This window comes from Rhizobium sp. BK008 (assembly GCF_014197345.1).
GTDB classification, from domain to species: Bacteria; Pseudomonadota; Alphaproteobacteria; order Rhizobiales; family Rhizobiaceae; genus Rhizobium; species Rhizobium anhuiense.
In genome coordinates, this window is sequence record NZ_JACIFK010000002.1 from 397,975 (window position 1) to 455,645 (window position 57,671).

The 57,671-nt window shown below is 61.4% G+C and carries 47 protein-coding genes and 2 pseudogenes (2 of these 49 only partly in view); 20 read left to right on the forward strand and 29 right to left on the reverse strand.

Annotation, left to right across the window (positions count from 1 at the left end; genetic code table 11):
- The 3 genes from FHT69_RS13345 to FHT69_RS13355 all read left to right on the forward strand — a co-directional run.
- Positions 1–1,226, forward strand: partial view of an ABC transporter ATP-binding protein gene (locus FHT69_RS13345; protein WP_028756177.1) — the 3' portion only. The gene continues 736 nt to the left of window position 1, outside the view; 1,226 of the gene's 1,962 nt are visible here — the last part of the coding sequence; its start codon lies off the left edge, out of view; it ends in the stop codon at positions 1,224–1,226.
- A 90-nt stretch (positions 1,227–1,316) separates the two neighbouring features.
- Entirely contained in the window at positions 1,317–3,215 is a 1,899-nt protein-coding gene (locus FHT69_RS13350) for an ABC transporter ATP-binding protein (protein WP_183905459.1), read from the forward strand.
- Positions 3,216–3,321: 106 nt separating this feature from the next.
- Positions 3,322–3,639, forward strand: a complete 318-nt coding sequence (locus FHT69_RS13355; protein WP_097543513.1) for a hypothetical protein — start codon at positions 3,322–3,324, stop codon at positions 3,637–3,639.
- Between the two features lie 83 nt (positions 3,640–3,722).
- Here the strand turns inward: FHT69_RS13355 and FHT69_RS34650 are convergent, their stop codons facing one another.
- Positions 3,723–3,914 carry a hypothetical protein gene (locus tag FHT69_RS34650; protein WP_244604771.1) on the reverse strand — a complete coding sequence of 64 codons (192 nt, stop codon included), beginning with the start codon at positions 3,912–3,914 and terminating at the stop codon, positions 3,723–3,725.
- Between FHT69_RS34650 and FHT69_RS13360 the strand changes: the two are divergent.
- Together FHT69_RS13360 and FHT69_RS13365 are read left to right on the forward strand one after the other, a co-directional pair.
- A pseudogene (locus FHT69_RS13360) lies at positions 3,841–4,825 on the forward strand (LacI family DNA-binding transcriptional regulator). The gene FHT69_RS34650 and the pseudogene FHT69_RS13360 sit on opposite strands and share 74 nt — an antisense overlap.
- A gap of 123 nt (positions 4,826–4,948) precedes the next feature.
- On the forward strand, positions 4,949–5,986 hold the full coding sequence (locus tag FHT69_RS13365) for a LacI family DNA-binding transcriptional regulator (RefSeq protein WP_097595618.1): 1,038 nt from the start codon (positions 4,949–4,951) through the stop codon (positions 5,984–5,986).
- 7 nt (positions 5,987–5,993) lie between these two features.
- Here the strand turns inward: FHT69_RS13365 and FHT69_RS13370 are convergent, their stop codons facing one another.
- Positions 5,994–7,286, reverse strand: coding sequence for an MFS transporter (locus FHT69_RS13370; protein ID WP_097595617.1), 1,293 nt, complete (start codon positions 7,284–7,286; stop codon positions 5,994–5,996).
- Between the two features lie 141 nt (positions 7,287–7,427).
- Positions 7,428–8,627: a multidrug effflux MFS transporter gene (locus tag FHT69_RS13375; RefSeq protein WP_028756283.1), complete on the reverse strand. Its 1,200-nt coding sequence runs from the start codon at positions 8,625–8,627 to the stop codon at positions 7,428–7,430.
- Positions 8,628–8,899: 272 nt separating this feature from the next.
- On the opposite strand from FHT69_RS13375, the gene FHT69_RS13380 reads away from it, so the two are divergent.
- The gene (locus FHT69_RS13380) at positions 8,900–9,640 is read left to right on the forward strand and encodes a TetR/AcrR family transcriptional regulator (RefSeq protein WP_028756284.1); all 741 of its coding nucleotides are present in this window, start codon (positions 8,900–8,902) and stop codon (positions 9,638–9,640) included.
- Between the two features lie 29 nt (positions 9,641–9,669).
- Here the strand turns inward: FHT69_RS13380 and FHT69_RS13385 are convergent, their stop codons facing one another.
- A complete protein-coding gene (locus FHT69_RS13385) occupies positions 9,670–10,110 on the reverse strand; it encodes a response regulator (RefSeq protein ID WP_183905460.1) in 441 nt (146 codons plus the stop codon).
- Between the two features lie 280 nt (positions 10,111–10,390).
- Here FHT69_RS13385 and FHT69_RS13390 point away from each other — a divergent pair, with 280 nt between their 5' ends.
- Positions 10,391–10,930, forward strand: a complete 540-nt coding sequence (locus FHT69_RS13390; protein ID WP_183905461.1) for a murein L,D-transpeptidase family protein — start codon at positions 10,391–10,393, stop codon at positions 10,928–10,930.
- Positions 10,931–10,948: 18 nt separating this feature from the next.
- Here the strand turns inward: FHT69_RS13390 and msrA are convergent, their stop codons facing one another.
- Positions 10,949–11,653 (reverse strand): peptide-methionine (S)-S-oxide reductase MsrA, encoded by a 705-nt coding sequence (gene msrA / locus FHT69_RS13395; protein ID WP_028756287.1) that lies wholly within the window; start codon positions 11,651–11,653, stop codon positions 10,949–10,951.
- 198 nt (positions 11,654–11,851) lie between these two features.
- Here msrA and FHT69_RS13400 point away from each other — a divergent pair, with 198 nt between their 5' ends.
- The 5 genes from FHT69_RS13400 to cueR all read left to right on the forward strand — a co-directional run bounded on the left by FHT69_RS13400 (position 11,852) and on the right by cueR (position 25,147).
- Entirely contained in the window at positions 11,852–17,320 is a 5,469-nt protein-coding gene (locus tag FHT69_RS13400) for an alpha-2-macroglobulin family protein (protein ID WP_029868150.1), read from the forward strand.
- The gene (gene pbpC / locus FHT69_RS13405) at positions 17,320–19,401 is read left to right on the forward strand and encodes a penicillin-binding protein 1C (RefSeq protein WP_183905462.1); all 2,082 of its coding nucleotides are present in this window, start codon (positions 17,320–17,322) and stop codon (positions 19,399–19,401) included. The genes FHT69_RS13400 and pbpC overlap by 1 nt, the downstream gene beginning before the upstream one ends.
- Positions 19,402–19,504: 103 nt before the next feature.
- Positions 19,505–22,114: a malto-oligosyltrehalose synthase gene (gene treY, locus FHT69_RS13410; protein ID WP_063475946.1), complete on the forward strand. Its 2,610-nt coding sequence runs from the start codon at positions 19,505–19,507 to the stop codon at positions 22,112–22,114.
- Between the two features lie 108 nt (positions 22,115–22,222).
- The gene (locus FHT69_RS13415; RefSeq protein WP_029868147.1) at positions 22,223–24,748 is read left to right on the forward strand and encodes a heavy metal translocating P-type ATPase; all 2,526 of its coding nucleotides are present in this window, start codon (positions 22,223–22,225) and stop codon (positions 24,746–24,748) included.
- Between the two features lie 9 nt (positions 24,749–24,757).
- Positions 24,758–25,147: a Cu(I)-responsive transcriptional regulator gene (cueR, locus tag FHT69_RS13420; RefSeq protein ID WP_029868146.1), complete on the forward strand. Its 390-nt coding sequence runs from the start codon at positions 24,758–24,760 to the stop codon at positions 25,145–25,147.
- A gap of 37 nt (positions 25,148–25,184) precedes the next feature.
- Here cueR and FHT69_RS13425 read toward each other — a convergent pair whose 3' ends face one another.
- On the reverse strand, positions 25,185–25,493 hold the full coding sequence (locus FHT69_RS13425) for a hypothetical protein (RefSeq protein ID WP_029868145.1): 309 nt from the start codon (positions 25,491–25,493) through the stop codon (positions 25,185–25,187).
- Positions 25,490–25,684, reverse strand: coding sequence for a hypothetical protein (locus FHT69_RS13430; protein WP_029868144.1), 195 nt, complete (start codon positions 25,682–25,684; stop codon positions 25,490–25,492). Before FHT69_RS13430 ends, FHT69_RS13425 begins: the two co-directional genes overlap by 4 nt.
- Between FHT69_RS13430 and FHT69_RS13435 the strand changes: the two genes are divergently transcribed.
- Genes FHT69_RS13435 through FHT69_RS13445 form a run of 3 tightly spaced genes read left to right on the forward strand, consistent with a single transcriptional unit; the run spans position 25,683 to position 27,707 of the window.
- Positions 25,683–26,222 carry a sigma-70 family RNA polymerase sigma factor gene (locus tag FHT69_RS13435; RefSeq protein ID WP_003553462.1) on the forward strand — a complete coding sequence of 180 codons (540 nt, stop codon included), beginning with the start codon at positions 25,683–25,685 and terminating at the stop codon, positions 26,220–26,222. The genes FHT69_RS13430 and FHT69_RS13435 overlap by 2 nt on opposite strands.
- On the forward strand, positions 26,209–26,976 hold the full coding sequence (locus FHT69_RS13440; RefSeq protein ID WP_029868143.1) for an anti-sigma factor family protein: 768 nt from the start codon (positions 26,209–26,211) through the stop codon (positions 26,974–26,976). Before FHT69_RS13435 ends, FHT69_RS13440 begins: the two co-directional genes overlap by 14 nt.
- A 20-nt stretch (positions 26,977–26,996) precedes the next feature.
- Entirely contained in the window at positions 26,997–27,707 is a 711-nt protein-coding gene (locus tag FHT69_RS13445) for a Bax inhibitor-1/YccA family protein (RefSeq protein ID WP_029868142.1), read from the forward strand.
- A 221-nt stretch (positions 27,708–27,928) separates the two neighbouring features.
- On the opposite strand, the gene FHT69_RS13450 is transcribed toward FHT69_RS13445, so the two are convergent.
- The 7 genes from FHT69_RS13450 to FHT69_RS13480 form a co-directional block, all read right to left on the reverse strand.
- Entirely contained in the window at positions 27,929–29,059 is a 1,131-nt protein-coding gene (locus tag FHT69_RS13450; protein ID WP_097622679.1) for an RHE_PE00001 family protein, read from the reverse strand.
- 452 nt (positions 29,060–29,511) lie between these two features.
- Positions 29,512–30,183, reverse strand: a complete 672-nt coding sequence (locus FHT69_RS13455; protein ID WP_028756403.1) for a response regulator transcription factor — start codon at positions 30,181–30,183, stop codon at positions 29,512–29,514.
- A gap of 39 nt (positions 30,184–30,222) precedes the next feature.
- Positions 30,223–30,981, reverse strand: coding sequence for a 3-oxoacyl-ACP reductase FabG (fabG, locus tag FHT69_RS13460; protein WP_028756402.1), 759 nt, complete (start codon positions 30,979–30,981; stop codon positions 30,223–30,225).
- Positions 30,978–32,687 carry an acetolactate synthase catalytic subunit gene (locus FHT69_RS13465; protein ID WP_029868298.1) on the reverse strand — a complete coding sequence of 570 codons (1,710 nt, stop codon included), beginning with the start codon at positions 32,685–32,687 and terminating at the stop codon, positions 30,978–30,980. Before FHT69_RS13465 ends, fabG begins: the two co-directional genes overlap by 4 nt.
- A gap of 2 nt (positions 32,688–32,689) precedes the next feature.
- Entirely contained in the window at positions 32,690–33,001 is a 312-nt protein-coding gene (locus FHT69_RS13470) for a hypothetical protein (RefSeq protein ID WP_246780716.1), read from the reverse strand.
- A 119-nt stretch (positions 33,002–33,120) separates the two neighbouring features.
- On the reverse strand, positions 33,121–33,288 hold the full coding sequence (locus FHT69_RS13475; RefSeq protein WP_174824426.1) for a hypothetical protein: 168 nt from the start codon (positions 33,286–33,288) through the stop codon (positions 33,121–33,123).
- Positions 33,289–33,627: 339 nt separating this feature from the next.
- The gene (locus FHT69_RS13480) at positions 33,628–33,951 is read right to left on the reverse strand and encodes a DUF736 domain-containing protein (RefSeq protein ID WP_028758523.1); all 324 of its coding nucleotides are present in this window, start codon (positions 33,949–33,951) and stop codon (positions 33,628–33,630) included.
- A 628-nt stretch (positions 33,952–34,579) separates the two neighbouring features.
- Between FHT69_RS13480 and FHT69_RS13485 the strand changes: the two genes are divergently transcribed.
- Both FHT69_RS13485 and FHT69_RS13490 read left to right on the forward strand, forming a co-directional pair.
- Positions 34,580–34,843, forward strand: coding sequence for a WGR domain-containing protein (locus FHT69_RS13485; protein ID WP_373289065.1), 264 nt, complete (start codon positions 34,580–34,582; stop codon positions 34,841–34,843).
- Between the two features lie 124 nt (positions 34,844–34,967).
- Positions 34,968–36,158, forward strand: coding sequence for a DUF1173 domain-containing protein (locus tag FHT69_RS13490; protein WP_028756399.1), 1,191 nt, complete (start codon positions 34,968–34,970; stop codon positions 36,156–36,158).
- Positions 36,159–36,554: 396 nt separating this feature from the next.
- On the opposite strand, the gene FHT69_RS13495 is transcribed toward FHT69_RS13490, so the two are convergent.
- The 3 genes from FHT69_RS13495 to FHT69_RS13505 all read right to left on the reverse strand — a co-directional run bounded on the left by FHT69_RS13495 (position 36,555) and on the right by FHT69_RS13505 (position 40,199).
- Complete coding sequence (locus FHT69_RS13495) at positions 36,555–37,580, reverse strand: ABC transporter permease (protein WP_028756398.1); 1,026 nt, start codon at positions 37,578–37,580, stop codon at positions 36,555–36,557.
- A gap of 36 nt (positions 37,581–37,616) precedes the next feature.
- Entirely contained in the window at positions 37,617–39,158 is a 1,542-nt protein-coding gene (locus FHT69_RS13500) for a sugar ABC transporter ATP-binding protein (RefSeq protein ID WP_028756397.1), read from the reverse strand.
- A gap of 78 nt (positions 39,159–39,236) precedes the next feature.
- A complete protein-coding gene (locus FHT69_RS13505) occupies positions 39,237–40,199 on the reverse strand; it encodes a sugar-binding protein (RefSeq protein WP_028756645.1) in 963 nt (320 codons plus the stop codon).
- A 333-nt stretch (positions 40,200–40,532) separates the two neighbouring features.
- Between FHT69_RS13505 and FHT69_RS13510 the strand changes: the two genes are divergently transcribed.
- Entirely contained in the window at positions 40,533–41,642 is a 1,110-nt protein-coding gene (locus tag FHT69_RS13510) for a LacI family DNA-binding transcriptional regulator (protein ID WP_028756395.1), read from the forward strand.
- A gap of 316 nt (positions 41,643–41,958) precedes the next feature.
- Here FHT69_RS13510 and FHT69_RS13515 read toward each other — a convergent pair whose 3' ends face one another.
- The 3 genes and pseudogenes from FHT69_RS13515 to FHT69_RS13525 all read right to left on the reverse strand — a co-directional run bounded on the left by FHT69_RS13515 (position 41,959) and on the right by FHT69_RS13525 (position 44,768).
- The gene (locus FHT69_RS13515) at positions 41,959–42,876 is read right to left on the reverse strand and encodes a sugar ABC transporter substrate-binding protein (protein ID WP_028758526.1); all 918 of its coding nucleotides are present in this window, start codon (positions 42,874–42,876) and stop codon (positions 41,959–41,961) included.
- A 79-nt stretch (positions 42,877–42,955) separates the two neighbouring features.
- Positions 42,956–43,716: pseudogene (locus FHT69_RS13520) on the reverse strand (ATP-binding cassette domain-containing protein).
- Positions 43,713–44,768: an ABC transporter permease gene (locus tag FHT69_RS13525; RefSeq protein ID WP_174824425.1), complete on the reverse strand. Its 1,056-nt coding sequence runs from the start codon at positions 44,766–44,768 to the stop codon at positions 43,713–43,715. Before FHT69_RS13525 ends, FHT69_RS13520 begins: the two are co-directional and overlap by 4 nt.
- Before the next feature lie 99 nt (positions 44,769–44,867).
- Between FHT69_RS13525 and FHT69_RS13530 the strand changes: the two genes are divergently transcribed.
- Positions 44,868–45,755, forward strand: a complete 888-nt coding sequence (locus FHT69_RS13530; RefSeq protein ID WP_028756358.1) for a GntR family transcriptional regulator — start codon at positions 44,868–44,870, stop codon at positions 45,753–45,755.
- Between the two features lie 258 nt (positions 45,756–46,013).
- On the opposite strand, the gene FHT69_RS13535 is transcribed toward FHT69_RS13530, so the two are convergent.
- Together FHT69_RS13535 and FHT69_RS13540 are read right to left on the reverse strand one after the other, a co-directional pair.
- Complete coding sequence (locus FHT69_RS13535) at positions 46,014–46,547, reverse strand: hypothetical protein (protein ID WP_028756359.1); 534 nt, start codon at positions 46,545–46,547, stop codon at positions 46,014–46,016.
- A 115-nt stretch (positions 46,548–46,662) separates the two neighbouring features.
- Positions 46,663–47,328, reverse strand: a complete 666-nt coding sequence (locus FHT69_RS13540) for a transcriptional regulator (RefSeq protein WP_028756649.1) — start codon at positions 47,326–47,328, stop codon at positions 46,663–46,665.
- A 638-nt stretch (positions 47,329–47,966) separates the two neighbouring features.
- Between FHT69_RS13540 and FHT69_RS13545 the strand changes: the two genes are divergently transcribed.
- Entirely contained in the window at positions 47,967–48,518 is a 552-nt protein-coding gene (locus FHT69_RS13545; RefSeq protein ID WP_183905463.1) for a DUF2087 domain-containing protein, read from the forward strand.
- Positions 48,519–48,987: 469 nt separating this feature from the next.
- On the opposite strand, the gene FHT69_RS13550 is transcribed toward FHT69_RS13545, so the two are convergent.
- The 7 genes from FHT69_RS13550 to FHT69_RS13585 all read right to left on the reverse strand — a co-directional run.
- Positions 48,988–49,908, reverse strand: coding sequence for an ArdC family protein (locus FHT69_RS13550; protein ID WP_028756651.1), 921 nt, complete (start codon positions 49,906–49,908; stop codon positions 48,988–48,990).
- A gap of 547 nt (positions 49,909–50,455) precedes the next feature.
- Positions 50,456–51,250 (reverse strand): inositol monophosphatase family protein, encoded by a 795-nt coding sequence (locus tag FHT69_RS13560; protein WP_028756652.1) that lies wholly within the window; start codon positions 51,248–51,250, stop codon positions 50,456–50,458.
- Positions 51,251–51,413: 163 nt separating this feature from the next.
- The gene (locus tag FHT69_RS13565) at positions 51,414–52,055 is read right to left on the reverse strand and encodes an HAD family hydrolase (protein WP_097545232.1); all 642 of its coding nucleotides are present in this window, start codon (positions 52,053–52,055) and stop codon (positions 51,414–51,416) included.
- A gap of 112 nt (positions 52,056–52,167) precedes the next feature.
- The gene (locus FHT69_RS13570) at positions 52,168–53,229 is read right to left on the reverse strand and encodes an ABC transporter ATP-binding protein (protein ID WP_028756654.1); all 1,062 of its coding nucleotides are present in this window, start codon (positions 53,227–53,229) and stop codon (positions 52,168–52,170) included.
- Positions 53,226–55,448 (reverse strand): ABC transporter permease, encoded by a 2,223-nt coding sequence (locus tag FHT69_RS13575; RefSeq protein WP_097545233.1) that lies wholly within the window; start codon positions 55,446–55,448, stop codon positions 53,226–53,228. Before FHT69_RS13575 ends, FHT69_RS13570 begins: the two co-directional genes overlap by 4 nt.
- Before the next feature lie 67 nt (positions 55,449–55,515).
- Entirely contained in the window at positions 55,516–56,544 is a 1,029-nt protein-coding gene (locus FHT69_RS13580; protein WP_028755971.1) for an ABC transporter substrate-binding protein, read from the reverse strand.
- Positions 56,545–56,663: 119 nt separating this feature from the next.
- A protein-coding gene (locus FHT69_RS13585; RefSeq protein WP_028755972.1) for an ABC transporter substrate-binding protein crosses the window boundary here: on the reverse strand, positions 56,664–57,671 show its 3' portion. It continues 15 nt past the right edge of the window; 1,008 of the gene's 1,023 nt are visible here — the last part of the coding sequence; the start codon falls outside the window, past its right edge; it ends in the stop codon at positions 56,664–56,666.

Here is a 57,671-nt window from a genome sequence, read left to right on the forward strand (position 1 = left end):
TGACGCAGCTCAGGCTGCGCGCCACCTGGCTCGACCTGCAGGAGCGGCTGTCGGTGCTGACCCGCATCATGGAGGAGAATCTTGGCGGCATCCGCGTCGTGCGCGCCTTTGCCGCACAGGATCACGAAATGTCGAAATTCGAGGCGGCGTCGAAGAATGCGCTGGCGCTCGCGCATCAGCGCGTCGGCATCCGCGTCACCAATACCAGCGCCATGACCTTCTCCTTCTTCGCGGCGATGGGCCTGGTGCTCTGGGTCGGCGGCGGCAAGGTGATGTCGGGCGAGATCACCGTCGGCACGCTGGCCTCGTTCCTGACTTTCATGACCATCCTGCAGATGCCGGTGCGCCAGCTCGGCCTGATGGTCAACGCCTTTGCCCGCGCCTCCACCTGCGGCACGCGCCTCTTTGCCCTGCTCGACCTCGACATATCAATCAAGGATGCGCCGGATGCGAAGGAATTGAAGCTCACCGATGGCGTGCTGCGCTTCGAGAATGTCAGCTTCGCCTATCCGGGTTCGGAAAAGCGCACCGTGCTCCACGATGTCTCCTTCGAAGCCAGGCGCGGCCAGACGATCGGCATCGTCGGGCCTCCGGGCAGCGGCAAGTCGACGATCGCCCATCTCATCCCGCGCTTCTACGACGTCACCGGCGGCAAGATCACCATCGACGGCCAGGACATCCGCAAGGCGACGCTGCAATCGCTGCGCCGGGCGGTGGCCGTCGTGCAGCAGGATTCCTTCCTGTTCACCACGACGATCGAAAACAATATCGCCTATGGCGACCCGTGGGCGAAGGAAGGCCGCATCGAGCGCGCCAGCGAAAGCGCCCAGCTCCACAATTACGTGCTCGGCCTGCCCACCGGTTACGGCACCGTCGTCGGCGAGCGTGGCGTTTCGCTGTCCGGCGGCCAGCGGCAACGTCTTTCGATCGCCCGCGCGCTGATGCTGAAACCGGCGGTGATGGTGTTCGACGATTCGACGGCGGCAATCGATGCGGCCACCGAGCAGCGCATCCGCGGTGCCATGCGCCGCTATGCCGCTGACCGCGTAACGATCATCGTTGCCCACCGCCTGAGCTCGCTGATGCATGCCGACCAGATCCTGTTCGTCGAAGACGGCCGGATCGTCGAGCGCGGCACGCATGCGGCGCTGCTTTCGCTCGGCGGGCGCTACAAGGCGCTCTACGACCTTCAGGTGCGGCCGGGCGACGAGGCGATGAGTGCCTAGCAACGGAGACGTTCCCCACTGCTGCCAAGTGGAGAGGAATGTGTAGTGACTATGCAGGCCACCGGAAGTGATGGCCGCGGGAGGAATGTCATGGCCGAGGAACTGGAAACCGAGCGTCCCGACGTTCGCGAGGATGGACGCCGCCCGCCGCGGGCGGTGGTCGGTTCGCATCGCGTCGAGGAGGAGATGTTCGGCAAGGCCTTCGACGGCAACATCGTCAAGCGCATCTGGGTTTTCGTTCACCCCTATCGCCGTCAGGTCCTCTGGTCCGTCGTCGCCGTTCTGACCTTCACGATGATGCAGCTCATCATCCCGCTGATCATCCGCTATGCCATCGACCATGGCATGTCGCCCGGCGGCAACCATTCTGCGTTGGCCTGGTCGATTGCCGCCTTCACTATTGCCATCGTCATCAACTATGCGGCGAGCTACGCGCAGGAGACGCTGGTCGGCGGCGTGGCGGAAGAGGTGCTCTTCGATATCCGCAAGGCAATGTTTTCGCATCTCCAGCGCGTCTCGCTCTCCTTCATGGACAAGACCGAAGTGGGCCGGCTGATGTCGCGCCTGCAGGGCGACGTAAACTCCATGCAGGAATTCCTCGAAACCTCGGTGCTTTCCGTCGGCGACATCGTGCTGCTCTTCGGCATCGTATTCGTGATGCTCTATCTCGATTTCAAGCTGGGACTGCTGACGCTCTCGGTGCTGCCGGTGCTGTTCATCGTCCGGCTGTTCTGGCTGCCGCTCGCCCGCAAATCTTTCATGGCCGCGCACGAGACCAATTCGGTTGCTGCCGGCGCACTCGCCGAAGCGATCCACGGCGTGCGCGCCGTCCAGAGCATGGACAGGCAGGGCGTCAACTTCACGCTCTATGACGACAAGGCGCATGCCAACCTCAAGACGCATCTGACAGCGGCGCGTTATGCGCAGGTGATGGTGCCGATCGTCGACAGCTTGACCGGCGTGGCGATGGCGCTCGTCATCGTCGTCGGCGGCGCCCGCGTGCTCAACCAGGCGCTCGATGTCGGCGTGCTCATCGCCTTCCTGTTCTATATCCAGCGCTTCTTCGACCCGATCCGTTCGCTGACCCTGCAATATTCGGTGATGCAGCGCGCCATGGCGTCAGGCCAGCGGCTGACCGAAGTGCTCGACGTGCCTGTCGACATCAAGGATGCGCCTGGTGCCACGGCGCTGTCGCGCGACATGGACGGCTCGGTCGAATTCAAGGACGTCGTCTTCGGCTACAATCCGAAACATCCGGTGCTCAAGCATGTCAGTTTCAAGGTCAATCCCGGCGAGACGGTGGCGCTGGTCGGGCCGACCGGGTCCGGCAAATCGAGCTGCATGTCGCTGATCCATCGCTTTTACGATGTGCAGCAGGGCCAGGTGCTGGTCGGCGGCCATGATGTGCGTGATCTGACCCAGGATTCGCTCGGGGCGCAGATCGCCATGGTGCTGCAGGAGCCCTTCCTCTTCACCGGCACTGTTTTCGAAAACATCCGCTACCACAAGCTGGGGGCGACGCGTGGAGAGGTGATCGAGGCGGCGAAGGCCGTCGGCGCGCACGACTTCATCATGCGACTGGCCGATGGTTACGACAGCGTTCTCGGTGAGCGCGGCGGCAATCTTTCGCTCGGTCAGCGCCAGCTTTTGAGCTTTGCCCGCGCCCTGGTGGCGGACGCGAAGATCCTCGTGCTCGACGAAGCAACGGCCAATATCGACAGTTATACCGAGATGCTGATCCAGAAGGCGCTGGTGAAGCTGCTCGAAAACCGCACCGGCCTGGTCATCGCCCACCGGCTGGCGACGATCCGCGAGGCGGACCGCATCATGGTGCTGCAGAACGGCGAAATCATCGAAAACGGCGACCACCGCCAGCTGATGAAGAACGGCAAGCTCTATTCCAAGCTCTATAATCTCAACTACGCCTCCTTCGACGACATTCCCGAAGACGTGCTGGAAGAGACGACGGCGGCGCAATCGGCGACCTGACTCGGGCAGCATGCATTAATGCCTGTTGCAAAGTTTGAACGAACAAACGCCGTGCTGCCCCATTTATCTCCTATCGGGGGACCCAGTTGCCACTGAGGAGAACGTTATGAAGAGAATTATAAGCAGCCTGTTGATCGCCACGGCCCTTGTTGGATCGGCCATTCAGCCTGCTGCCGCGCGTGATCGCCATCATCACAACGACACCGGTCGTGTCATCGCCGGCGGCGTTGCCGCAGGTGTCGTCGGCGGCTTGATCGGCGGCGCGATCGCCAATAGCGGCCCGCGTTACGTCGATGGCGGTCCCCGCTATGTCGACGGCCCTCGCTATGTCGAACCCGCGCCGCGATGCTGGTATGAGGACCGTGACGTCCGCAACCGCTATGACGGCGGCTATCATACCGAAACCGTGCGGGTCTGCGAGTAGCGGACCTGAACGCCTCCGAGGGCGTTCATCTGATTATTTTCGCCCATCCGCCGAGGTTGCGTCCTGCAGCCTCGGCATTTTCATTAAAAAATTCTGGCTGCCCATGCGCTTCTTGTCATTCGGCTGTAAGAGACGAGCAATAGCTGAAAGCCGATGAATGATGGTCCGGTGACCGGCGGCAAGGCGCCGAAGAAAGAACGCATGCGCTTCGTCAGCGCCGAGCAGGTCGCGCAATTGGCAGGCGTTTCGCGCTCGGCCGTGTCGCGCACGTTCACGCCGGGCGCCAGCGTGGCGCCGGCAACGCGGGAAAAGGTGCTGCGGGCAGCGCAAGAACTCGGCTATCACGTCAGCGCGCGGCGTGCTTGCCAACCGGAGCCGTCTCGTCGGCATCGTCGCCACGCGGCCGGAGCTGGGCTTTCGCGCGCATCTCGCCGCAGCACTGGCCAAAAGCCTGATCAAACGCGGCAGCATCCCTATCCTCATCAACACTGGCCAGACGGAAGACGAGCTGCTCGCCGCCCAGAAGATGCTGATCGGCCACCGCGCCGAAGCGATCATCATCCTCTCCGGCTCGCCGCCGGCGAGTTTTTTCGAACTCGCACAGCGAAACGGCCAGCCGCTCGTCGTGATCGGCCGCTCGGAACCCGGCGCCGACCATGTGCGCGCCGGCAATTCCGAAGCCTCCCGCAAGGCGGCGACGGCCTTTTACGAAAGCGGCAGACGGCGGCTGGCGGTCATCGGCTCGAACACGGGAACGCCTGCCATCATCGAGCGCGAAAACGCCTTCCTTTTGGCGGCCGGGTCGCTCGGTGCATCCGTCGTCGTCGGGCGCGGCGGCGATTCCGATTATGATGGCGGCGTCACTGCCGGGCGCGCGCTCTTTTCGGAAAAAATCAAGCCCGACGCCGTCTTCTGCGTCAACGACCAGCTCGCCTTCGGGCTGATGGATGTCGTGCGCCTGGAAGCGCGGCTGCGCATCCCCGAGGATGTCGCCGTCATCGGCTTCGACGACGTGCCGGAATCCGCCTGGCTGAGCTATCAGCTCACCACCTTCCGCCAGGATCCGCTGACCATGGCATTGCGCGCCGTCGAGTTGATGGAGCGGCGGCTTGAAAACCCCGATGCGCCTCCAGGGTACGAGCGCGTCATTCCGGAACTCATCATCCGCCAGAGCTTCGAACCCTAACCTCCCCAACCGCTTTTCGCGGACGCTATCCTGTGGCAAGAAGACACGTAGATCAAAGTGTTACAGCGTCCTTTGTGCGTCCTATATGACGCTGGGCGCTGTAAGGGAGGAAGATCGCCTGAGATGAAGGGAATTCGCCAGCTTGCCAAACATCTCGACATTTCGATCGGAACCGTATCCCGTGCGTTGAACGGCAAGCCCGACGTCAACGACGAAACGCGCCGACGGGTGCTTGCCGCCGCCGAGGAGCTCGGATACGTCGCCAACCAGTCGGGCCGCAGCCTTCGCCAGGGCATGACCAACGTCATCGGGCTGATGCTCGAAGTCAGCCGCGAGACGGTCGAAAACAGCGACGACTTCTTCCTCGGCGTCACCGACGGGCTGCAGAGCGTCTTTTCCCGTCACAAGCTCGATCTCGTCATGCTGCCCTGCCCCGATGACGAGGATCCGCACGAATATCTGAAGCGCATGGTGGCGCGCCGCCTCGTCGATGCGCTGATCATCTCGGCGACGCGACGCACCGACCGGCGCATCGAGCTTCTGGAAAAGGCCCGCATCCCCTTCGTGGCGCTCGGCCGCAGCGCGTCCGGCGGCAGCTATACCTGGATGGATCTCGATTTCGAGGGCGTGGCGGCGCGCGGCGTCGACCGGCTGGTCGCGAAAGGCCACCGGCGGATCGCGGTAGCCGCCCCCTCCTCCGACATCAATCTCGGCTACATCTTCCTCGACAGTTACCGCCAGGCACTGCAACGGCACGGCATTGCCTTCGATCCGGCTCTCGTCATCCGCGTCAAGTCGAGCGAACAGGGCGGCTATCAGGCTGGCCACGAATTGCTGATGATCAAAGAGCGGCCGACCGCGATCATCCTGATCCACGAGCTGATGGCGATCGGGCTTTACCGGCGGCTGGCCGAGGCCGGCATCGTGCCCGGCCGCGACCTCGCCGTCGTCGGTTTCCGCGAGGAGCCGCGCACGCATTTCCTGCAGCCGTCGCTGACCTCCTTCCGCATGTCGCTGCGCGATCTCGGCGCCCAGCTTGGCGAAACCCTGCTCGCCACCATGCCGGCCTATGCCGATCATTATCCGCAGGGCGCCCGCAACCGGATCTGGCCGCTGGAACTCGTTCCGGGTGAAAGCGACGCTTTCACCCTGACGATCTGAACCTCTCTCAGACCCGGCTCGCCGCCGCCGCATGCTCCCGTTGCGACAGCTGATGCGTGACGACGAAGACCAGCAGGGCGCCGGCAGCCAGGCAGGCGGCCAGGAAGAACATCGGCGCGATCGTGCTGCCGCTTGCTTCCTTGATCCAGGGCACGACGTTCTGGGCGACGAAGCCGCCGAGATTTCCGACCGAATTGATGGCGGCAAGGCCCGCTGCAGCACCCGCCCCCTTGAGGAAACGGGAGGGCAGGCTCCAGAAGACAGGCTGGGGTGCGAAGATGCCGGCAGCGGCGACGCAGAGGAAGGCGAATTGCAAAGCGTGGTTCGGGATCAGCGCCGAGAGCAGCAGGCAGGCAGCGCCGATGAAAGCGGGAATGACAATATAGGGCGTCTTCGATGGCGCCTTGTCGGCCATGGCGGGAACGGCATAAAGCGCGACTGCAACCAGCACCCAGGGAATGATGTTGAGGAAACCGTTCACCGTGTTGCTGACGCCGAAGGCCTGGACGATGGTCGGCAGCCAATAGCTGAGCCCATAGGCCGAAAGCGGAAAGGCGATATAGCAGAGCGCCATCAGCAGCACGCGCGGGTCGATGAGCGCCTTGAAGCCGTTTGAGGCATTTTCGCCCATGCCGGCATTTTCCGAGGCAAGCCTGCGTTCGAGCCAGGCCTTCTCCTCACCGCTGAGGAAGCTTGCGCTTTCGGGCCGGCCGGGAAGATAGAAGAAGGTGACGATGCCGGCGATGACGGCCGGAACGCCCGTCGCGAGGAAGACCCACTCCCAGCCGGCAAAGCCGTAGAGACCGTCGAGATCGAGCAGCATACCGCCGAGCGGCGCGCCGACCGCATTGGCGATCGCGCTGAAGATCATGAACAGCCCGACCATCCTGCCGCGATAGGCCGAGGGAAACCAGAGCGTCAGCAGATAGAGGACGCCGGGAAAGAAACCGGCTTCGCACACACCGAGCAGGAAGCGCAGGATATAGAACATCGTTGCGTTCTGCGTGAAGGCGAGCGCGACGGTGACGAGGCCCCAGGAGACCAGGATGCGCGCAAACCAGACGCGGGCGCCGAGCCGGTCGAGGAAGAGATTGCTCGGCACCTCGAAGAGGAAATAACCGATGAAGAACAGCGAAGCGCCGAGGCCATAGGCATATTCGCTCATATCAAGTGCATCGACCATCTGCAGCTTGGCGAAACTGACATTCTGCCGGTCGATATAGGCGATGAGATAGAGGATGCCGAGAAAGGGCATCAGCTTCCAGGTGATTTTCGAGATCAGCCGCTTCTCGTCGACCATGCGTATCCTCCGAAATGACAGTGCTTCGTCACGGCGTAGATAGAGCGGTCAGATGATAATCAATTGCGCGTTGCATTTTCTCACGCAAGTGCGACCAGTCATGTGGCCGCACCCGGGAGACCGGGTGCGGCCTGTCGTCGATCATTCGGCCGCGGCAACGGCGGAGCGGCGGCCGATCGTTGCCTGGGTCAGCACTAAGGCCGAGAAGGCGCAGAGCGCGATACCGGCGGCCATCGGAACGGCGGTGCCGTCGAAGAAGACGCTCGATATGACCATGGCGACGGCGGCGATGACGAAATGCAGCGTGCCCATCAGCGACGAGGCCGTGCCGGCGATCTCGCCGTGATCCTCGAGGGCGAGCACCGCGCTCGTCGGAATGACTAAGCCGAGGAAACCGTAGCCGATGAACAGGAAGGTCGCCATCACAGGCAGCTGGTTGAAGCCGGCGGCCATCACCACCGCCATGACGACCATGGCAAGGGCAAAGGCGCTGACTGCAATCCGCATGACGCGCACGAGGCCGAACCGCTCGCCGAGCCAGCCCGTCGCCTGCGATACCGCGAAGAAGGACACGGCGTTGATCGAGAAAGCGAAACTGTATTGCGTCGGCGTCAGCCCGTAATGCTGGATCAGCACGAAGGGCGAGTTGGCGAGATAGACGAGGAAGCTCGAAATGCCGAGGCCGCCGATGAAGGTCAGCGTCAGGAAGTTGCGGTCGGTGAGCAGCAGGCGATAGGCGGCCATGGCGCTCTTCAGACCGCTGCCGCTGCGCTCGCTGGCCGAACGGGTTTCCTCGAGCTGGGTGGCGAGCAGGACAAGGCCGATGAAGGCGGCGATCGTCACGGCCCAGAACACGCCACGCCAGCCATAGAATTCGATGACGGCGCTGCCCGTCAGCGGCGCCAGGATCGGCGAGATCGAGAAGACCAGCATCAGCAGCGACATCAGGCGCGCGGCCTGGACGCCGGTATGCATGTCGCGGACGATGGCGCGCGGAATGACCATGCCGGCGGCACCGCCGATACCCTGAACGAAACGGAAGGCGATCAGCGTTTCGATATCGGTGGCCAGCGCACAGCCGATCGAAGCGATGGCGAAGAGGCCGATGCCGAGATAGAGCGGCAGCTTGCGACCCCACATATCCGACAGCGGACCGTAGACGAGCTGGGCGAGCGCAAAGGAGATGAAGAAGGCGAGAAGGGTGAGCTGAGTGACGTTGTTATCGGCATGCAGGTCCTGGCCGATGGAGGGCAGCGCAGGCAGATACATGTCGATGGCGAAAGGCCCGATGGCCGACAAAAGGCCGAGAATGAGGGCAATGCGAAAGAAGGAAGCCGTCATAATGGTGATCTTTCTTAAAAGCGCAGCGGAGCTACCGGATCGTCGCTCCGCGACTTTGCTCTTAGAGCGCCATGCGTCCTCTCGGACGCACAAGGGACGCTCTAATCTTTGAATTTACGCATCGTGCTTTCCGAAAATCGAACCGATTTTCGGGCCGATGCGCTAGGGTTCAATGATGATCGTTCGCGCGAAGACGAAGTTGGGAGCTCATATCTCCAGCGGCAAACCAAGAGTGTCAACAAATTTGGACACGGATGTAAAATTAGACGCCATTGTCTAAAACGTCAAGACGTCTTATCTTCGCTCTCATGAAAGATCGCATGACACCGGCAGCCCGGATGGGGGGGCATACGCAGCGCGGCCAATGCGCCAAGCGCATGTCGATCCTCGATGCCGCCGCCGACGTCTTCTGCCGCCAGGGTTTTGCCGGCGCCAGCATCGACGAGATCGCCGCAGTCGCCTGCGTATCCCGCCAAACGATCTACAATCACTATCGCGAGAAGGAAACGCTGTTCGTCGCCGTCGTCGAAGACGTCATGAACCGCGCCAACGCCATGCTCTTCTCGGTGCTGTCATCTTTCCCGGACAACGCCGACGATCTTGAGGGTGAACTGACGGCTTTCGCCGTGCGCCTCAATAAGAACTGCATCTGCAACCACGATGGAAAATTCTTGCGGAAGCTGGTGCAGACCGAAGGCGAGCGGTATCCGCACCTCTTCGAAAGCTGGCGCCAGCAGGGGCCGGGCAAGCTGATCACTGCCCTTTCCGCACTGTTCGCGCGGCTTGCCCACAAGGGAACGCTCGTCATCGACGATTTCGACGTCGCCGCCCGGCAGTTCGTCGCACTCGGCAATGCCGACCTGCAAATGATGATCCTTCTCGGCGCCACACCCACCGATGAAGAGCTGGAAAAGGCGGCGCGCAACGCCGTCCGTACTTTTCTCAAGGCCTATGGCAGGCCGGTGGCCGAAAAGGCCGGCCAGCAGCCGCAACTCGCAGCCATCTCAGGCTGATCAGGCCTCCTCTGATCGGGGCCCTCTGATCAGGCAAAGACCGTCATCTGCGAAGGCACGACCGCGAACATGCCGACGCGGCGCGCGGCGAGATATTTCACCAGCTGTTCGACAACCGAAGGCATGACCGGCTTCTGGACCACGCCGACCGCACCCTTGACCCCATCGGCGACGATTTCTGGATTGCCGGTCATGAAGACGACCGCGATGCCGTGCTCTTGCGCCAGCCGCCGGCCGATCTCAGGCCCGGTCGGGCCGTCGGCGAGATTGACGTCGACGAAAGCGATATCGGCAAGCGGCGCCAGCCGTAACGCCTGTTCGCAATCTTTGGCAAGGCCGGCGACCTGCATCCCCATGCCTTCCACCGTCGCCTCGAGATCGAGCGCAATCAGGAATTCATCTTCGACGATCAATACTCTCTGTTTCATCAGATCATCTCGTTGCCAGCGCCGCACGACATTGGTGGCCATGATACGTCCCCTTGTTACGCCTATACTTCGAAAGAGGGATCCGCTCCGCCAGCCTGTCCTTCAAGCGAAACTCATGGCGGTAACGGGCAACTCGAAGATATGTTCCGCGGTGGAACGCGATTTGCCATATTTAAGGCATTGTTAACGTTGATAAATTCTTAATAACAAGGAGATGGAGAAAAAGGCGGAGCCGGATCGCGCTTAAGCTCGAGGCTACATCTTATGGCTGAAGGCGCGATAAGACGGTATAACCCTTGCGTTACCTCAAACGAGAATCATATTGAGAAACACATTTATCGTTCTGGCCGCCGTGATCATCGGCTTGTTCGCTTACACCAAATTGATGGCCGGGGTCGGTTCAGGCTCGCCGCCTGCGGATGCGCCTTTCGAGCAACGGGCTGACCTCATTCGCGTTTATAAATCCGAACGCCGCATGGTCCTTCTCAGAGGCGATGCCGCCCTCTCGACATACCGGATTTCTCTTGGGTGGGCTGCCGACGAGGGTCCCAAGCAGCGAGAAGGTGACGAGAAAACACCCGAAGGACGGTATGAGATAGACTGGCGAAATCCCAATTCCATGGCGCATCTCAGCCTGCACATTTCCTATCCAAATCCTGGTGACCAGCGCAACGCTCAATCCGGCGGCTTCCCTCCCGGTGGCGCGATCATGATCCACGGCCTTCCCAATGGCTGGGGCCTGTTCGGAAACATCCATCAACTGTGGGATTGGACGGATGGGTGCATTGCGGTCACCAACGCGGAGATGCGCGAAATCTGGGCTCGCGTACCCGACCATACACCCATCGAGATTATGCCCTGAACTGTTGCCACGGCCTTTTCAGCCCTTGGCCTTCAGGACGAGGACCGGCTGGCTGCGATAGTCGGCGGGAAACAGCGACTTGAGGTTCTCGATTTTCGGCAGGTCGTTATAGACGATATAGGGATAGGTCGGATTGAGCGTCAGGAAATCCTGATGATAGGCTTCGGCGGGATAGAAGCCGATGGCGTCGGACACCTTGGTGACGATCGGCTGGGCGAAGACATGCGCCTTGTCGAGCTGCTCGATATAGCCCTCGGCGACCTTGCGCTGCTCGGGATCGGAGACGAACAGCGCCGAGCGGTATTGCGTTCCCCGATCCGGACCCTGGAAATTCAGCTGCGTCGGGTTGTGCGCCACCGAGAAGAAGATCTGTAGCAACTTGCCATAACTCACCTGATTCGGATCGAACTTGACCTGAACGGATTCGGCGTGACCCGTCGCGCCGGTGCTCACGGTTTCATATTGCGCCGTTTTGGCATCGCCGCCGGCATAGCCGGAGACGGCGCTCTTAACGCCCTTCACATGCTGGAAGACGCCCTGGACGCCCCAGAAACAGCCGCCGGCGAAAATGGCCGTCTCGGTGCCGGATCCGGCCGCCTGGTCAATGGCTGGCGGCGGGATGACAACCGCCTCCTCGGCCGCGGCTACGCCACACGCACTGAGCGAGACGACGGCGGCGGCGAGGAACGCGGCAAGGCGCCTGCGATGGGAAGACGTGGGCATTGCGCTACCTCCTGCGACAGCCCAAATTCTTGCGCATCCTTGCAAAACCCGCAAATCACAAGCCGGTCACTCACGCCGATGTGACAGCTGGACGAAAGCCCCTGTGCGAACATGAAACAGCGCTCAACTTGAGTTGACAATCCCGCGAGGAGTGAGGAGAGTGCCGCCGATCAGAGCCTGCATTTCCGGGGGGAACCTATGTCCGTGCGCTCGTTCTTTGCATTCGCGACAATCGCATTTTTTTCCACGATCGCCGTCAGCCTTCCCGCCGTCGCTGCGGACACCAAGCGCGACATCCAGACGATCAAGGACGCCGATTTCTTCGGCTTCGATCTTCGCACCGAGCAGAATGTCTCGCTCGATCAGTGCAAGACCTCCTGCATCGGCGACAAGAGCTGCAAGGCCTTCACCTACAATCCCAAGGTGAAATGGTGTTTCCTGAAATCCGATTTCAAGACGATGAATGCTTTCCCCGGCGCGATCGCCGGCAAGATCGTCGAAACATCAGGCAAGCAGGAGCCCGAAATCGGCGCCGCGCCGCGCCTGACATTCCTAACCAACGACCTCATCCAGCAGGCCCATGACTTCAAGGACAATCTGGCGCTTGCCGACGACCAGCAGGGCCAGGGCGTCGACAGCCTGACGGCCAATGCCCGCATCGACCTCACCGCCAACAATCTGGCCGAGGCGCTGAAGTCCTTCCATGGCGCGCTGTCGATCACCCCTGACGACGCCGATCTCTGGCTCGAAACCGCCCGCGCCGCCGCTTCGCTCGGCAACGCCGAGACCAACACATCCGGCCAGGCCGTGCTCGACGCGCTGAACGGCTACGAGCTGACGCGCACCAAGGCCAAGCGCGCCGAGGCGCTCGCCGTCCTCGCTGACGCCCTGGACCGCAACGCCAATTACCGCCCGGCGCTCGACGCCTACAAGGCGAGCCTGGCGCTGGTTGCCTCCGACGATGTTCAGACCGCCTACCTGCAGCTGAAATCGACGCAGGGCTTCCGCATCACCGAACACACGGTCGATGCCGACAGCGCCACGCCGCGCGCCTGCGTCACCTTCTCCGAGGCGCTGGTCAAGACCACCGACTACACGCCCTTCGTGACGCTGAACGGGGCAGCTCCCAAGGCGCTGGAAACCAAGGACAAGCAGATCTGCGTCGAGGGGCTGACGCATGGCGAGACCTACAAGATCGCTTTCCGCACCGGCCTGCCGTCCTCCGTCGACGAGGCGCTCGAAGCACCCGTCAGCATCGACGTCTATATCAAGGACCGTAGCCAGATGGTGCGTTTCACCGGCGACAGCTTCGTGCTGCCCTCGACGGCGCGCCGCGGCATCCCGCTCGTCTCGGTCAACCTGAACTCGGCCAATCTCAAACTCTACCGCATCGGCGATCGCGCCATTGCGCCGCTCTTGACCAATTCGCAATTCCTGACTCAGCTCGACGGCTACAGCGCCCAGAACATTCAGGACCAGAATGGCGAACTCGTCTGGCAGGGCTCGATCGACATCGCCAACGAGCTCAACAAGGACATCGTCACCAGCTTCCCGGTCGACGAGGCGCTGCCCGAGCGCAAGCCCGGCATCTACGTGCTGACGGCATCGGGCCCGAACGGCCCGGCGCAGGAGTGGGATTCACAGGCGACCCAATGGTTCCTGGTCTCCGATATCGGCGTCACCACCTATGCCGGCACCGACGGGCTCAACGTCTTCACCCGTTCGCTCGCCTCGGCCAAGCCGATCGCAGGCGTCGAACTGCAGCTTCTCGCCAAGAACAATGAAGTGCTCGGCACCGCGACGACCGACGAAAACGGCCGCGCCACCTTCACCGCCGGCCTGATCCGCGGCACGGCGGCGCTCACACCCGCCGTCATCGCCGCCAGGAACGGGACCTCGGACTACGTCTTCCTCGACATGACACGCGCCGGCTTCGACCTTTCCGACCGCGGCGTGACGGGCCGCGCCGCCCCCGGCGCGATCGACGTGCTGACCTTCACCGAACGCGGTATCTACCGCGCCGGCGAAACGGTGCATGCCCAGGCGCTCGCCCGCGACACCGATGGCAACGCCATCGAGAACCTGCCGCTCACCTTCATCTTCAGCCGCCCCGATGGCGTCGAAGACCGGCGGATCGTCAGCCAGACCAGCAATCTCGGCGGTTATTCCATCGATTTCCCGACCCAGGAAACCGCCATGCGCGGCACCTGGACGATGAACATCTATACCGATCCCAAGGGCAGCGCGATCGCCAGCAAGAGTTTCCTGGTCGACGATTTCGTCCCCGATCGCACCGACATGGAGATCAAGACCGAGGCCAAGGAAGTCGGTCCGGACACGCCGGCGACGATCACCGTTTCGGGCAAATATCTCTACGGCGCCCCGGCCGCCGGGCTGACGCTCGAAGGCGATGTCGTCGTCAAGCCGACGCGTGAGAGTGCTGCCTTTAAGGGCTTTCTGTTCGGCCTCGCCGACGAAGAGGCGAGCGAGGATTCGCGCCTGCCGATCGATGGCCTGCCGGAACTCGACGAGAACGGCGAAGCCTCGACGGATCTCACCATCAGCGACCTGCCGGCCACGACGCAGCTGCTCAACGCCACTGTCTACATACGCATGCAGGAAGCGGGCGGCCGCGCCATCGAGCGCTCTCTGACCATTCCGGTGAAGAACGAGCGGGCGTCTATCGGCATCAAGCCGGAATTTTCCGGCGACCTGCCCGAGAACTCGATCGCCAACTTCACGGTGATCGGCGTCAATGCCGCCGGGCAGAAGCAGGAGGCGAAGAGCCTGCGCTGGAAATTCTACAGCCTCAATCGCGAATACCAATGGTATCGCGAGGGAACGGCGTGGAAATACGAGCCGGTCTACACCGCCGAGCAGGTTTCCAACGGCAGCGTCGACGCGACGATGGATGGCGGCAAGATTTCCGTTCCGGTGACCTGGGGCCGATATCGTCTCGAAGTGGAAAGCCCGGATGCCGACGGCCCGACCTCCAGCGTCGAATTCGACGCCGGCTGGTTCGTCACCTCGACCTCGACCGAAACGCCCGACGGGCTGGAAATCGCCCTCGACAAGGACAGCTACAAGATCGGCGAGACCGCCAGGCTGAAAGTCACCTCGCGTTACGGCGGCGAGTTGATGGTGACAGCCGGCACCGAAAAGCTGGTCGCCGTGCAGAACGCTGCGATCGGTGAGACCGGCGGCGAGGTCGACATCCCTGTGACAGCGGACTGGGGTGCCGGCGCTTATGTTACAGCCACGCTCTTCCGTCCCGGCGATGCCCAAGACAGCCATATGCCGATGCGCTCGATCGGCATCAAATGGCTGAAGGTCGATCCCGAACAGCGTGCGTTGCAGGTAACGCTCGCAACACCCGAAAAAATGCTGCCGCGCGGGCCGCTCGATATCGGCCTGCAGGTGGCGGGCGCCGGCGCCAACGAGGACGCCTATGTGACGGTTGCCGCCGTCGATGTCGGCATTCTCAACCTGACGCGCTACGAACCGCCGAACCCGGAAGACTGGTATTTCGGCCAGCGCCAACTCGGCCTTGAAATCCGCGACCTCTATGGCCGGCTGATCGACGGCTCGCTCGGTGCGACCGGCAAGCTCAGGACCGGTGGTGACGGCGGCGCCGTGGCGCTGCAGGCAAGCCCGCCGACGCAGAAGCTCGTCGCCTTCTTCTCCGGGCCGGTGAAGCTCGACGCCGAAGGCAAGGCCCATGTCTCCTTCGACATTCCGCAATTCAACGGCACGGCGCGCGTCATGGCGGTCGCCTGGTCGAAATCAGGTGTCGGCCACGGCGTCAAGGATGTCATCATCCGCGACCCTGTCGTGGTGACCGCAAGCCTGCCGAAATTCCTCGCCCCCGGCGACAAGGCCAATCTGCGCCTCGACATCGCCAACACCGACGCGCCGGCCGGCGACTACAAGCTGCAGCTGACCGGCAATGATGCCGTCGGCATCGAACAGGCTTCCGCCGCGCAGACGATCCGCCTCGAGGCCGGAGCGAAATCCGAATTGACGCTTTCGCTCGTCGGCAAACAGCCAGGCGCCGGCAGCATCTCGATCAACCTTTCCGATGCTTCCGGCCTGTCGCTCGACCAGACCGTCGACGTGCCGGTGCGCCCTGCATCGCTGCCGATCACCGAACGGCGGGTGCTGGCGCTGAAGCCGGGAGCAAAGCTCACTGTCGACAAGAACCTGCTGGCCGATAGCGTGCTGCCCGGCGCCTCGATCAGCGTCAACGTCACACGTTCGGCCGCCTTCGATATCCCGGCCTTGCTGATGACGCTCGACCGCTATCCCTTCGGCTGCGCCGAGCAGACCACCAGCCGGGCGCTGCCGCTGCTCTACCTCGCCGAAGTGGCAAAGCAGGCCGGCATGGCAAATGACGAGGACGTGCACCAGCGCGTGCAGGACGCGATCTACCGCGTGCTCTCCTACCAGGCCTCGGCCGGTAGCTTCGGCCTCTGGGGACCGGATTCGGGCGACGTCTGGCTCGATTCCTACGTCACCGATTTCCTGACGCGGGCCCGCGAAATGAAATATGACGTGCCGGAAAGGGCCTTCGTGCAGGCGCTGGAAAACCTGCAGAACACGCTGTCCTACACCACCGACATCAAGGGCCAGGGCGATCAGATCGCCTATGCCATCTACGTCCTTGCCCGCAACAAGAAGGCCGCGATCAGCGATCTGCGCTACTATGCCGATACGATGATCAACGACTTCCCGACGCCGCTCGCCAAGGCGCATATCGCTGCGGCACTGGCCCTCTATGGTGATGCGCAGCGTTCGAAGAATATCTTCCTCGACGCGCTGCAGATGTCGGAGCAATCGATGGTGTCGCGCGTGAACCTGTCGCGCACCGACTACGGCACGATCCTGCGCGATGGTGCCGCGATCCTGGCGCTTGCCGCCGAAAGCCGGCCGGTGCCGCCTGTCATCCCGGAACTCGCCAAGGCCGTCGGCAAGGAATGGGGGCGCAGCAAATATAAGAGCACGCAGGAAGAAACCTGGATGCTGCTTGCCGCGCGCGCCATCCAGGGCGGTGACGATGGACTGAAGGTCGATGTCAATGGCGCGCCGCATACCGGCGCCTACATGGCCCGCATGACCGGCGATGCGCTCGCCGACCATCCGCTGACGCTGACCAACCAGACGAACGACACGGTTTCGGCTGCAGTCACCACCGTTGCCGCCCCCACAATGCCGCTGCCGGCCGGTGGCGACGGCTTCATCATCGAGCGCAGCTACTACACGCTCGACGGCGAAGAGGCGAATGTCAGCGAGGCGAAGCAGAACGAACGCTACGTCGTCGTCATCCATGTGCGCGAAACCAATGACTGGCCGTCGCGCATCGTCATCACCGATCTCCTGCCCGCCGGTTTCGAGATCGACAATCCGAATCTCGTCGACAGTGCCCAGATGACGAATTTCGATTGGATCGGCGAGATCTCGGCCGCCCATACCGAATTCCGCTATGACCGCTTCGTTGCCGCCTTCAACCGCGCAGCAGGCGACAATCGCGAATTCAACGTCGCCTATGTCGTGCGCGCCGTTACCCCCGGCACCTACGACCATCCGGCGGCAAGCGTCGAGGACATGTACCGGCCGGAGCTTTCGGCCCGCACGGCGACCGGCAAGATGGAGGTCGTGGCAGCGCAATAATGAAGCGGTGGCACAAGATCGCGATCGGATCCGCGGCCGGCATCGTTCTTGCCGGCGCGGTTCTCTTTGCGCTCGACGCTGCCGACAAGGCCTATCCGCCGCCATTGGACAGGGCGAATGCCGTCTCCGCCGAGGTGCTGGATGCCGACGGGCAATTGCTGCGCGCCTTCGCGACCTCGGAAGGCCGCTGGCGGCTGAAGACGGCGGTCTCCGACGTCGATCCGCAATTCCTGCGCATGCTGATCGCCTATGAGGACCAGCGTTTTTATGATCACGGCGGCGTCGATCCCTGGGCGCTCGGGCGTGCCGCCATGCAATTGGTCGGCAATGGCCGCATCGTTTCCGGCGCCTCGACCCTGTCGATGCAGGTAGCGCGGCTGATCGAGCCGCGCGAAGGGCGTTCGCTTTCGGCAAAGCTGCTGCAGCTGGTGCGCGCCGTGCAGATCGAGCGGCGGCTGTCGAAAGAACAGATCCTCGATCTCTACCTGACGCATGCGCCTTATGGCGGCAATCTGGAAGGCGTGCGCGCCGCAAGCCTTGCCTATTTCGGCAAGGAACCGCGCCGCCTCACGGTCGCAGAGGCGGCTTTGCTCGTCGCCCTGCCGCAATTGCCGGAACGGCGCCGGCCGGACCGCAATCTCAAGGCAGCCGAGGCTGCGCGCAAGCGTGTGCTTGACCGTGTGGCGGTGGCGGAAGCCGTGGGCGATGGCGAAGCGGAGCGTGCCGAGGGTGTCGCGGTCCCATCGCGGCGCATGCAATTGCCCGCACTTGCCGCCCATGTCGCGGAAGCCGCGCTGCGCAAGGAGCCTGATGTCCTCAAGCATCAGACGACCTTGAAGAAGCAGGTGCAGCAGGGGCTGGAATCGGTTGCGCGGGCAGCGGCCATGAAGCTCGGGCCGAAGCTGTCGCTCGCTATGGTGATGGCTGATGCGCAAACCGGCGCGATCGTCGGCGAGGTCGGCTCGGCCGATTATTTCGACGCCAGCCGCTCCGGCTGGATCGACATGACCCGCGTCAACCGCTCGCCGGGCTCGACGCTGAAGCCCTTCATCTATGGGCTCGCCTTCGAACAGGGCTTGGTGTCCCAGGAAACGATCATCGAAGACCGGCCCGCCGATTTCTTCGGCTACCGGCCGCGCAATTTCGACATGAGCTATCAGGGCGACGTCACCGTGCGCGAGGCGCTGCAGCTTTCGCTGAACGTGCCGGCGGTCAAGCTGCTCGATGCGGTCGGGCCGTCGCGGCTGATGGTACGCTTCCGCCGCGCCGAGGTGCGCCCGGTCCTGCCGCCGAATGAGACGCCGGGGCTGGCGATCGGTCTTGGCGGCGTCGGCATCACCTTGAAGGATCTGGTGCAGCTCTATACGGCGCTCGCCAATCGCGGCCAGCCGGCAAGGCTCGGCGACGGTGTCACCGGCGCACCGGGCAAACTCAACGGCGAACCGCTGCTGGAGCCGGTCGCGGTCTGGAACGTCGCCGATATTCTCTCCGGCGTCATTCCGCCCGCCGGCGCGCCGCAGCGCGGCATCGCCTACAAGACCGGCACGAGCTATGGCTATCGCGACGCCTGGTCGGTCGGCTATGACGGGCGCTATGTGTTCGGCGTCTGGGTCGGACGGCCCGACAATAGCGCCGTGCCGGGATTGACCGGCTATGGCACCGCAGCACCCATCCTATTCGAGGGCTTCGCCAAGTCCGGCATCGCAACGACGCCGCTGCCCCGCCCGCCGGCCGGCGCCGTGCGCATCGCCCAGTCTGAGCTGCCGATCAGCCAGCGCCGTTTTGCGCTGAATGCCAATGGCCTGCTCGTCGCCTCCGGTCGCGAGGCAGCACCTCAGATCATCTATCCGCCCGAGGGCGCGCATGTGGATCTCGGCGCTGGAGCAGGCAACCTGTCACCCCTGATGCTGAAGCTGCAGGGCGGCCGCGCCCCGTTCCGCTGGCTTGCCAACGGCAAGCCGCTGCCCGACCTCTCGCGTCGGCGCACCCAGCAATGGCTGCCCGATGGCGGCGGCTACTCGAAACTGACCGTCATCGACTCGGCCGGGAGGGCCGCAAGCGTGGGCGTCTTCATCGACTAACGCATCGTGCTTTGCGCGTCTGAAAAGACGCGCGGCGCTGTAAGGGAACAAAAACCCGGGCACAACCGTTGGAGAGGGTCTCCCTCCAACGTCAGACGGCCTCATGACACTTCCGACCGCGACCTACCGGATCCAATTCCGCAACGGCATGACTTTCGATCGCGCCTGCGACCTCGTCCCCTATCTCAAGACGCTTGGCATCAGCCACCTCTATACCTCGCCGATCTTTACCGCCGTCAGCGGCTCGACCCACGGCTATGACGTGACAGACGCCAACGAAATCGACCCGACGCTTGGCGGCCGGGCCGGATTCGAGCGGCTGACGGAAAGTCTCGCCGCCGCCGGCATGGGACTGATCCTCGACATCGTCCCGAACCACATGGCGGCCTCGCCGGAAAACGGCTGGTGGCGCGACGTATTGGCATTCGGCCGGCAGAGCGCTTATGCCAGCCACTTCGACATCGACTGGAGCGAGCCGCTGACCCTGCCACAGCTCGGTCAGGATTTCGATCGCGCTCTGGCTGGCGGCGAGCTGCGCATCGCGCTCGACGAAACGCATGGCAATTTCGCGCTCGGTTACTTCGAGACGCTGTTGCCGCTGAACCCCACGAGTTACGGCGCCCTCGCAAACCGGCTCGACGATCCGGTCGCCACCCGAATGGCGGAGGCTGCGGCCGAGACCTCCGGCGAGGATTTCAACCGCACGATGCGCGATATCCTCTTCGAAGGCGGCGATCGGGCCATCCTCCAGCAAAAGCTCGAAGAGGTCTCGGCCGATCTCGATTTCCTGAGAAACCTGCTTGAGGGACAGCATTGGCGGCTGACCCACTGGAAGGACGCGGCACGGCATCTGAGCTATCGCCGTTTTTTCGAGGTGACCGGCCTGGTCGGAACCCGCGTCGAAGATCCCGCGGTGTTCGAGGACGTGCACCGGCTGGTGATCGAACTGGTGCGCCATGGCAAGGTGCAAGGCCTGCGCATCGACCATGTCGACGGGCTGGCCGAACCCAAGGCCTATCTCGACAGGTTGCGGGAGGCGGTGGGACCAGACACCTATATCGTCGTCGAAAAGATCCTCGGACCCGGTGAGGTCCTGCCGGAGAACTGGCCGGTCGCCGGCACCACGGGATATGAGTTCATCGCCGCGCTCAGCGAGCTGTTCATCGAGAGCAGCGGTCTGCGCATATTGGACGGCGCCTATCGCAGCCTCGCCGGCGAGACCGGCAATCTCGAAGAGAGCCGGCAGATTGCCAAGCGACTGATGGTCGAACGCAATTTCGCCGGCGAGACCGACAGGCTGGTGTCGATCGCGGCAGGCATCTTTCCCGAGCTGAAAAGAGACGAGATCGCCACCGCGCTCTGCGAACTGCTGATCGCCTTTCCCGTCTACCGCACCTATGGCGACGGAGGCCCGCTTTCCTGGCAGGATGCAGCGGTCCTTGCCGGGACCGCGTCGCAGGTTTTGCCAAAGCTCGATGATCGCAGTGCCTGCGACCATGTGCTGAAGCTTCTCGAAGGCAAGATCGAAGGTGATGCGGCCCATGCGTTCCGGATCCGCTTCCAGCAATTGAGCGGGCCAGTGATGGCGAAGGCGACAGAGGATACGCTGTTCTATCGCTACAACAGGCTGCTTGCCGCAAACGAAGTGGGCGGCGAACCGGGCAAGGCGCCCGGCGGCATGGAGGAATTCCACCGTCGCATGGCCGAGCGGGCGCGGCTGCAGCCGCATGGGCTTTCGGCGAGCGCCACCCACGACACCAAACGCGGTGAGGATGCGCGCGCCAGGCTTTACGCGCTGAGCGAGGGCGCGGATGTCTTTGCCCAGGCGGTGGAGCGTTGGCGCGACATGAACCGGCCGTGGCTGCAGGAACTGGCGGATGGCGTTGCGCCGGAGCCGAATGTCGAATGGATGCTCTATCAGGCGCTGGCCGGCATCTGGCCGGAAGACTTCGACAGAGGACGGACGGAAGAACTGCGCGAACGCCTCGCCGACTACGCGGTCAAAGCCGTGCGCGAGGCGAAACTGCGCGGCGATTGGACGGAACAGAATGCCGTTTACGAGGAGGCGGTGACGACCTATGCCACGGCGCTGGTTGCGCCTGAGAATGACGCCTTCCTCGAAGATTTCGAAAGGGTGCTACAGCCCTTCATAGCGGCGGGTTACCTCAACAGCCTGTCGCAGACGCTGCTCAAGCTGACAGCCCCCGGCATTCCCGATATCTACCAGGGTGCGGAGGGTTTCGATTTCAGCCTCGTCGATCCCGACAACCGCCGGCCGGTCGATCATGAACGGCTGGCGGCCTGGCTTGATGAAGCCGGGCCGATCGCCAAGCTGCAGGCGGCGGCGCTGAAACAGCGCATCGTCGCGATCGGCCTGCAGCTGCGCCAACGGTATGTGGACCTCTTTGCCAGAGGCGACTATCTGCCGCTGAAGGTGACGGGCAACCGCCGCGATCATGTGCTCGCCTTTGCCCGGGTGCATAAGAGTGATTTCGCGATCGTCGCCGCGCCGCGGCTGATGTTCGGCTGGCTCGACCCTGGCGTGCTCTTTGCCGGCCCGGAATTTTGGGAGGATACGGCGATCGCCGTCCCCTCCCCGCTTCACGGGCTGAAGGCGGATCTGGTGACCGGAAAGACGATCGAGCCCGGGGGCAGCATCTCGGTCGCCGCCCTGCTCGGGAGCCAGCCGGTCGGGCTGATCACCCCACTCTGAGGTATCCAGCGCCAACGCATCGGACATTCGTCAAAATAGTGCTTGACCTTCCAGTTGCTGGAAGGTTCATAACCCTATTCAGGTGCCGCTCCCGGCGCGGAGAGAGTTATGAATATCAAGCACGAACACGATCACCATCACAGCCACGCCCATGGCGACAATCATTGCCATTGCGGCCATGATCAGGAGAAGGCTGCCGACGCCATTGTCCGTGATCCCATCTGCGGCATGACCGTCGATCCGCAGGCCGGCAAGCCCTCACTCGACCATGGCGGCCGCACCTATCATTTCTGTTCCGAGCATTGCCGAACGAAATTTGCGGCAGCACCCGAGGATTACCTGACGGCGAAGGACCCCGTCTGCGGCATGAGCGTCGATCGCTCGACGGCGAGATATTTCCTGAAAGCCGAGGGCGAGAAATTCTATTTCTGCTCGGCCGCGTGCCAGGCGAAGTTCGAAGCCGACCCTGCAGCCTACCGCGATGGCCAGCGCCCGACGACAAAACCGGCGCCGAAGGGTACGCTCTATACCTGCCCGATGCATCCTGAAGTCGTCAGCGATCGCCCCGGCGACTGCCCGAAATGCGGCATGGCGCTGGAGCCGATGGGCATCCCCCCAGCCGACGAAGGCCCGAACCCGGAACTCGTCGATTTCGTCAGGCGGCTCTGGGTCAGCGCCATCCTTGCCCTGCCGCTGCTGGCGCTCGGCATGGGGCCGATGCTCGGCCTGCCGCTCCGCGAAGCGATCGGCGAGCCGCAGGCGACCTTCATCGAACTGCTGCTGGCAACCCCGGTGGTGCTCTGGGCCGCCCTGCCCTTCTTCCGCCGCGCATGGGCGTCCGTTGTCAACCGCAGCCCGAATATGTGGACGCTGATCGGTCTCGGTGTCGGCACCGCCTATCTCTACAGCGTCGTCGCCACGCTTGCGCCCGGCATCTTCCCGATGAGTTTTCGTGGCCATGGCGCGGCCGTGCCGGTCTATTTCGAGGCAGCGGCCGTCATCGTCGCGCTCGTCTTCGTCGGCCAAGTGCTGGAATTGAAAGCGCGCGAACGCACCGGCTCGGCAATCCGCGCTTTGCTGGACCTTGCGCCGAAGACAGCACGCCGCATCGATGCCGAAGGCAACGAAAGTGACGTGCCGGTGGACGACATCAATGTCGCCGACCGGCTGCGCGTTCGCCCCGGCGAGCGGGTGCCGGTGGACGGTTCCGTCCTCGAGGGCCAGTCGACCGTCGATGAATCGATGATATCGGGCGAGCCCCTGCCCGTAGAGAAATCGAAAGGCGATCCGCTGACCGGCGGCACGATCAACAAGAACGGCACCTTCGTGATGTCCGCCGAGAAGGTCGGCGCAGACACGGTGCTGTCACGCATCGTCGACATGGTCGCCAAGGCACAGCGCTCGCGGGCGCCGATCCAGGGGGCGGTCGATAGAGTATCGGCCGTCTTCGTGCCGGCGGTCGTCGCCGTCGCCCTTCTTGCCTTCCTCGCCTGGGCCGCGATCGGGCCGGAGCCGCGCATGGCGAACGGCCTGCTTGCCGCCGTCGCCGTTCTGATCATCGCCTGCCCCTGTGCGCTCGGCCTTGCGACGCCGATGTCGATCATGATCGCAACGGGGCGTGGTGCTGGAGAAGGCGTGCTGATCAAAGATGCCGAAGCGCTAGAACGCTTCTCCAAGGTCGATACGCTGATCGTCGACAAGACGGGCACGCTGACCGAAGGAAAGCCGAAGCTTACCGATATCGCAGCCTTCGGCGGGGTCGGGGAAGACCGGCTGCTATCGCTGGCGGCAAGCCTGGAGCGCGGCTCCGAACATCCGCTGGCCGAAGCGATCGTTTCCGGCGCCGAGGAGCGCGGTGTCGCCTTCGTCGAGGTCACCGGCTTCGAGGCAACGACCGGCAAGGGCGTTCAGGGCATTGCCGACGGCACGACGGTCGCGCTCGGCAATGCGGCGATGCTTGCCGATCTCGGCATCGATCCGGCAGCACTTAGCGAGAAGACCGAAGCTCTGCGGGGCGACGGCAAGACGGTGATGTTCGTGGTGTTCGACGGCGCGCTTGCCGGGCTTGTTGCCGTTGCCGACCGGATCAAGCCGACGACGGCTGCCGCCATCCAGGCGCTGCATGATAGTGGGTTGAAGATCATCATGGCGACGGGCGACAATGAGCGCACGGCGCGGGCGGTGGCAAAAAGCCTCGGCATCGACGAGGTGCGCGCCGATGTGCTTCCGGAAGGCAAGAAGGCGCTGATCGATGAACTGCGTAGCAAAGGCGCTATCATCGCCATGGCCGGCGACGGCGTCAATGACGCGCCGGCGCTTGCCGCCGCCGATGTCGGCATCGCCATGGGCACCGGCGCCGACGTCGCGATGGAAAGCGCCGGCATCACATTGGTGAAGGGCGATCTCACCGGCATCGTCAGGGCGCGGCGGCTGGCGGAGGCGACGATGCGCAACATCCGCCAGAATCTCGGCTTCGCCTTCGGCTATAATGCGCTCGGCGTGCCGGTCGCCGCCGGCGTGCTCTATCCGATCTTCGGGCTGCTGCTTTCGCCGATGATCGCCGCGGCAGCGATGAGCCTGTCATCCGTCTCGGTGATTTCAAATGCGCTGAGACTGCGCTTTGCAAAACTATAGGAGATAGCGATGAATATCGGCGAAGCATCGGAACGGTCCGGCCTGCCGTCTAAGACCATCCGCTACTACGAGGATATCGGCCTCATCCGCCCCGAAAGGGGTGGAAACGGCTATCGCGACTATGCCGCGACCGACGTCCACAAGCTGCGTTTCCTGCAGCGCTCGCGCGGCCTCGGCTTTTCGGTCGAGGAATGCCGGCAATTGCTGGCGCTCTATGAGGACAAGGATCGGGCGAGCGCCGACGTTAGGGATATCGCTCAGACAAAGCTTACCGAGATCGACCGCAAGATCCGCGAGCTGACGGAACTGCGACGGACGCTGGAGCACCTCGTGCTTGCCTGCCACGGCAACGACAGGCCGGACTGTCCGATCCTCGAAGAGCTTTCGGACGGCGCCTGACCATTTCGCACGAGCAGGCCGATTCAGGCGGCCTGCATCAGGAAAGCGGCGGCATGTTCTGGTTGGCCGCCTGCGAAGTTTGAGCCCGCTCGTCGGGCTCGTCGTCTTCACTATCGTCCAGCACGCCGTCATCCAGCCTATGCTTGATCGCCAGCGCATAGATCACGTCGAGAATATTGCGGTCTCTGAGATGAGGATCGGTCAGCGCGAGAAGCGAGGCCCGGACGATCTTCTTGCTGGTGGCCTTCGGACAACGCGCCTTGACGAAATCATAGAGCGCCTCATCCGTCAGCCCTTCCATGGCGCCGTCCACGAGAGCTTCGTAGACCCGCTTCTTTTCCTTCATTCTTTATTTTTCCCCTGCAAATCAGCGGCGTCATGATCTGTCATGTAATTGTCATACACAATCGCCGATTTGAGGCGCCTGTCCACTGGAGAAGAATGTCCGATCGTGGTCCGGGCAGCATTCTTTTGGCTAATCAACTTTTTTGCCTCGGCCGGGAATAAAATCGGCTGCACTTGCGTATACTCAATCATGGAACGCAAAGACCGCCCCTTCGATGTCATCGGACAGCTTGCAGCGCTGAGGCGCTACGCGCGCTCGCTGGTGCGCAATTCGGACGAGGCGGAGGATCTGGTGCACGATGCGCTGGTGCGCGCCTTCGAGAAGCGCAAGAGCTTCCGCAGCGGCGGCAACCTGCGCACCTGGCTGCTCTCCATCCTGCACAATGCCCATATCGACCGTCTGCGCCGGAACCGGTCGCTGACGCGCCGCCACGACGAGGCGGCTGTCGAAGCAGAGCAGTCGCTGCCGGCCGGCCAGGAACATGCTGTGCGCCTGCAGCAGGTGCGCGACGCCTTCTTCGACCTGCCGGAGGAACAGCGCGAGGCGCTGCATCTCGTCGCCATCGAAGACCTTTCCTACCAGGAAGCAGCCCAGGCGCTCGGCATTCCCGTGGGGACGCTGATGTCGCGCATCTCGCGGGCTCGTGCGCAGCTGCGCGAATTCGAGGAGAAGACGCCACGCGTTTCGCATCTGAGAATCATCGGAGGGAACGGCAATGAAAGCAATTGATCCGATCCTCGATGCCGATCTCGACGCCTACGTCGATGGCGAACTCGATGTCGCCCGTCGCATCCAGGTGGAATCCTATCTTTCCGAGCATCCGGCGATTGCCGCCAAGGTGATGGCCGACCTCAGCGTCAAGGGCGAACTGCGTCTGGCGCTTGCCGGCGAAAGTGCCTTCGGCCGCCCAGAGACCCGCGATGCCGCCCGCCGGCTGGAACGTGGCCTTTCCTATGGCCGCATCTTCCATTCCATGCAGCGCGTTGCCGCCGTCGGTATTCTGATCGCCGCCGGCTGGGTGGCGCACAATTCCTTCGGCGCCTTCTCGGCGACGGAGGTGTCGGCTTCCGTCCCGGCGCCCGCCTATGTCGAGGATGCCGTTCGCGCTTATCAGACCGCGGCCCTGCGCCAATCGATGCCTTCGCAGACATCGGCCACCTATAACGCTGACGACATCCGCGCCGCCACCGCGATCGTGATGCCCGAACTGCCTAGGGATTGGAAAGTTGCCGACGTGCAGATCTTCCCGTCCGAATTCGGCCCCAGCGTCGAAATGGCGATCGAGCAGTCCGATGGAAAGCGGCTGTCGCTTTTCGCCGTCCGCCCGGGCGCCTTCGAAGTCAAGCCGGTCAGTCATCTCACGCTTGAGAAAGCAGAAGCCGCCTATTGGCAGATCGGCGAGGTCGCCTATGCGCTCATCGCCGACGATAGCGGTCTCAATCTCGACCAGGCGGCCGAACGGCTCGCCCGCTCGCTCTATTAATTCAAACCGAGGAGATCAGCATGAACCCGATCAATCCCCGCTACGGTGCCGTCGCCGGCTCCCAGGCCCTCTTCGACGAAGGCCTGCGCCAGCATATGCTGCGCGTCTACAACTATATGGCTCTCGGCCTCGTCATTACAGGCCTCGTGGCCTTTGTCGTCGGCTCGACGCCGGCACTCTACGTCCCGATCTTCGGCTCGCCGCTGAAGTGGGTGGTGATGCTTGCTCCGCTCGCCTTCGTCTTCTTCTTCTCGTTCAAGATCCAGACGATGTCGGCCAGCACCGCTCAGATCACCTTCTGGGCCTTCTGCGCCGTGATGGGCCTGTCGCTCGCTTCCGTCTTCCTGGTCTTCACCGGGATGAGCATCGCGCGAACCTTCTTCATCACCGCCACGATGTTCGGCGCCACCAGCCTCTACGGCTATGCGACCAAGCGTGACCTCTCGCGCATGGGCTCGTTCCTGATGATGGGCCTGTTCGGCATCATCATCGCCAGCATCGTCAACATCTTCCTGGGTTCGAGCGCACTGCAGTTTGCGATCTCGGTGATCGGCATCGTCGTCTTCGTCGGCCTCACCGCCTACGACACGCAGAACATCAAGGAACAGTATTCGGAGAACTTCGATCAGGAATCGAACCAGAAGCTCGCCGTTTTCGGTGCGCTCTCGCTCTACCTGAACTTCGTCAACATCTTCCAGCTTCTGCTCAACTTCACCGGCGAGCGGGAATAGGACTGCGCTTCTGGGGGCAAAGGAAGCGCAAGAGCGCCTGGTCTGCAGTCTGTGACAGGATGGCTGGCTGGGTGCTCACCTAAAGGAAACGGCCGGGCCAACGCCCGGCCGTTTTCGTTTCAAGCGAACCGCGTCAAATCGCACTCATGCGACGCGCTTTAAATCTTTGTCTTATGCATGTCGTTGTCCCAAAGCCGCTGCACACTTTTGGGCGACATGCACTAGATGATACCCCAGGCGCGATAGCGGCCGCGGCCGGTGATTTCGCGAATGCCGATCTCGTTGACGAGGTTGAGCGCGCCGCGCGGCGTAATGCGCAGATGACGGGCGATCATCGCCGCCGAGACCATCGGCCGCGACAGGATGAAATCGGCAAGCTCCGGCAGGCTGCTGTTCGAACGGCGACCGCGAAAGCGCAGCTCCATCTGTGTGCGCGCCAGGGACAGGCGGTCGATTTCCTTGAGGCCGGCCGCAGCACCGAGATGCATCGCCTCCAGAAAGGCTAGCAGCCGTGTGGCCCGATCGCGCGCCCGACGACGCTCATGGCGCACCAGTTTCAATCCGCCATAGAAAGAAAAGAGGTGCGAAGCAACCTTGCCGCGGGCGCGCAGCTGGCTTGCGACAAGAAGACCGCCGAGCCAGTGCTGACGTCGCAACGGCTCGATTCTCTCCCAGGCTTCGAAAAGGATGACGGCGCCAAGAACCGGCGGCAGGCTGTCGGCCAATGGCAGTACGCTCCGCCACTCCGCAAGCCGCTGTTCCTCGTCCCATTCGTCGTCACCAAGCAAGCCGAGAGGATCTTCGTTGGGCCTTGCCGGGACAACGGCCGTCTCGCCTGCCGGCGTTTTCCCGGTATGGATATCGAGCAGCTTCTGCGAGCGCGCAAGCAGCGCATCGATCTCCGCCATTTCGGCCGCGAGCGGCCCGTCCTCATCCTCGCCCTCTTCATCGGCCTCAACCGGAGCTGCGAGGCTCTTGGCGTCCTGCGCTTTCCCCTCCCCTTCCCCGCCGGTCGCGGTCAGCGTTGCGAGGCCCGCGACGCCAAGTGCCCAGCCGGGTTCGCCGGTCCATATGCGCCGACGCGCCCGCAGCACGGAATGGGCGATCGTCAGTTCGTGGGTCGGAGCGCGGCTATCCATATGCGCATCATGCAAAACGAGATCCTCGACATGCACGAGTTCGCCGGCCACCCAAAGCGCGCCGGCGGCATCGAAGAAATGACTACGTTCGGCAAAGCCTTCGCCGACCACCGAACGCAACACCCGCTCGTCCAGCCGCGCCAGCGCATCCTCCGCCGCGGTAAGGGAGGGAAGCAGAGTTTGGAGCATTGCACCGTCGATATCGTAGCGCATTGTTAAACTTTACGGTTTTTCACAAATGGAAGCAAATTACGAGTTTCTTTCCGATGTATGCCATGGTTTAACGATGTATTTCAACAAAAGGTATGGGAAGGAGCCGTTAAGATGGCTGATCGAGCGGCTGCATAAGGAAGCACTCTCGGACGCGGCATGGCGTCCAGGCATGCCTGCGATTTCTCTCAGATAGACAATCGCATCCTTCGAAGTACCGCTGCTCGCAATCCCCACCACCGCACGCCGTTCCCGAACGGTAACGATCGCCCGGTTCAAAATGGGTGTCTTCGAAGATTGTCAGCTTGTCGACCTCATTAGCTGCGCCAACCAATTCGAAAACGAAGTCTGTTTTTGCAGGTCGAGGTCAAATTCTGGCTGCGCCGCTTCCCACTGGCACCGATCTCTCAGGCTAGCCAATCCGGACCCACCCCGGCTGAAGCTATGATCGGGCATCAAAGATCGTGACATTCAAGAGCGTAACCCACACCGTATCGCGTGCGAATCTTCAGATTGCGGAGTCCTGCAAATGCTTTTCGCAGCCGGCCGATATGCACGTCAACCGTCCGGCTTTCCACGGCGTGCGGAGCTGGCCAAACGGCCTCGATGAGTTGCATGCGCGTACTGATCTGCCCCTGCCTTTCTAATAGGAATCTAAAGATTCTCATCTCCATTGGCGCAAGTGCTATTCTTGTGCCTGACACCACGACGACGTGCGACCCGAGGACGACCTCGGCGGTGGCAGCAAAATTTGGTTGGGTTAGCGCCTCCGAGCGCGGCCTTATGCCGTGGAGAAAGGCGAGAAGCTTTGACGGCGACAAAGGACGTGTGATGCCTTCGTCGAGCCCGGCCTTGATCAACTCCAAGTGTTGGGCACGCGTGTCCTCACCGATAAGAGCACCCACTGGAATCCCTGAATTCTTCAAGAGCGCACATAACGGCGCAATATCACTCGACCACCCTGCACAATCCAGTACGATGGCGGAAACCCCTGCAGATGCGCAGGCTACCACGACATCGTCGTCACTTGCAGCAAGACGCGCCTCGAAGCCCTCACAACGCAGGATATGCGCGAGGAGCAGATAAAGCTCAGCGTTCCGTGAGCAAACCAGAATGACAGAAGCCATGTCGATTGCCTCTTTCCTAGCCAGACAAAACGGCAAAACTCAACTCGGCGCGAATTCGCCACCGTTGACATCTATGATGGCTCCATTGACGAACCCGGCATCTTCCGATGCCAGGAATGCAATGACCCCGGCGACGTCGTCCGGAGAACCGAGCCTGCCGGCTGGAATACGAGCCAGCGCGTCGATGTTGGTGTTGTTTTGCGGGGAGCCTGTCAGTGGCGTCAGGATGCGACCTGGCGCCACGACATTTGATGTTATGCCATAGGGGCCATATTGAGACACCAGCGCACGGGACAACCCTGAAAGTGCGGCTTTGGACGTCGCATAAGCGGCGCCTGCGATCCGTGGTCTCGTCCGGCCGGCAAGAGAGCCAACGAATATGACCCGTCCGTAACCCTTTTCCTTCATCACGGGCAAAACGGCTCGACAACACAGCATCGCCCCCGTCAGGTTGACGGAGAGCACGTCGTTCCACTCTTCCAGGGTAAGGTCGGCGGAAAGACCTTTTGGCGAAATCCCCGCGTTGCAAACGAGAATCCCAGGTGCGCCCAAGACACGACCGACTTCGCCGAAAAAGGAATTGATGGCCTCAGGTTCGCGGAGATCGACCTTTTTCGCCAGCCACCGCTCTGGCTCGAAAGCCTCGGCAAGCGCGGCCCCTGCGGCGATGACGCTTGCATCACCATGGCTGAAGACGGCAACCCGATGTCCCGCACTGAGCAGACGAAACGCAGAGGCAAGACCGATTCCGGTCGTGCCACCGCTGACGACCGCAACACGCGGGGTATCCTGGCTCATGCTGCCTGATCCAATGCAGCGAATAGCGAAATCGGGGGATGGGCGTCGGCGTCCGTTATCACCTCGATCAGCAAAGGCCCTTCTTCACGCAGGCCGCGCTCGAGGCAACGAGGAAGATCGGCGGGATCAGAGATTCGAACAGCCGGGCAGCCGCAAGCTTCGGCAATCTGTCGATGATCGACATCCGCGAAGCTGCAGGCGGTGGTGAAGCTGCCGAACTTGACGGTTTCAGCATCACGCTGGAAGCCGAGGATGCCGTTGTTCAAGACGATGATGAGTACGGGTAGCTTGCTCCGCACCATGGTCTCCAGCTCCGCCCAGCTATGCGCGAAGCCGCCGTCCCCTACGATGGCGACCACCGGCTCGTCCGGCCTCGCCGCTTTTGCACCGAGCGCAAGTGGCAAGCCCCACCCGAGTCCAGCAAGACCCCGCGGCGACAGGAAGCGCATACCGGAGGAAAGAGCCCGCAATTGGCCAGCTATCCACATTGAGGAATAGCTCGCATCGGCAACAACGGTCGTCTCTGCCGTCAGCACTTGCTGCAGGTCCGACATGACCCGCTCGGGACGTATCGGACTGTTCTCCGAACCAGCTACGGATTCCCGCTCCGTGTCAAACGCGCGCCAGAAACCGGCGATCCGGGCCGTCATCTTATCGCGCTGCGATGCGCGGTACGAGAGATCGCGTCGGGCAAGCGCGCTTCGAAGTGCGCTAATGGTTTCGGCCGCATCGCCTGCCAATCTGACCGCTTCGTAGTTGCGCCCGATTTCGGTGGGATCGACATCGATGTGGATGACTGATGCGGACCGGGGGATTTGGCGCCAACTGTCAGTGCCGTTCTGATTGGTTCGCGTTCCGACCAGAATGACGAGATCGGCCTCTTCGACAAGGGCAAGCGTGTGCCGCCCAAGCGATCGCGGCCCGACGAGAGCCCCGAGAACGCCAGCTGACAGCGGGTGGTATTCGTCGACGGCGCCTTTTCCCATATTGGTCGTCAGCACGGGAAGCGAGGCTTCGTCCTGTAGCCCCGAAAGCTCGCCAGCGGCATGGCTCGCATGGACGCCTCCTCCGGCTATGACGATGGGTGCCTGGGCCGTGGCGATCATTGAGGCCGCGCGCTCGATGTCACAATCGCGCGGACGTAACCGATCGAGCGGCCAGTGGCCTAGGACAGCCTCACGACGAAAGGGCGAAGGGACTATCTGCTCCCGCAAGAGGTCGGCCGGGAGCAGGAGAGCTGCCGGTCCTGGCCGGCCCGAGGCGGCTGCCGTGAAGGCAGCATCGACATAATCGTCGATCCGCTCCGCTACGAGAACTTTTCGCACCCACTTCGTGCAGGATTGGAATAGGGTAAGATGATCGAGTTCCTGGAATGCATTACGGTCAGCCTGATCGCGTTCGACATCCTGGACGAGAGCAACGACCGGAACGCTCGCCTTCAGCGCCTCGGCCAGCGGCGGAACAAGAAGCGTTGCGGCAGGTCCGTTCTGCGCTGCGACCACGCCGACCTTGCCGGAAAGGCGCGCATAGCCGTCGGCCATGGTCCCTCCCATGTTTTCCTGTCGGTAGGCGATTTGACGGATGCCGATTGCTTCGGCCGCAAGGATAACCGCCGAAGGCAGGCTCTGAGCAAAGATATGGGTGACGCCATGCCTCTTCAGGCAAAGAGCGATCCGCTCGGCGACGGTTAGATTATTGGTTGCCATGGTCACATGCCTGCTTCGGTTGGAGTTACTTCGAGGATTGAAAGGAAGTCTGAGAAGGCTGAGATGACTGCGTCACCGTCAGCGGTCGTCATTGCCGTCGAAATGCAGGCCGCAGCGCCATCGGGAAGCAGGATGCCGCAATTGAGGAAATGCTTTGAGAGCCGACCCATCAACTCGGCCTCTTCCGGTGCGAGATACGCCTCGCGAACGATTTTATCGCTTGTGGCAAAATTGGGAGAGACCGCGCCGTCCTTGACGCCGGATTTGCTGGAGTAAATTAGGACGTCAGAGAGAGAAGAGACCAGCGGCCCCAAAGGGGTCGCGACCGTTTCCGGCGTCAGCCGGCGGGGAGTGTCGAGGGGCGAAACCCCTGATGGCCTGGCGCCTGGTCGATCCGGCCGCCCAGGGTCACGGACACGGCGATAAGCCTCCGTCAGAACGGAGGCTCGGCGTCGATACGGCCGTCCTGCTCGGCCCAGATCACCTCACGTTCGGCCAGCGCCAGTTCGAGTTCGTTCTCGATCTGGCGACGCTCGGCTGGATCGGCGTTCCGCAGCTCGGCCTGCAGCAGTGCGATGACTTCGTCGATGCAAATGGTCATTGTCGTCTCCTTGACGTTTGTGAAAGACGAGCGCCCCGGCCATGGCGGCATGGAGGGGTCAAGGATTGCGAAGCAACCGGCGGAGCCGGCGAGTGGGGGAGCCGATTTTGTCGACATGGAGGGGACCGGAGCGGAAGCAAAATTGGGGGCACCGCTCATCCTTGAGGCCTTCATGCCGCCATGACACCCTCGGATCGATTGAGCAGACCTTCCCTCTCGTATGGCACCAGAAGAGCCGTCGACGAGTTCGATGCCCTTGACGGCTCGAATAACAACAAGACTCGCGGCAGAGACATTCCGGAAGTCGGCCTCGATCGCTCGAGGCCGACGGTCTGTCGTTCAGCTCGGATTGTTCCAGAGGATGACCTTGCGGTTGGGCTCGCCACCGGGGGCTGGAGCGACGTTGCCGAAGATCACGCCGATCTCCGGAGCCTCCAGCTTCACCGCGAGATATTCCTCGCCGGTCAGGCGGGCGATGCGGTTCCAGCCCGCGCCGATCTCGAAGCCGGTTTTGCGGTGGATGATGCGGTAGTCGGGAGCTTCCTCGCTCGCCTTGTTGGCATTCGGAACGATGGCGATCGGGGCGTTGACCCGGATGGTGGCGAAGATACCTTCGAGGGTACCGTCGCTCTTTGCGGTGAGGATTGCGATCGTGGTGGCCATGGTATTGTCTCCTTCGGTTGCTCGGGACCATTCCCGATGGCGCCCGAAGAAGGGGCCGAGCCCCAGGCGTCACCGAAGCGCAGCGCAGGGGAACCCCTTGCGGGTTGACGCTGATGGCGGCCGATCCCTTAGAAAGGTGACATGCAGAACGGGAATGGCCTCGTGCGACCGAAGGGCGAGACAAACCATTATGGCGCTCGGTCCAGTGCTTGCGAGAAGGCAGGAGCTTGGAATAACCCGCCGCCATTCCGCACAAAGCCCTCACCGTGCTAACCGCGGCAAGCCAGAAACTCGTACCAGTTGGCCCATCATACGTCGGCGCCCGGCGGGCGGCGCGGTAATCGCATCGGCGCTACAGGTCGTACGGTAATGCCAAGTGTAGATGTTCGCTGCGAGGATCGAATACGTGATCCTTGGCGACACGCCCGGCAGCGCCGGCTCATGGATGGTGTTGCGCCATTAACCCGACGCTGGCGCCCGGGCCACACCGGTAGACCGGCACCGGCTTCGTCAGGCGCTCTTCGCTGCCCTTTGACCCGCCAACACATCACAAAACGGAATCCATCGGATGCAACGGATTCAAAACTCTCGTTGGACATGGCCGGCCCCAGCAGGAATGATTCCCGACATGAACCGAATGTCGTTCCAACTGCATTTCCAGCGCATTGATGCAAGCCGAAATATGGCGCGCTATTACATGCTTGCGATCCAGCCGACCTTGTTCGGCGAAACCGCGGTCGTGCGTAACTGGGGACGGATCGGCAGGCGTGGCGGTGAAAGGACCGACATGTTCGGGACCGAACAGGAAGCTGTCGCGCATTTTCTCGACCTCGCACGCCGGAAACATCGAAAGGGCTATAGACCGAGCGAAGCTGCGATGCCGTCGAACTGATCGCTCACCGCGCTGGTCCAGCAACAACATACTTCCTAATTTGCGCTAGTATAATGGTCGAAGTCCGTGGTACTTTTGCCCGTGGTTTGGTAAGCCGGTCCGGCGAGATGATCATGGGAGCGCTGTGAGACAATTTTTAATCGGCGACCAGACATTCGACGAAGACGCTCCCGAGCTTCAGGCCCGGCTCGAACGTGCTTACGCGCAGAAGCTGCGGCCACTGTGCCGGTGCAAGAACCCGCCGCTTCCCATGTACATCGCACGCGTCGACGACCTCTATTTCATCAAGCGCATGCCGCTTTCGGGGCCTGGCCATGACCCCGCATGTTCGTCCTACCAACCGCCTTACGAATTATCAGGCTTAGGATCCTTGATCGGCAACGCGATCCACATCGACGCGAGTGGGAAGGCAGCCCTAAAGCTCGAATTTGCCCTGACCAAGAAAGGCACTCGCGGCGCACCCGCGTCTTCTTCCGAGGCATCCGAGTCGGCTCTGCGCAATGAGACAAAGAAGCTCTCGTTGCGCGCCGTCCTGCACTATCTCTGGGAGGCGGGAGAGTTGACGGAATGGCGCTCGTCGTGGTCCGGAAAACGCGGCTGGGGCCGGGTTCGGACAAGCCTCATAAATGCCGCCTCACAGATGACCGCTCGCGGCGAACCGTTGAGTGACATTCTGTTCGTACCGGAAGTGTTTCATCAGGAGGACCGCGAGGGAATAGCTTCTCGCCGGGCAAACGCGCTAGCAAATGCTCTTGACGCCGGTCATGGCCCCCGGAAGCTTATGGTAACCGTGGCTGAGGTTAAGGATTTCGCGGTTGCCCGCGGCGGCCAGAAAATCGTCGTTCGCCACCTCCCTTTTCCTTTCATGATCCAGGGCTGGACATGGAGGCGATTGAGCGCCAGATACGAGACGGAACTCGAGCTCTGGCGGTCGAGCGAAGACTTCCATCTGATCATGATCGCCACCTTCGGGATATCCGCCGCGGGGATCGCTTCAATCGAGGAGATCGCCATGATGGTGGTCAACGAGAACTGGATCCCGTTCGAGAGCATCCATGAGCAACATCTCCTGGAACGTCTTTCAAGGCTGAAGCGAAAGAGCGTGAAAGGCCTGCGCTTCAATCTCTCGCGTGAACAACCGGTGGTCTCGATCACCTTGCCGGAACAACGCCCCGCGCCCGTCGCGATGTTCATCGTCCCGATAAGCGCCGGCAAAGACTACGAACTCGCCCTGAATGAGATAATTGCCGCGAGACCGGAGATGACGCCATGGATCTGGCGCATCGCCGAGGGAGAAATGCCGCCACTGCCGTGATCGCCGGCAGGTACTGCGTCGGCGCGCGTATGCTGGCGAATGGTAGGAGGAACAGTTCCACATGGGCTCCGTCCCGTCTGGATGATGCGGCTCTCCCTTTTCCGCATAGCTGCACTGCATAATAAATATTTTACCAGCCGGTCAAAATATGTGCATATTGCCTTCAGTTGATGCAGCTGATGGTTTTCCTCCCAGTGCCATCGCATCAGCTGTTCCCCTCTGGAGGTTCATTGACCTTCACACCTTAAAGGGCCCTGGTTTTCCAGTGGCCCTATTTTTCTGCGTCAGCAGCGAAGCATGAGGGAAGTTTTCTTTCGCGGCAGCCTGTCTTGCCGCACTTGCCCTCTTCGACTGAGGCAAAGAGGAGATCACCTATACCGTGGCCCGTCCCCGGACCTAGTCCTGGTTGGCGACCACCGGCAGGCTGCTTTCGTTTGAAAGACGAGTTTCAGCCTGCCGGGCGGCAGAGACGAGGCGACGCCTTGCGCGGATCGCGTGCCATTGTTGGTCGATCAGGACGCCGATGAGGATCACGCCACCCATGACAGCGAAATTCAACGACGAAGGGATGCCAAGGAGATTCACGAGATTCTGCAACTCCTGGAGCAGGACCGTTCCCAGCACGACGCCGACGATCGATCCCTCGCCACCGCGGAGCGAAAAGCCGCCGAGTACGGCAGCGGCAATCGCGTAGAGTTCATAGAACTGGCCGTGGCTGGCCGGCGAGATCGAGCGCGTGTACATGGCGAAGTAAATCGCCGAAAGCGCCGTCAGCAGTCCGCAAATGACATAGGCCGACATGACCATACGGCCGGTGCGTATACCGGAATAGCGGGCCGCCTCCTCGTTCTTGCCGATCGCGTAAAGATAGCGCCCAAAGACGGAGCGATGGAGCACAACCCACATGGCCACGGCAATGATGACGAGCGCGATGAAAGTGTTGGGAACGCCATAAAACCGCCCAGCGGTCAGGAATTCGAGCTCGGGGAAATTTTGGCCAAAAGCAAAACCCGCCGTTCCGTCGGCGGTATAGAAACGCGCCGCCCCACGATAAATCAGGAGGCCGCAGAGGGTGACGACGAAGGGCTGCAGGTTGAGCCGGGTGATCAGCCAGCCGTGGACGGCACCTATGACCGCACCGAGCACGAGAATGAGCGGCAGCGCCAGCATCCATGACATATCCTGGACCGCGATGAAATCGACGAACAGCACACCGAGAAGCGCGACGAGCGAGCCCACGGAAAGCTCGATACCACCTGTAATGATGACGAAGGCTTGGCCGATCGACAGGATGCCGAACAGGCCGATCAGGTTGGCCGTGTTGGCCAGGTTGATCGGCAGCAGGAAGCGCGGATTGATGATGGCGACGACGATGCCGACGACGACGATCAAAAGCAGCAGTCCGAGATCTTTTTTGATCATCCGAGATCCATCCCCGATACTTATTTGTACAGGCCGCTATTTTACCCGTTTGCCAACAGCAAGCAAAAGGACGCTTTCCTGGCTGATTTCGTCCTCTTCCAATATGCCGGCGATTTGGCCCTCATGCATGACGGCGATGCGGTCCGAAACGCCGATCACCTCTTCCATGTCGCTGGATATCATCAGGATCGCCACTCCCGCATCGGCAAGCGCTCGCATCAGGCCGTAGATCTCGTTCTTCGCGCCGATATCGATGCCGCGTGTCGGCTCGTCGAAGATCATCACCTTGGGGCTCATCGATAGCCATTTGGCAAGCACCACCTTCTGCTGATTGCCGCCGGACAGAGTGCCGGTTCGCGTCGAAACCGAGGGCGCCTTGATACCGAGACGAACGCGCTGCTTTTCGGCCGCCGCCTTCTCCCGTTCAGCGGAGAGCATGAAGCGGCTGGAGAGTTTGGGGAGATCGGCAAGGGTTATGTTCTGGGCGATCGGGAAATCAAGAAGAATGCCGTTGCGCTTGCGGTCCTCCGGCACGAGGAAAATGCCGCGGTCGACGGCGTCCCGGGCAGATTTGACCGCAATTTGCCGCCCGTCCTGCAGGATGGCTCCGCCGTAGCACCGATCAATGCCGAAGAGGACCCTTGCAAGCTCGGTGCGGCCCGAGCCCACGAGCCCTGCAAGCCCCATGATTTCTCCATACCGGATTTCCAGATCAACGGGACGGCCGGGATAGGCCTCGGTGCGCACGCCGATTGCCTTCAGCGCAACCGAGCCGGGCGAGCGCTGCGGTTTTGCGGTTCGCGCCGCAAGCACCCGACCGATCATCAGCTTGACCATCTGATCGTGGCCGATGTCTTGATTGGCGAGTGTGCCCACCAGCGTGCCGTCGCGCAGGACCACGACCCGGTCTGCGACGCGCTCAACCTCGTGGAGGCGATGCGAGATAAAAATGACACTGATGCCATCCGCTTTCAGCAATTTGATAATGCTCAGGAGCCGCTCGGTTTCGGCCAGCGGCAGGCTCGACGTGGGTTCGTCGAAAATGACGAGCCTGGCGTTGATGGATAGCGCCTTGGCGATTTCCACCATCTGCTGCTCGGCCAGGGAAAGCGATGCCACTGGTGTGTCGGCGGAAAAATGCGCCCCAACGCGCTTCAGGAGCGGCTTGACCAGGTCTCGCAGTCGATCTCGATCGACGAGCTTGAAAGGTCCGGCCTTCAGCGGTTCGCGGCCCAGGAAGATATTGGCGGCAACGTCGAGATTCTCAAAGAGATTGAGTTCCTGGTGCACGAAGGCAATGCCGGATGCGATGCTCGATTCCACGGTGAGGGAACGAAGCTCTGCCCCGTCGAGCATGATCGTTCCTCGGTCGGGGGTAATCACGCCGCCGAGAATCTTCATCAGCGTCGATTTTCCAGCCCCGTTCTCGCCAACGAGGCCGATGACCTCGCCAGGCATGATGTCGATCGACAGGCCCTCAAGGGCAACGACACCTGGATAAGTCTTGCCAACGCCGGAAAGCGAAAGGAACGGCGTTGCAAGCGCGTCCGGTGACGGAATGTCGGAACTGTGGTTCATCGCCTGTCCATGGCTGCTAAAGCTGTCGGCATGAGACGTCTTTCGCGGCGGCGGCAAGTGCCCCGCCGCGAAGGAGGGTTATTTACCAGCCATGGCCTTCAGGTTGGCGGCATATTTGTCAACGTCATCTTTACCGATGATCACGGTCGGAATGATGATCAAGCCGTTGCTGGGAACGCCTGATTTGTCGCCCTTGAGATAGGCTGCCATCAGCTTCATGCCCTGATAGGCCCACTCGAACGGCTGCTGCACGACGGTCGCCGCGATGGTGCCTTCCTTGACGCCGCCGAGCGTGATCGGATCGTCATCAAAGCCGACGACGGTAATCTGGCCGAGTTTGCCGGCGTCGCGCAGCGCCTCATAGATGCGTGGCGTGTTGTAGGAGTAGAAGCCGACCATGCAAGTGACGTCAGGGCTGGCCACCAGCGCGTCCTCGACGTTCTTCTTTGCGCGCGTTTGATCGATATCGTCGCCGCGTACATCGGTCAACTCGATCTTCGTGCCCTTCAGGCCATCCTTCATGCCCTGGATGCGTTCCTTGGCGTTGTCGGCGCCGAGCAGGCCGACGAAGCCGATGCACTTGCCGCCGTCCGGCATCGCCTTCTTGGCGATTTCGGCTGCCTGCAGGCCAGCGTCGATGTTGGATGAACCGATATAGGCGACGCGATTGGTCTGCGGGGCGTCACTGTCGGTGGTGAAGAGAGCGGTCTGCGAGCCAATTTTATTCAGGCCGTCCGTCTGCGTCTTTGGATCGACCGCAGAGACCATGATACCCTTGACGCCAGCACTGACCAAGTCTTCCATCAGGCGTTGCTGAACGGCGACCGATGCCTGCTCAGGGTATTTCAGCTCCATCTGGTAGTCTGGCATTTCGCCCTGGGCCTTCTTCACGCCCGCTTCTGCAGCTTTCCAGAAGTCGGACGCGCCGTTGACGACGAATGCAAGTGTCGGCTTGTCGGCAGCATGGGATACGGCAATCGGCGCCGTGCTCAGCATCAACCCGGCGAAGAACAAGGCTGCATTGCGTTTCAGCTTCTTCATAACATACCTCCCGAGGGCCGCGGTTGCATTGGCCCGTTTGCGATGAGCGGCCGGCCGGATGCACGCCCCCTCCCTGGGGCCGTCGCGCGAGCGACGAGTGGCATATGTTCCGATCGCTCCCCGACGGTATACAATTATCTTAATTAGTAAATAGTATTATCAACCTGCATCAAAACATTTGATCATACTTTATATCATGCGCAATTTTTTTACTGGAAAATGCTAGAATATATAGCGTTACGGCAGTTCACTCCATTGTCAGCGCTTTCGAATGACTGCTAATGTTTATTAGCTGCCGTGCCCATCAATCCCGATCGGAGACAATTTCCAAGAATGCGAAAACCAACGGTCCAAAAGCGGAACAGGCATCCCGCCGAAAAGCCTGCCCGCGTGACGATGACAGACATTGCCGCGGCGGCGGGCTGCTCGCAGGCAGCCGTTTCCTTCGTCCTCAATGATACGCCCGGCACCCGAATCTCGCAGCAGACGCGCGACCGGGTTTGGGAGGCGGCGCGTGCGCTCGGCTATGTGGGACCGACTTACACGACGACGGCCTCCTATTCGGGAACGGACAATGTGATCGGTTTTGCGGTGGATCAGCTTGCCACCAGCCCGGAAGCGATCGTCGCGATCGAAGGCGCACGGCAAGCCTCCTGGAACGCCGGCAATGTCCTGCTGGTAACACAGACGCTCGGCGATCCTGTCATGGAGCCGAAGGCAATCGAGGCGTTGACGAACGGGGGCATATCGGCCCTTATTTATATGACGATCTATACCCGCCAGATCGAGCTCCCTTCTTATATCTACAAGCTGAAAATCCCGACAGTATTGCTGAACTGCTACACGGCGGACCATGCCTTTCCTGCCGTGGTGCCGAGCGAGATCGCCGGAGGCCAAAGCTCGACGCGGCATCTGATCATGCACGGCCATCATCGCATCGCGACGATCACCGGCGAAATCTGGATGCAGGCTGCGCAGGATAGGCTGACGGGATATCGCCGGGCGCTGGCCACCGCCGATATACCCTTCGATCCGGACTTGGTGGTTGAAGGCGACTGGTCGGCTGGCGCCGGCTATGCCGCCACGATGAAACTGCTTGCCCTGGCAGAGCCGCCGACCGCGATCTTCTGCCAGAACGACCGCACGGCCATCGGGTGCTACGAAGCGCTGAAAGACGCAGGGCTCCGCATTCCCCAGGACATGTCGGTGGTGGGTTATGATGACGAAGAGATTTCGCGACATCTCGTACCTCCGCTGACGACTTCGGTTCTTCCACATCTCGCCATGGGGCAATGGGCGATCGAACATCTCAACCCGGAAAGCGTGCCCGGCAAGCGCTATCCGATCGCAAAGCTCGAATGCTCTCTCGTGAAGCGTCATTCCGTCGCCGCGCCGCGAACCGCAGCGCGGCTGATCCACGATGGGGCGCATGCTCAGCCATAGCTCTCGGGTCTGCGCCAACGCCAAACACGGCCGGCTCTGGGCCGGAAAATTGACCGCTCTCCCTGGTTCGCAGCGACCACATGGCCGTGACCGAACCGGTCACGACACCGGTTGAAAAAGCCGAAAGAGACAATAGGTGCTGCGGCGACGAAAAGTCGACGACCGACGAAGGTCGATTGCGGTACGGGGCATCGGCATCCAGCCTGCCAGGGAAATTCAAGCGAACTGAGGAGAGGGCGCAAAGAGTGGTCAAACGTCCGGCCCGCCCGAGAAGGACGGACCGTTTGCTTGATCCAATACCCGCAGGAGCAACGGTTCACTGGAATTTTGCCATATTCTCAGGCGTCACCAGCGCCGCGCCGGAGTCGATCAAAGACTCGACCTTCTCTCCGCGAATCGCCTTTACCAGTGCATCCACACCGAGTTCAGCCATCTTGGTGGGGAACTGCGCCACCGACGCATCCTCCACTCCACTCTTTAGCGCCTCCTCTTCACCGCAACAGAAGTCGAAACCGACCAGCACAATCTTGTCGTTAGCAGTGCCGGCGTTCTTGATGGCGCGCGCCGCTCCGGCAGCGGGCGGGCCGCAAGCGGCATAAATGGCCTTCAGGTCTGGGTTCTTCGTCAGCAGATCCTCGGCGACACTGATCCCGAGTTCCTCGCTGCAGTTTGTGGCGCCTTTCCCGACGATCTTGACGTCAAGACCGTTGAGCCCCTCAAGCATACCCTTCACACGGTCATCAAGCGCCGGCACGCCGGGCACGCCCTCAAGAATCCCCATGGTGTCGCCGGCCTTAAGAACAGTTTTGAGATATTCGCCGGCGATTTTGCCTGCAGCGAAATTATCCGTCGTGGCAAGCGCCGTCCTGCCTTTCCAATCCGGAATATTGTTATCCATCAGCACGACCTTGATACCGGCCGCCACTGCCTTGTCCAGGGCTGTCGACACGGTGGGATCGACAGGCGTGAGGGCGATGCCCTGCACCCCTCGAGTCACCATTGATTCGATTTGTGCAATCTGGCCCTCGATGTCGGTTGCGGACGCACCCTGGCCGTAGATGATCTCTACCCCGGGATTTCTCTTTGCATATTCTTTGGCTGCGTTCTCCATTGTTGCAAAGAACGGTACGGGGAATTTCGTTATAAAGCCGAGTTTCACCGGCTCCTGCGCCAAGGACGGGACTGCGGCGACGGCCAGGAGCGCAAGAGCTCCCAGCAGGGATTGCGGTTTCATGATACACCTCCCACGTTTTCGACCGCCCTCCTCTAGAGCGATCTCGTTGTCCGCTGCCCCCACGAAGCAGCGATCTCCCTTAAGCCTCGGCGCCGACAATCATCGCGACAACGTCCTGCTTGTTTGCTTCCGTTGGCTTCAATTCGCCCACCTTCCGACCCTGCCGAAGCACAACCGCCCGATCGGCGATTTCGACCACATGCTCCATGTTGTGCGTGATGATGATCACGGCGTTGCCGTCGGCTTTGAGCTGTTTGATAAGGTCAAGAACCTGGCGAGACTCGCGAAGACCGAGGGCGGCCGTCGGTTCGTCAAGAATCACCAGCTTGCGCGCAAAAACTATGGCGCGCGCGACCGCGATCGCCTGTCGTTGTCCGCCGGACATCAGCGCGACCGGCGCATCGAATCTCGGCAGCTTAACCTTCAGACGATCGATAACACTCGCCGCTTCCTGCCTCATCGCGGCCGTGTTGAGGAAGCGGAGCGGACGCGGCAACCAAGAGGGAAAAGCGACTTCCCGTCCGCAATAGAAATTCTGTACGGGGGTCAGGTTGTCGAAAAGCGCCAGATCCTGATAGACGGTTTCGATGCCGGCGCGGCGGGCGGCTGCCGTCGAATGGAGCGATACGGGAGCACCATCCAAATTTCTCCTTCGTCGAGGCTATGAAGCCCGCTAATGCATTTGACGAGCGTCGACTTGCCGGCGCCGTTGTCACCCAAGAGAGCGGTTACCTCACCTGAATAGGCATCAAAGCTTACATTTTTCAGGGCGTGTATTGCGCCGAAGCGCTTCTGGGCGTTTCGAACCGAAAGTGCCGGTGTGATGGATGTCGGGCTCATCGTGCGCTCGCCGATTGAAGCACGCGGGCGCGTGCTTCAAGATGGTTACGGAGCACGTCAGCCTCCACGGCGATGACGATAACGAGCCCAATCGCGATCATTTGAAAGAACACGTCGACGCCGAGAAGGTTAAGGGCGTTGCGGATGACGCCGATCAGCACGGCGCCGATCAGGGCGTGGCCGAGATGACCTCGTCCGCCCAGGAAGCTAGCGCCACCGATAATCACCGCAGCAATCGTGTCGAGCTCCAAAAGATTGCCGTAGATTGGCGAGGCGGCGGCGGTCCGGCCCGCGAGCAGCACCGAGCCGAGGCCTGCACAAAAGCCGGAAATAATATAGGTCGAAAGCAAAATGCCCCTTACCGGTATGCCCATGCTTCTGGCAGCACTCGGCGAGCCGCCGACCGCATAGATCCATCGGCCACAGACCATCGACTTCGTCAGGATCAGAAAAAGAAGCCCGAACATGCCGACGACAAAGAATGAATTGGGCACGCCAAGCGTCGTACCGCCGCCGATCGCCGTCACAGCGTCGGGCATTCCGCGCATGGTGGTGTGGCCTGGCGCCAATGCAAGTGCCAGGCCGCGGCAGATACTCAAGCTTGCAAGGGTAATGATAAAAGGATGTGGCAGCCGCCCGTAGACAAAGACCACGCCGTTGACCGCACCGACAGCCGTACCCGCAACCAGCATGGCCGTAATGACGACGATTGAGGAATCAACCTGCTGGTAGACGAGTCCGCCGATGACTGTCGCCAGCGCAAGATTCGAGCCGACAGACAGATCGATCCCTCGCGTCAGGATAACGAGCTGCTGCCCCATCGCCACAACGGCAATCACTGCCGTCTGCGCCAAGATGTTCCCCAGGTTAACGGGCTTTAGAAAAGCCGGCGTGATCAAACTGACGACGGCGATGAGCAATATCAGGATCAACAACGGGCCAAGGCTCAACAGCTTCAGTCCCAATGAGATGCCAGATTGTCTCGGGCGGAAGGTTGCTTGCGAACCACCAGGCCGCGACGAATTCTGAGGCAGAATCCCGGAGTCTTCCAATTTCCCCTAGCCTCCCCTGTTTTTTATACATAAGAAACATATGATACACGTACGTCAACTTGTTTTTTATGGATATCAAACCATACCTGGAGTTGCGCCATGAGAACCGATACGACATTCAAGCGGGCATTCAATGATATGATCGAGATCATTCGAACACTCGATCTTGGGGAGGAATTGCCGTCCGAAAACGCACTGCGCGCCCAGCTTGGCGTGAGCAGAACAACGGTGCGAAAGGTGCTGGCAGGGATGGCCGCACGTGGGATCATTATGTCTGAAGCCCACCGACGGATTATACGCAAGCAGCCGCGGCAGAAAGAGCGCTATCCGAAGGAAGAGACCTTGGCAATTTCGGAACAGGTCGAGACGAGCTTCATGGAATGGATGCTGCGCGGTGATGCCTGTCCGGGCACAGAAATCAATGAGACGGAATTGGCCCGGAAATTCGGCGTCGCGACAACGATTATCCGTGAATTTCTCAACCGATTTCAGAAATATGGGCTGATCGAGAAGCGTCAGAATGCCGGCTGGGTTTTTAAAGGGTTCACGGCCAGTTTCGCGCTCGAACTGTTCGAGATCAGAGAGATGTTCGAAATGCGCTCCGCCCGGCTGTTCGCCACCCTGCCCGACGGGTCGCCCGTCTGGAAACAGATCCAGGCCATGCGAGCGGCGCATTTGGAGCTGCTCGCAGATATTGACGCTCGATTTCAGGATTTCTCGGAGCTGGACAGCCGATTTCACCGGCTGATTACGGCAGTCGCGCCAAACCGCTTTATCGAAAGCTTCCAAGACGTTATCGCCATGGTCTTCCACTACCATTATCAGTGGAACAAGCGCGATGAACGCGCGCGGAACGAGGTTGCCATCAGGGAACATCTCGCGTTGATCGAAGCCCTTGAAAGCCGCAACGTCGCCTCGATCGATCGCGCCTGTCGACTGCATCTGACGTCCGCCCGCGAGACTTTGCTTCGTTCGATCATGCAGTAACCTTGAGATGCACGCGGCACTCATGGTCCAATGCGGAAAAGGCTTGATTGGTTTGAAGTGTCTCGTCCGCCGATGTGCCGATCACGGAAAAAGCATAAAAAGACGATCTGCCGCTGCGCAGCAAGGGGGGTCCCGTTGGCGTGCGGATGTATCTCCGACAACAATTAGGTCGTCCAAGCCATCCCCCACAACCGCGCGGCGGAAAATGCTTCCTGCAATGGCGAGCCCCTCTGCTTGGAGCTCGAGCCACCGACAGCTTCAACGTTCAAATCGCGCCAGCATCCGCTTCAGTTGTGCGTTTTGCAGTTGAAGCTTGTTCGCCAGTTGCTCCCGGAGCAAGCTGATCTCTTTATCGAGGCTCATCGCTTCATCAGACAGTGCGGGAACGCCTGGAGACTCATGCCGAACGACCCCAGTCTCGGCTTTCCTGCTGCGGCTGCCCCGTTTTCGGGTTGCGCCTCGGCGGGTCTGCGAGGGTCTCGAAGCGTCGTATGCGAGCACGTCGGTGTCATCAGATACAACCGAATTAGCAGCTTCCAGCGGCTTGGCGCCTTCAATAACCGGCGCGCCCTGTTCCTGCAGCTCACCAGACCTCGCACCAGATTGATCGTGAGGCCGCAGCTCCTCGCCTGCTGGGCGGTCTGTGAATCGCAATCCTTCGTCGTCCGCCGGTGCAGTCGGCCTGTCGACGGTCGACATTTCCGGCGTCACATCACCGGTCGAGTTGTTTTCTTCCTTCGGAAGCCGTCGCGGTGACACCAACCGAGCAAGAAGTTTCCATGGAGACGCCATTCTATTCGACCTCGCGTTACCCCACATGCAGTTGCGAATTCAAGTCTTGGCGGCAACGGGAACTGTCGCCAGACGCACATCTCCATAAACACGGAAATGTGCCGGCAACCGTTGGTCAAACGAGGTTGAGCCGCTTTCGCAATTCGGCATTTTCGGCGCGAAGCTTCTCAGCCAACAGCTTACGCAGTCCTCGATTTTCCTCTTCCAGCTGCAGTAGGTCCGCCATCTCATCGATCACCCCCGTTATAGGTGCGCTCTCGATTTGCACCGCCTTCGGAGTCCGTTTGATTCGCCCACGCTTGGCGCTGTTCACGACGTCATCGGCCTTGACCCTGCGTCCTCTCTTCGGTTTTCCGGCTGCCGTCTTGGCAGCATCCGCGGGCTCTGCCGCAACTTCGGCTGACCGGGTTTCAACGGCCACCTTTTTTGCGCGAGGTTTGCGCTGCTTCTTAATCGTCGCGGGAGCCGTTACCGCTGGGGCGTCAGCAACAATTGTCGTATCTCGTTCGTCGGCCATTATGGTCTCCTGTAAAGCCGCTTCAGTTGTCCGCTGTCGGGCCGGCAGTGTCAACACTCCCGGCTGTCCCCGTTCGGGCAGAGATAGCTCACCGCCTGGTTTGCCAACCTGGAAGCCTACCGGCGGAAAGAGCATTGCCTCTTCCTGCACATCTTGAGCGATGGACTTGAGATCCATGTCTCCCCAGATCGAATTCGATTTGCTCTCGGTTCTTCGCCGACCCGATTTGTGTTCGACAACAAAACTGCGTTGGAGTTTTTTCACTAAGAGGCCTTGGGTGTCTGCGGTGATGTTCCAGCGATGTCTTCAGCACCGCGACGGACTCCGTAGATAACGGCTGTCGCGCTGCCGGTCTAGACCCATGACGCGCCCCGCCATGCACACGGCTCTGACGGATCGTCCTCCGCTCGAAGTCATCACGACGTTGAGGGAGATGTCCTGTCCGTGCTTCAAAACACGACCGAAAGCGTATGATTGTGCTGGGTCGCTCTTGCGAGGCAATCAGCGGGGATCTCCAGTATGCGCGGCCTTGTTCGGGGGTTCAATAAGCAAGCCCTTAGATCAGGACGCATTAGGTTGGTATATCAGATCATTATGAGCCGCTTATCGTCGCGAGGGACAGCATAATGATCCGGGTGACAACTAGAGCCCGTCTACAATCGACAGGATGGACGCGCATCATTCCGCGCTCCGTAGCAGAACCGTCAAGGGTCCTCCGTTCCACTTGAACTCTCTAATACTGGATGCTATGTGCGACGCCGGGTCCGCAGTTCACCCAGGCATCGCCGTTCCCCCGAACACGCTAAACCTGCCTGTCAAGATAGATATGGACACCAATCCGTGCCATGTCGGAAGGGCGATCGCCGATGATCCTTTTGGACGGCACGACCGAAGGATAGGTCATGTCCAGAAAACTGATACCGCTTAATCTGAGCGACGTTTCGACGTTTGCCAAATCGGTGAGATCGCAATTGTCCAACCAAGATGGACTCCCGTCCCACCTCGAATTGTTGAATATCCTCGCCAAAGCTGCTGGGCCCGGCAATTTCCAGAATTTGCGAGCGACGGTGAAAGGTGCGGGGGATCCGGCACCAAGCCCACCCGACGACAAACTGTTTCAGCAACCTTCCGATATCAATCAGAGGCTGGTGGAGAGAATTGCCCGCTGCTTTGACAAGGGCGGCCGATTGCTGCGTTGGCCGGCGCGACGCACTGACCAGATCGTTGCGCTTTGGATATTGTGGGCGCAGATTCCGGCAGCACGCGAGTTCTCTGAGCCAGATGTAAACATCCTGCTCAATGAGCGCCATGACTTCGGCGATTACGCACTTCTGCGCCGCGAGCTCTGTGATCTCGGGCTGATGACCCGGACGCCGAACGGACGAGTCTACAGACGCGTCGAACGACCAATGCCTAGCGACGCGGCAGCGGCGCTCCGTCTTATCTTGCGCTGATCAGTCCAATCGGCACTGATCCCGATCCCATTCTCGTGATCGGCGGTGGCGAGGGCTTTATGATGAAGTCCGACCCAGGCTCGTCTCGCAAAGAATGCAAGCGAAATTTGGCCCATCCGTCAGGCGGATGTATCTGACATGCTATGTGGGGCTGATTGCTGGAGTTCAGGTCTTTCGACCGGTGACCGGCAGCGTCTTGTGAGGGATCGAACCTGTGCGTGGGGAGTTAAGGAGCTCGCTTCACCTCGGCTTTTCGTCGCTCCTGGTTCAACCTGTTGCTCCGGCTGCCTGTCGAGCTTGGACGTGGTCTGGAGAACTTGGAGGCGATGGAGCAAGAGGTCAGGAACCCTCTGCTAGCTGCGGCTGTCAGCGCGTCGATATCTACAGCAACGGTGGTTAGCCGCGTTTGTCGCGTGGCTAGCGGACCGTTGCCGTGATGCGCGTCTCTCATGGATGAGGCAGAGGCGGCTCACGCCGCCTCCTCCTCGTCGCGGTTCGGCTGCAAGGAATGCAGGTAATCGACGGCGCGCTGCGCATGTGCTGCCGCTGAAAAGATGGCACGCTTGTCGTTGCCCAGAACCTTGAGCCAGCCGTCGAGGTAGCTTGCGTGGTCGGGTCGTGGTTCGAGCTCGGGGACGATGCCGAGATCGGCGCAGAGAAACGCGCTGCCGAGTTCGGCAATCAGCTCCTCACGGGCACGTTCGCTCCTGCCTTTTGCGTAGCGGCTGAGATCGCGATCAAGCCTTCGTGGTGCGCCGGTCCAGTGCGTCATCTCGTGACTGAGGATGGCGACATAGGAGGCATCGTCCCTGAAGGCATCCAGGCATGGCATCTGGATGTAATCACGCTGAGCGGCATAATAGGCAGCCGTACCTCCGTGCCGGATCAGCGCACCGGTATTGGCAAAGAAGCGGCCGGCATTGCCGATGCGGCTCATTGGATCGACGACAGGTGCGATGTCATCAAAACGCCCGTCGAGACCGGCGATCTGATCGGTGTTGAACACTGTGTAAGCTTTGAGGAATGGAATATCCTGTTCGACCTCAGTGCCAGTCTCCGTCGTTTCAGTGCGGATGAACGAACTGGCGAAGATCACGGTTGTGCCGGTTTCGCCCTTGCGGACGGCGCCGCCGAGCTCGATTGCCTGGCGAAACGTCATCCAGCTTGATGAGGCAAAACCACGGGCGATGGCTTCGGACCAGAGGAGAAGGACGTTGATCCCGGAATAGGGTTGACCGTTATGGCGCAGTGGCCGGCTGACCTCGCCCGTCGCATGTCCCGTCGTCCAGGGCTTGGTCCACGGCCGCACGCCACGTTCGAGATCGGCGATGATTTTGGTGGTGATGCGGCTATAGATATCGGATCGTTGATGGGATGGCTGCCTGCTCATGTCTGAACCTCCGTTTCGAGGTCGCGGCCATCGCGACCTGCTACGGCGGTCCGAAAGCCAGGCTGCAAGCGCAGCCTGCACCCGCAGGGCCGCAACGTAGTGGAGGACGGCAAGGCCGTTGCGGGCGGCGCGAGCCTGGCAGGACCAGAAGCCGAGGCAGGACGCAATGGCCGCAATAGGATCGGCAAGTGTTGATGCAGGCAGACGTGGCAGATCTGCGAGGTGTCAGGCCGTCGCTCACGCCGCAGATGGACCGCGGCAATGAGGCCCACCTGGCCGGCCGCGCCAGTAACCCGGCGATATCGACAACGTCGCCACGCAACGCCGAGACGATCCTGAAGTGGATGCCGCTCACCGCTTCAGCTCGAAGGCCAAGTTTGGCAGGTCCGATCAGGCGCTGATGCCTATAGCGGACGGAGTGCAGCGTCCCATCAAGGTTGGACTGCCAGTCATTGGCCCTGTGCCCAGGCCTCCGGACGGGTTAGCTCATGCGTCTGGCCCGCCTTGGCCGTATCGGCCAGAAAAGTGCACTGAGCGGCCTTGAAGGTCAGCCAGTGTGGATTGCAAGCAAATCGGCATAAACTGTCGGATTGCTCGCCAGCACCGGATGGCCCTGCAGCAAGGCTTCGCCCTCAGCCGGGAAGGCTAGACGGGTTCCACCGGCTTCCTTGACGAGGCAGTAGCCGGCCATGCAGTCCCAGGCACGCATGTGGGGCTCGTAGTAGCCAACAAGCCGCCCCGCGGCCACATAGGCCAGCATCAAGGCGCCCGAGCCATTGCGGATGAAGTTGCCACCCTTGGCAAGCAAAGCAGACACAATTGCGCCTACCCGCTCCGGGGTTACATAGGAATTGCAGCCAATGCCGGTCATTGCATTCTGCAAAGTCCGTGACGGATCGAGGCTGAGTTTCTTGCCGTTCAGGCTCGCGCCCATGCCCGCCGCCGCTGCGTAGAGTTCATCATCGCACGGGACGTGGATCACGCCGATCACGGGCATACCGCGGTGCAGAACGGCAATCGATACACACCATGTCGGCATGCCATTGACGAATGGCGCTGTTCCGTCAATCGGATCGACAACCCATGTCAATCCCGACCCCCCTTCCTGATAACCGTATTCCTCGCCGAGAAATCCGTCTGCCCCAAAAGCTTCCGCCACGCGCTCTCGTATGAATGTCTCGACGTTGCGGTCGGCAATTGACACGACGTCCTGCAGATCCCGCTTCGTTTCGATCACGAGTCTGTCGCGCCCGTTGAAATAGTCGAGCGCCATAGCGCCCGCCTCCCGCGCAACGGCTTTGGCAAAGACAAAGCGTGTATCAAGTTCCGTCTGTTGCGACATAATGCTGGTACTCCTTGCAATAGTTCAGGTCGTTGAGTGGTTTAAGAGGTCGGCGTCGAAGTGGATGGGCGAAGCGGCCGATCAGGGGGGTGATTAGAATCGCTGCTCAGATGTATCGGCAACGGACATCAAGAACCTGCGCAAGAAAAGGCGCAGCCGAATCTCAGGCCTTCATCTTCAAGCTGTCGCGAATGTTCAACTCGCGTTGCTGCTCAGGAAGATCAAGCCGATTCACATCAATGGCGCTCATACCCGCCCGTCGAGCTGCTTCGAGACCTTGTTCGCTATCTTCGAACACGACACACCGGGCTGGTTCTATTCCCAATAGAGCGGCCGCCTGCAGAAACAGGTCTGGGGCCGGCTTTGGATTTGCCACGTCATCGATCGTGACCAACTCGTCGAAATATTCCCGCAGGCCCGTTCCATGCAGGGTCGCAGTGACAATTTCCCGCGAACCGCCGGAGGCAACAGCCATGGGACGCACGCCGGCCAACCGGCGAACCGTCGCAGCAACCACATGCACTTCACGCACTCTGTGTAGATTCTGAAGAAAGTGCGATCGCATGGTGGCGATGACGGATTCGCGATCGAGCACAACGTCGAATTCTCGCTCAAAGGCCTCCATAAGGACCCCTTCAGACATTCCCGCCCGCATTAAATACCAGGCCTGATTCATCGGTTTGCCGGAATGGGCAAAGCCGGCTGCCCATGCGTCCGCATAGACAGGGGGCGTGTGAACAAGTGTGCCGTCGCAATCAAAAATCACGGCCTCGAAATCATTTTCCAGCGATAGAATATCAATCATACCTAATCCTTCCGGCGGGCGAACATCGGTTTAACGCAAGGGCTCCATACAGGCTCGTTCTGTTAGGCGGTCATCGAACGCAGGCTGGCCCAGGATTTTGCCTCAGAGTCTCTCACGTGCTGATAAGGGCGATGCCGCGACTTCGGAAGCCGAGCGTAGCGTCGGACGCGACCGGTAAAATGCGGTCGACGGCGTGGTCGACGATGAAGAGCGTGCCGACGTCGGTTTCGACCTCATACTCGACATGATCTCCGAGATAGGCCGAATGCAGGATGCGGCCGGCAAGCCCGTGCCCCCGCCCCTCGGAAAGCGCGATGGCGCCGGGACGAACGGCAAGGCTCGCCGCACCCGGCGTCGCTCTACCCGCCGGCACACGATGTCGGAAACCACCAATGCGGATGTCAGCATCGGCGCCATCGATACCAACCACCTCGCAGGGGATCACATTCGCCTCTCCCATGAAATCCGCGATGAAGGCGGAAGCCGGCGCTTCATAGAGGTCGCGCGGGGCGCCGGACTGGGCGACTTCGCCATCTTTCATGATGATGATGCGGTCGGACACGGCAAGCGCCTCATCCTGATCGTGCGTGACATAGACGGCGGTGAAGCCGAGGCGCTGCTGGAGTTCGCGGATATCCGTGCGTACCTTGCGGCGCAGGCGCGCATCGAGGTTGGAAAGCGGCTCGTCGAGCAGCAGCACCTGCGGTTCCAGCACCAGCGCGCGGGCGACGGCGACGCGCTGTTGCTGGCCGCCGGAGAGTTCGGCGGGCAGGCGATGGCCCATGCCGGCAAGGCCGACCAGTGCCAGCCCCTCCTCCGCCTTCTCGCGCGCTTCCTTGCGGCTGAAGCCCGAGGATTCCAGGCCATAGGCGACGTTGTCGCGCGCATTCATGTGCGGAAAGAGCGCATAGGACTGGAAGACCATCGAGACATCGCGCTCATTGGCCGGCAGCATGGTGACGTCCTTGCCGCCGATCAGTATTTTTCCGGCCGAAGGATGTTCGAGGCCGGCAAGCATGCGCAGCGTCGTCGTCTTACCACAGCCGGAGGGGCCAAGCAGGGTGACGAGCGTACCGCGCTCGATGGTGAGCGAGAGGTCGGGAATGGCAGTGAAGGCTCCAAATGTTTTGCGCACGTTCTGGAAGACAACGGAACCGGCTTTGGGATTAATCATGCGATTTTCTCCTGGCGAGAGGAAGCGGATGTGGCAAGGCCGGCGACGCGGTTTTCACGGCGCAGGCGCCGTTCGCCCACGATGAGCTGGAAGCAGGCGATGACGGTGATCATCACGACGATCAGCATGGTGGAATAGGCGATGGCCACGCCATATTCCCCGTTCTCGACGAGGCCGACGATGTAGGAGGTCGCCATATTGTACTCGGCGCTGACGAGGAAGATGACGGCGCTGATGGAGGTGATTGCGCGCACGAAGGAATAGACGAGCGCGGCGGTGATGGCCGGGCGTAAAAGCGGCAGGATGACCTTGCGGATCGTGCGGAAGCTGTTGGCCCGCAGCGTCAGGGAGGCTTCATCCAGGCTCTTGTCGAGCTGGCTCATCGCCGCGATGCCTCCGCGCACGCCGACCGGCATGTTGCGGAAGACGAAGCAGGCGATCAAGATCAGTGCCGAGCCGGTCATTTCCAAGGGCGGCAGATTGAAGGCCATGATGTAGCTGACGCCGATGACTGTGCCGGGAATAGCAAAGCTCATCATGAGGGCGAATTCGAAGGCATTCTTCCCGACGAATTTTTGACGCACGATAATATAAGCCGTCAGTAGGCCGACGGCGGCAGTCAGCGGAGCAGAGACCAACGCGATCTCGATCGTCGTCCAGAACGAGTTCCAAGCGACGCCCGTCCAGGCGATCCCATTTTCGAAGCTGATCGAGAAGGCCTTGGCGTAGTGGTCGAGCGTCAGCGAGTTGTCGAGACCCCAGGTTTTCACGAAGCCGCCGACCAGGATCATGCCGTAGATGACGAGCGTGAAGAGGATCCACGGGATGACGACGGCGTGAACGCCGATCGACAGCCCTCGCGGCAGAGCGATGTGCGATCCGCTATCGCCCTTGCCGGTGACGGTGGCGTAGTTTTTGCCCGACAGCCAGACGCGTTGGGCGAGGAAGGCGGAGAGCGTGAATAGCAACAGCACCGTGGCGAGTACGGCGGCGCGCGACGGATCGTTCTGCGACCCGACCACGGCGAAGAAGATCTCGGTCGAAAGCACGCCATGGCTGCCGCCGAGCACCAGCGGATTGCCGAAGTCGGCCATGCTTTCGATGAAGCCGATGAGGAAGGCGTTGGCCAGACCGGGCTTCATCAGCGGCAGCGACACCCGCCGGAACGTGCGCCAACGGTCGGCGCGCAGCGTCGTGGACGCCTCCTCCATCGACGGGCTGACGCCCTCGACGACTCCGATCAGCACGAGGAACGAGATCGGCGTGAAAGACAGCACCTGCGCTATCCAGATGCCGGTGAGACCGTAGAGCCAACGGCCGGGCTCGATGCCGAAGAGTCCCGACAGCCCCTGCGTGACGACACCGGCGCGGCCGAAGAGCAGCGTGAGCGCCAGACCGATGACGAAGGGTGGAGTGATGATCGGCAGGATCGTCAGCAGCCGCAGGCCCTTCTTGAAGGGAAACCGCGTGCGGGTGGCGACAAGCGCGAAGGCGAGGCCAAGCAGGGTCGAGCCGAGGCCGGTCATGATGGCGAGCCAGAGCGTACGCCAGGCTACGCCGCAGCGACCGGCGCCGATCACACAGTTGAGGCTCCAGATGCTCGGATCCTGCACGTTCCGGATGAAGTTATCCGCATTGAACGAGCCGTCGAAATCCTGCACCGATCCGATGAACATGCTGCCAATCGGGTAGAAGACGAAGACCGCGACGAGGAAGACGAGCAGCGCGATCGCGCTGACGACAAAGGCATCGCCCTTCATGACACCGCGTTCGGCAAGGCCGAAGGCGAAGAGCAGCACGAAGGTGATCGCAGAGAGCACCGCACCCGCCCCCATCGAAGCCTGACCGTTCGAGAGCGGGCCGAAGAGCATTTCGCTCACCGTCCAGGTCCAACCGGAAAAGCCGACGGCGAGGCCCTGGAGCGACAGGAAGAGGACGCCGATCGCGCCGGTCCAGGCGAGCACGGCGCCGCGGCGCATTGGGTCTGCCGTGCCGCGGGCCACGATAGCCAGGAGAAGGAGCACGAGCGCAGCGGCAAGCCACAGCCGGCCGTGCGCGAAAATCTGCACGACGCCGGGGGCGGCTTCCGGAGAAAGGGGGAAACCGGCCAGCCAACCGAGTCCGAAGAAGCCGTTCTCGATCCGATACCAGGGCAATAGGGTCAATGCGACCACGCCCAGGATCAGGACCACGTCCAGCCTGCGATTGCCATGTCTCATGGCTGACCTCGTTGTCTTGAGTGTGAGGAGGCGGCGCCCGGGGAGACGGGCGCCGCCGGTCTGGACATCAGTTGGCGGCGGCGCCTATTTCCCGATCCCAGCGTTCCAGCAGTGCCTTGCGCTTCGTCGGCTCGCCATAGGTCTTGAAGTCGTAGTCGATCAGCTTGATGTCCTCGAAGCGCGGCGCCTCCTTCGGGATTGCGGCGCTCTTGTTGGACGGCAGCTGGAAGGACTTGGCATCCTTCATGCGCGACTGAACTTCCGCCGTCAGCGCCCAGTCGTACCAGATCCTCGCATTGTCGAGATTGCGGGCGCCCTTGATGATCGACATGGAGCCGATCTCGTAGCCGGTACCTTCGCAAGGCGTAATCGACTTGACCGGGAAGCCTTCGGCCGTCTGCGCCACAGCATCGTGGACGAAGACGATGCCGAGCGCCGTCTCACCGCGTGCTGCGGCCTTGACGGGTGCCGATCCGGACTTGGTATATTGCGATATGTTGCCGTTCAGCTTCTTCAGGTAGTCGAAAGCCTGGTCCTCGCCCATGATCTGCACGAGAGAGGCGAGCGCCGTATAAGCGGTACCAGAAGAATTCGGGTTCGCAATTTGGATTTCGCCCTTCAGTTCCGGTGCCAAAAGGTCGGCCCAGCAGACTGGCTCCTTGTAGCCTTTGGACTTGAAGATTTCCGTGTTGTAGCCCCAGCCCAGCGCGCCGGCATAAACGCCGACGGTCTTGTAACCGGAGCTTTCGGCCTGCTTCTTCGCCCAGTCGTTGAGTTCATCGAGCTTCGGCGACTTGTATTCGAGGGTCAGATTTTCCGAAGCCGCCTGAAGATGCGGATCGCCCGTGCCGGCCCACCATATGTCTGTCTTCGGATTGCGAGCCTCGGCGCGCACCTTGGCATAGGTCTCGCCGGACGAAAGGCGAACCATGTTCACCTTGATGTCGCTATGCGCCTTCTCGAAATCGCCCTTCATCTGCTCGCAGATGACAACGTCTGCCGAGCAGATGAGGTTGAGTTCGCCAGCCGCCTGCGCCGGTAGCGCCCCGAGCGCCGTGCCGGCGAAAAGCACGAGGGAAAGGGTCTTCATTTTCATGGGGCATCCTCCTTGTTGCCTGGGTTAGATTTTCGCACGAACAAAACACAGCAGAGCCATCGGCCTGCCCGCGTCGGCGTGTGCATGTTTCTGGGTTGTGGTTTGTCTGAATGCCTTGATCAGTTCGTCGCGGCGATTTCCGCATCGAACCTGCGGAGCAGTCGGCTTCGTTCATCCGGCGAGCCGAAGGTGGCGAAGTCATAGTCGACCATCTTGATCATCGAGATATCCGGGGCTGCAAGCGGCAGGGTGGATTTCGCGTTGGATGGAACTTGGTTCTGGCCGGACGCCGCGCCCGTACCCTGCCCTTCCGGGCTCAGCGCGAAATCGACGAAGCGCTTTGCTTCCTCGATATGCCTTGCGCCTTTGACGATGCTCACGGCGCCGATCTCGTAGCCGGTGCCCTCGCAGGGTGCGACGATGACGAGGGGAAAGCCCGCTTGCTTCTGCGTCACGGCATCATGCATGAAAGAAATGCCGATGAGCGTTTCTCCTCGCGCCGCCGCCTTGATCGGCGCAGCCCCCGAGGGTGTGTAACGTTCGATATTGCGATTGAGCGCAGCGAGATAACGGAAAGCCTCATCCTCGCCGAAGAGCTGAACCAGCGTCGCAAGCGTCGTGAAGGCGGTGCCAGACGAATTCGGATTACCGCTCTGGATGCGGCCGCGATAGGCGACATCCGTGAGGTCCTTCCAGCAGGTCGGCGCGGGCAGCTTCAGCTCGCGCAGCAGGTCGGCATTGTAGGCAAAGCCGAGCGCCCCCGCATAAATGCCGGCTGAGCGGCCGCCAGACATGGCGAAGAAGTTCTGCGCCCAGGGCAGCATGTCGCGCTCATGGGCCGGCTGGTAGGGTTCGAGCAGATTTTCAGAACCGGCCTGCAGATGAGTATCGCCCGTGCCGCCCCACCAGACATCGACGGTAGGTGCTGTTTTCTCCGCGCGGATCTGATTGAGAATATCGCCGGTGCTCTTGCGTGTCACCGAAATTTCGAGCCCGGTCTTCGCCTCATAGGCCGTCTTCATCGCGGCACACCACGTCTCGTCCACCCCGCACAGAACGGTGAGCGACGGTGCTGCGATGCCGGTGCTGGCGCTCGCCAGCCACAAAGCTGCTACCGCGCTGAAAGC

Excerpts from the sequence above, each read along its gene's own strand:
- FHT69_RS13510 (WP_028756395.1), top strand. The coding sequence starts at position 40,533 with ATGCGAAAACCAACGGTCCAAAAGCGGAACAGGCATCCCGCCGAAAAG.
- FHT69_RS13565 (WP_097545232.1), bottom strand. The coding sequence starts at position 52,055 with ATGATTGATATTCTATCGCTGGAAAATGATTTCGAGGCCGTGATTTTT.
- FHT69_RS13480 (WP_028758523.1), bottom strand. The coding sequence starts at position 33,951 with ATGGCCACCACGATCGCAATCCTCACCGCAAAGAGCGACGGTACCCTC.
- FHT69_RS13570 (WP_028756654.1), bottom strand. The coding sequence starts at position 53,229 with ATGATTAATCCCAAAGCCGGTTCCGTTGTCTTCCAGAACGTGCGCAAA.
- FHT69_RS13500 (WP_028756397.1), bottom strand. The coding sequence starts at position 39,158 with ATGAACCACAGTTCCGACATTCCGTCACCGGACGCGCTTGCAACGCCG.
- FHT69_RS13425 (WP_029868145.1), bottom strand. The coding sequence starts at position 25,493 with ATGAAGGAAAAGAAGCGGGTCTACGAAGCTCTCGTGGACGGCGCCATG.
- FHT69_RS13430 (WP_029868144.1), bottom strand. The coding sequence starts at position 25,684 with ATGATTGAGTATACGCAAGTGCAGCCGATTTTATTCCCGGCCGAGGCA.
- FHT69_RS13485 (WP_373289065.1), top strand. The coding sequence starts at position 34,580 with ATGAACCGAATGTCGTTCCAACTGCATTTCCAGCGCATTGATGCAAGC.
- FHT69_RS13370 (WP_097595617.1), bottom strand. The coding sequence starts at position 7,286 with ATGGTCGACGAGAAGCGGCTGATCTCGAAAATCACCTGGAAGCTGATG.
- treY (WP_063475946.1), top strand. The coding sequence starts at position 19,505 with ATGACACTTCCGACCGCGACCTACCGGATCCAATTCCGCAACGGCATG.
- FHT69_RS13355 (WP_097543513.1), top strand. The coding sequence starts at position 3,322 with ATGAAGAGAATTATAAGCAGCCTGTTGATCGCCACGGCCCTTGTTGGA.
- FHT69_RS13475 (WP_174824426.1), bottom strand. The coding sequence starts at position 33,288 with ATGACCATTTGCATCGACGAAGTCATCGCACTGCTGCAGGCCGAGCTG.
- msrA (WP_028756287.1), bottom strand. The coding sequence starts at position 11,653 with ATGCCCACGTCTTCCCATCGCAGGCGCCTTGCCGCGTTCCTCGCCGCC.
- FHT69_RS13550 (WP_028756651.1), bottom strand. The coding sequence starts at position 49,908 with ATGAGCAGGCAGCCATCCCATCAACGATCCGATATCTATAGCCGCATC.
- FHT69_RS13375 (WP_028756283.1), bottom strand. The coding sequence starts at position 8,627 with ATGACGGCTTCCTTCTTTCGCATTGCCCTCATTCTCGGCCTTTTGTCG.
- FHT69_RS13545 (WP_183905463.1), top strand. The coding sequence starts at position 47,967 with ATGTCCAGAAAACTGATACCGCTTAATCTGAGCGACGTTTCGACGTTT.
- FHT69_RS13515 (WP_028758526.1), bottom strand. The coding sequence starts at position 42,876 with ATGAAACCGCAATCCCTGCTGGGAGCTCTTGCGCTCCTGGCCGTCGCC.
- FHT69_RS13435 (WP_003553462.1), top strand. The coding sequence starts at position 25,683 with ATGGAACGCAAAGACCGCCCCTTCGATGTCATCGGACAGCTTGCAGCG.
- pbpC (WP_183905462.1), top strand. The coding sequence starts at position 17,320 with ATGAAGCGGTGGCACAAGATCGCGATCGGATCCGCGGCCGGCATCGTT.
- FHT69_RS13350 (WP_183905459.1), top strand. The coding sequence starts at position 1,317 with ATGGCCGAGGAACTGGAAACCGAGCGTCCCGACGTTCGCGAGGATGGA.
- FHT69_RS13445 (WP_029868142.1), top strand. The coding sequence starts at position 26,997 with ATGAACCCGATCAATCCCCGCTACGGTGCCGTCGCCGGCTCCCAGGCC.
- FHT69_RS13465 (WP_029868298.1), bottom strand. The coding sequence starts at position 32,687 with ATGGCAACCAATAATCTAACCGTCGCCGAGCGGATCGCTCTTTGCCTG.
- cueR (WP_029868146.1), top strand. The coding sequence starts at position 24,758 with ATGAATATCGGCGAAGCATCGGAACGGTCCGGCCTGCCGTCTAAGACC.
- FHT69_RS13530 (WP_028756358.1), top strand. The coding sequence starts at position 44,868 with ATGAGAACCGATACGACATTCAAGCGGGCATTCAATGATATGATCGAG.
- FHT69_RS13415 (WP_029868147.1), top strand. The coding sequence starts at position 22,223 with ATGAATATCAAGCACGAACACGATCACCATCACAGCCACGCCCATGGC.
- FHT69_RS13575 (WP_097545233.1), bottom strand. The coding sequence starts at position 55,448 with ATGAGACATGGCAATCGCAGGCTGGACGTGGTCCTGATCCTGGGCGTG.
- FHT69_RS13580 (WP_028755971.1), bottom strand. The coding sequence starts at position 56,544 with ATGAAAATGAAGACCCTTTCCCTCGTGCTTTTCGCCGGCACGGCGCTC.
- FHT69_RS13385 (WP_183905460.1), bottom strand. The coding sequence starts at position 10,110 with ATGGCCACCAATGTCGTGCGGCGCTGGCAACGAGATGATCTGATGAAA.
- FHT69_RS13535 (WP_028756359.1), bottom strand. The coding sequence starts at position 46,547 with ATGGCGTCTCCATGGAAACTTCTTGCTCGGTTGGTGTCACCGCGACGG.
- FHT69_RS13505 (WP_028756645.1), bottom strand. The coding sequence starts at position 40,199 with ATGAAGAAGCTGAAACGCAATGCAGCCTTGTTCTTCGCCGGGTTGATG.
- FHT69_RS13455 (WP_028756403.1), bottom strand. The coding sequence starts at position 30,183 with ATGGCTTCTGTCATTCTGGTTTGCTCACGGAACGCTGAGCTTTATCTG.
- FHT69_RS13400 (WP_029868150.1), top strand. The coding sequence starts at position 11,852 with ATGTCCGTGCGCTCGTTCTTTGCATTCGCGACAATCGCATTTTTTTCC.
- FHT69_RS13495 (WP_028756398.1), bottom strand. The coding sequence starts at position 37,580 with ATGATCAAAAAAGATCTCGGACTGCTGCTTTTGATCGTCGTCGTCGGC.
- FHT69_RS13365 (WP_097595618.1), top strand. The coding sequence starts at position 4,949 with ATGAAGGGAATTCGCCAGCTTGCCAAACATCTCGACATTTCGATCGGA.
- fabG (WP_028756402.1), bottom strand. The coding sequence starts at position 30,981 with ATGAGCCAGGATACCCCGCGTGTTGCGGTCGTCAGCGGTGGCACGACC.
- FHT69_RS13560 (WP_028756652.1), bottom strand. The coding sequence starts at position 51,250 with ATGTCGCAACAGACGGAACTTGATACACGCTTTGTCTTTGCCAAAGCC.
- FHT69_RS13440 (WP_029868143.1), top strand. The coding sequence starts at position 26,209 with ATGAAAGCAATTGATCCGATCCTCGATGCCGATCTCGACGCCTACGTC.
- FHT69_RS13450 (WP_097622679.1), bottom strand. The coding sequence starts at position 29,059 with ATGCGCTACGATATCGACGGTGCAATGCTCCAAACTCTGCTTCCCTCC.